Genomic DNA, 42,271 nt, shown 5'->3' with positions numbered 1-42,271 from the left:
GACTATAAATATAAGATTAAATTGCGATAAGTCGTTACAATGCGCGCTTAATTAATTGAAGGTAAATACAGTGAAAAACTCAGTTTTAGCATTACGCGCTCAACAAATAAGTGAATCCCGTCGAGAGTTTAATGCTCGAGGCGGTAAATTAGATCGCTGTGAGCAATGCTTAATAGCTAAGCACTACTGTATTTGTAAAGGTGTTGAGCATGCAGATTGTAAAGCAGCTGTGTGCTTATTAATGTATCACAATGAAAGCTTTAAACCTTCTAATACTGGGCGCTTAATTGCTGAAATAGTGCCAGATAACCACGCATTTAGATGGGATAGAACAGACCCTAACCCCGCTCTTTTAGCTTTGATAAGCGATTCACAATATCAGCCAATGGTAGTATTCCCTGCTGAAGATGTAGAAGAGGGCAGGGCCATTACCGAAATAAGTATTGAAGAGGGTAAAAAACCGCTATTTATATTTTTAGATGGTACCTGGCGTGAAGCTAAAAAAATGATTCGCAAAAGCCCATACTTAGATAACTTGCCTGTACTTTCTGTTACTGCTGATAAACTATCTGATTACCGATTACGTGTTGCCCCTCATGCGCATCAACTAGGCACTGCTGAAGTGGCTATTATGGTGCTAGCGCTTGCGGGAGAAATGGATGCATCTTCTAAATTAGAACAGCATTTTATTAAGTTTCGTGATGCGTATTTGCTTGGTAAGCGCAATAAAGGCCGACCGCTAGAAGAATAGTTTTACGTAGTTAAGCGAAAGCTTGCTGCTCTTTTAAGTGAGCAAGTGCTTTATTTTGAATTGCTCTGAAGCCTTCTTCAGATGTTAATTGTAAAACCGTATTATATAATTGGCTTACGCTATTGTGAGCCTGAATAAACGAGGTGCAGTCCTCACCAATCATATCCTTAGCCTCTTCGACTCGCTTTAAAAAGTAACAGCTAATATCGGTTTTTCCCTTAAAGTGAGTAGTCGCAATAGCGCTTGCTATTCTATTAAGCTGATAACTAAATTCATCAGGTCGAGAACCCTCACCCCATTTACTAATAGAAATATCGCTTTCTAACTGGATAATTACGTTAAGTATGTTTTTAAACTCACTCATTGGCATATTTAAAAAGTTATAACCTTTGGGGCTAAATAAAGCTTTATACGGATTTTTGTTGGGAGTTTGGGCACTAAAAACACCAATTGGTTTTGCTGTACTTGCGTCTGATACTTTACATAAAAAGGTATTGCTTTGCGGCATTTTAAAATTCATATCCATTGAGTATTTATGATCCTTGCGTTACTTAGTTATCGGCGCAATTAATGAAAAACTTAGCGAAATTTAAAATATTAATAAAGTATTTGAAGGTATTAATATTGATTAACTGGGATGCAGTATTACCCTGCAAAAGTTAGTGGTAGTTGCTTAGAGCTTTACTAAACCCAAATTTTAGGCAAAGAAAAGCGCGCTCTATCTCTAGGCGCGCTTGCGGAATCTTCTAATTTTCTGCATCCTGCAATTGAACTTAATCAACTCCAATTTTTACTAATCCATGTTTATTACTATATTACTTTTTAGTTCTATGTAATGTAGACCATCCGGGCCTGTATCCTTAAATTCCTAAACATCCTGTAGGGTAAATACTATTACCAAATCCTTAATTACACTTCCTAGTGTATCCCTATTTTAACCAATCCCTTGTGTTGCCTTAAAAGGCCTGTCCATTTATTCCTTAAACATCCTGTTAAACAACTTAGCCGTGTTGTTATCCTTTTCGCATCTTCCTGACGCTGTCCTTTTTACAACATTGCGTTGTGATACTCATCCTGAGCCTGTCCTAAAATCCGTGTTGTCCTGGTAACCTAATCATTGGTTGGTTGAGTAAGCAGTCCATTTCCTTTTACTCAATAAGCGTCATTGCTTGGTTGATGCGTAAATTATAGTGCAATAGAGCAACTAAAATAGGGATAAAACTACGTTCAATTAGTATTTATGCAATAGTAATAATGTAAAAGTTCAATTAATACATGTTGTTAGGTTGTTTTTGTGTGTTTTTTATCTTGATTTTTACTCATTAGCTGTCACATCCGTGAGACATCTCTTACACTGCATTTCCTTTTTGGGCGTTATTTACATATTTACATTTATTTAAAGTGTGCACTTTTTGAATGAGCGCGGTAGAATTCGATGATAATAACAATTATTTAGGTGAAATAATGAAGACAGTATTTACACTTGTTTTAGGATTAGCAGCATCGGCACCAGCCTTTGCAAGTGACGTTGTTAATATCTATTCTTTTCGTCAGCCGTTTTTGATTCAGCCAATTTTAGAAGATTTTACAAAACAAACGGGAATAAAAACCAATGTTGTTTTTGCTAAAAAAGGGTTAATTGAGCGTGTTAAACGTGAAGGTAAACATAGTAAAGCCGATTTAGTATTAACCTCTAATTTTAGTGCGCTTATTCAATTAGAAGATTTAAAATTAACACAAACTATAAAAAGTGACAGTGTAAATAATAACGTGCCTGCAGCTTTTCGTGACGGTGATGGCCAATGGGTCGCGCTTACTAAGCGAGTTCGTAATGTGTATTCATCAAAAGAGCGAATTGGTGCGTTACCTAAGCTCACTTATGAAGATTTAGCAGATCCTAAATACAAAGGACAAATTTGTACGCGCTCTGGCAAACATCCATATAACTTAGGTTTAGTGGCTTCTATGATTGCACACCATGGTGAAGCGCAAACCAAAGAGTGGCTTGAAGGTGTTAAGGCTAATTTAGCACGTAAACCTCAAGGTAACGATCGTGCTCAAGTTAAAGCCGTTAAAGAAGGTTTATGTAACTTGGCATTAGGTAATAGTTACTACCTTGGTAAAATGCTAGAAGATAAAGAGCAAAAAGGTTGGGCAGAGGCCGTAAATATTAACTTTCCGAATCAAACTAATCGTGGCTCACACATAAATGTTTCGGGTGCGGTTATTACCAAATATGCTAAAAACCCTGAAAATGCATTAAAGCTCATAGAATATATGACCGACAGCAAAGCACAAAACATGTATGCCTCATTGAATATGGAGTATCCAGTTAAGTCGGGTGTTGAACTATCAAGTTTGGTTGCCTCTTGGGGGAGTTTTAAAGAAGACAGCTTGCCACTTGATGAGATTAGTAAATATCGTCCGTTAGCGCTTAAGCTAATTGATGAGGTGAAGTTCGATCTTTAATGACTAATAAATTTAAGCTGTCTAAATGGCAGCTCTTTGCGTGGTCGACTGGCTTAATTCTATCGGCCCCGTTGTTTTTTCTTCTTTTTGAATCTCTACAAGGTAGCTCTGAGGTGTTTTCTCACCTGTGGGATACCGTGCTTTGGGATTACATAACCAATACCGTATTGCTTGTTTTAGGTGTTTGCGTCCTTAGCTGCGCCATAGCTTTGCCACTTGGATGGCTAACGGCTTACTGTAGTTTCCCGGGTAAAAAACAGTTTGAATGGGCACTTATGCTGCCCCTTGCTATGCCCACCTATATTATTGCCTATGTATACACTGATTTATTAGATTATGCGGGTCCGGTGCAAATAGCACTGAGAGAATGGTTTGGCTGGCAATCGCCTAATGACTATTGGTTTTTTGATATACGTACATTACCCGGCGCCATCGTTATGATTGCCTTGGTACTTTACCCGTATTTATTTTTAATTTTTAAAACAGCCCTTCGCGAACAGTCATTCAAATTAGTACAAGCTAGCCAGTTAATGGGGTTATCTCCTTGGCAAAGCTTTTTTAAAGTAAGCTTAGTGCTCTCTCGTGGGGCTATTGTGGCGGCTCTTGCACTTATTAGTATGGAAACCATGGCTGACTTTGCAACAGTGAGTTATTTTGCCGTAAGTACATTAACGACTGCCGTATACGATACGTGGTTTGGTTATTACTCACTTACAGCGGCAGCTAAAATATCGGGTGTGATGTTATTACTGTTATTTTTAGCATTAATGGCAGAGCGCTTTAGTCGTCGTAACCAAGCGGTATTTGAGCGCCAATCAAGCGTAAATAGCGAATCTCTCTATGTATTAAAAGGAAAGTCAGCTTGGCTAGCAACGGCATTTTGCAGCTTTATTTTACTTATCGCGTTTGTAATTCCTATTGCAGTACTTATAAATTACGCCATTACCTACTTTGATAAAGCATGGGATGTAGAGTTTTTTAGTTACGCTTGGCAAAGTTTAAAAGTGGCAGGGGTCGTGAGCCTAATAACGATTACGTTGAGTGTTTTTGTGGTTTTTTATCAGCGTGTGGCAAAGCAAACGTATCCGCTTATTCCCGGACGTTTAGCAAGCACAGGCTATGCGCTGCCTGGCACAGTACTCGCTATTGCGGTTTTATTACCGCTTACGTTATTAGAGAACACCATTAACACAGCGCTCGAGCCGTATAATTTAGATATTGGCTTGCTGCTTACAGGTAGTATTCTTACTATTATTATTGCTTATATTGTTAGGTTTTACGCCATTGCACACGGAGCAATTGAGTCGAGTTTTTTACGTATTAGCCCATCACTTGATATGGCAAGCCAATCAATGGGTAAAAGCCAAGGACAAACACTGCGTTTAGTGCACCTACCTTTACTGCGAAGAGGATTGCTTACTGCTGCGTTATTGGTATTTATTGAGTGCATGAAAGAACTGCCAGCTGCGCTATTGCTCAGACCGTTTAATTTTGAAAGCTTAGCTACTCATGTATTTCAGTATGTGAGCGACGAGCAGTTAGAGCTTGCTTCAATATCGGCATTATTTATTGTTATTGTTGGGTTTATTCCTTTGTATTTTATTAATCGTTCTATGGAGCAGCGTAGTTAAATGAGTAGTTTAATTTTACAAGGAGTGAGCTATCACTATAACGGCACAAAGGTTATTCACGATTTAGATTTAACGGTGGGTAAAGATGAAATTGTTTGCCTACTCGGAGCGAGTGGGTGCGGCAAAACGACCACGTTAAAAGCGATTGCAGGTTTAATTGAAGCTAAGCAAGGGTCTATTTTTATAGACGGTAAATTAGTGAGTGATGAGCAATCGTTTGTCTCGCCTGAGCACCGTAACATCGGCATGATGTTTCAAGATTATGCATTGTTTCCGCATTTAACGGTGGCAAATAATATCGCATTTGGGCTTAGTAAAATGAGTAAAGCTCAAAAGCAGCAACGCGTTGATGAAATGCTTAAGCTGGTACATTTAATTGGCTGTGCTGACAGGTTCCCGCATCAGTTATCGGGTGGTCAACAGCAGCGTGTAGCTATTGCTCGTGCATTAGCTTATAAGCCTAGTTTATTGCTACTTGATGAGCCCTTTTCAAATATCGACACACAAGTACGCTTTGAATTAATAGCCGATATACGTCGAATTATTAAGGCAACCCAAGTATCTGCTGTGTTTGTTACACATTCAAAAGAAGAGGCGTTTGCCTTTTCAGATACACTTGCCATTATGCATCGCGGTAAAATTGAGCAACAAGGCACGCCTGAGCAGCTTTTTGCAGCTCCATGTTCAAAGGAGGTTGCAGAGTTTCTGGGTCAAGGCATATACTTGAGCGCAGAAGTATTAACAGCAACTGAATACAAAACGCCATTTGGTTTAGTCGAATCTTATATTGAGAGTAAGCATGACGTAAGCGTAGGGCTTATATATGTACGTCCTCATCAAATAGAATTAGTGGCAGATAACCAAAGTGACAAACTCAGCAAGCGAGCTACAATCATAAGTCGTCGCTTTATTGGTTCGGCGTATGTTTATTCACTTGTTATTGATGAACAAGAAATTGAAGTTGCTGCACAATATGGCCAGTCATTTGAAAATAATGAGCAGGTTATAATAAAAATAAAACCTCACACGGTGAATTTTTTCGAATCGTAATTAATTTGTTATTCGCTGTGTTTTTATCTATAAAACTAAGGAATAACAATGGCGCAAGCGCAATCAGGGATTTGTGCTGAAGCAAACTTACACGGTTTGCACTTATTTTTTAATGTGTTTGATGGTCAAGATGAATCACTTCGCGCAAAGTTAAAACAAGTAAGCGCTATTGAAGAAGAGTTTAGCGATCAATTTTCAGAATCAATGCTTTCTTGTATGGTTGCTATTGGTGCGCAATATTGGCCGCATATCCTCCCTGAATACATCCCAAGCGAACTACAGAGCTTTCCTAATATAAACCATAGCGATCATCAAATGAGCGTACAACCGTGCGATTTATTTGTGCAAATTCGCTCTGACCGTGAAGACGTTAACCATTTATTTGCGCTGCAAATTTTAAAACTATTTGCTCCCGATGTTGAGCTGGTGGAGCAAATTCGTAATTTTCGCTTTTTAGATGGTCGTGATTTTAATGGTTTTATTTATGGTGGCGATACCGCTCATGGAAGAAAAAAGCGCGCTACGGCTTTAATTAGTAACCCTGGCAATTTTGAAGATCAGGGGAGTTATATTCATGTACAGCGTTATAAGCATGACTTAACTATGTGGCAGCACTTATCATTGAGCGAGCAAGAACAAATAATGGGGCGTACGCGCCTTGATAACACGCTAATTACCCCAGCGATTGAAACCAGCCATGCTTCACGTAGCGAGCTAAAAGACGAAGAAGGCCAACCGCTATTATTAAATCAGAGCATGCCTTATGGCGATGTGTATGAGCAGGGAATGTTATCAATTACATGCGCTTGTACGGGCACTGCATTTGAAAAAGTACTTAATAGTCGTTTAGGGGAAGGGGATTGTTACGACCACTGGCTTGATTTTACTCAAGCCGATATGGGTTCTGCTTTCTTTGCGCCTTCAGTCGGGTTTTTAAAACAAATTTAGTTTGCTATTAAACCGTATCAAATAAAATGCGAACACGTTCAAGTGTTACATCTATTTCAGATATTTTAGCAGGAGCGATAAAAATAGTATCGTCGCCTGCAATTGTTCCTAGTACGCCATCTGCTTTACCTAATGAATCTAATAAACGAGCAATAAGCTGAGCAGCACCTGGGCTGGTACGAATGATGATCATCATTTCGTTGTGCATAATGTCGATTACTAATTGGCGTAATGGGCTTTTAGCCGTAGGTACACCCATTTCAGCTGGTAAGCAGTAAACCATTTCTTGTTTGGCGTTACGTGTGCGTACAGCACCAAATTTACTTAGCATGCGCGATACTTTACTTTGGCTTATATTGTCAAAGCCTTGATCTTTTAATGCATCAACTATTTCGCCTTGAGAGCCAAAATTTTCTTCTTTTAATAGTGATTTAAATGCTTTTACCAGTGCTTCTTGTTTATCTTGTGGTTGCATAGTCTTTATTCGTTTTTGTTATTTATGCCGCAAATTCTACACAAAAATGAATAATTATGCAGCAGTTGTTTAGTTAACTTGCCAGTTTGATGCGTTAAATCACAAAAGTTTACGACTATGGTCGAAAATATACTTGAAATAGACAGGATAAATTTGTTTTTAGTCGCTAATTTCATTATCTTAAGAGCCACAAATGTTTCCTACCTCAAATTACGGAGAATTCCAATGAAAGTTGCTGTATTAGGTGCTGCAGGCGGTATCGGCCAAGCGTTGTCTTTATTATTAAAAACAGGCTTACCAGCTGGCTCTGAATTATCACTTTATGATGTTGCACCAGTAGTACCAGGTGTTGCGGTTGACCTTTCTCACATCCCAACAGATGTTAAAGTAGCAGGCTTTGGCGCAGACGAATTAAACAAAGCGCTTGAAGGCTCTGACATCGTTCTTATCCCAGCGGGTATGCCACGTAAACCAGGTATGGATCGTGCTGATTTATTTAATGTAAATGCTGGTATCATCAAAACTTTAGCAGAAGGCATTGTTGCTAGCTGTCCTAAAGCGTTAGTAGGTATTATTACTAACCCAGTAAATGGCACAGTTCCAATCGTTGCTGAAGTATTCAAAAAAGCAGGTACTTACGACGCTAAACGCGTATTCGGTATTACTACGCTTGACGTTATTCGTTCAGAAGCATTTGTTGCTGAACTTAAAGGCGTAGACGTAGCAACTGTGAAAGTACCAGTAATTGGTGGTCACTCAGGCACAACTATTCTTCCTCTACTTTCTCAAGTTGAAGGTGTTTCTTTCACTGATGAAGAAGTTGCTGCACTTACTCCACGTATCCAAAATGCGGGTACTGAAGTTGTAAATGCTAAAGCAGGCGGTGGTTCAGCTACGCTATCTATGGGTGCTGCTGCAGCTCGTTTTTGTATGTCTTTAGTTAAAGGCCTACAAGGTGAGGAAGTTGTAGATTACGCTTACGTTGCTGTTGAAAATGGCGATGCAGAGTACTTTGCACATCCAGTACGTTTAGGTAAAAACGGCGTAGAAGAAATTCTTTCTTACGGCGAACTAAGCGCATTTGAAACAAAAGCAAAAAATGACATGCTTGAAACACTGAAAAAAGACATCAAAGAAGGTGTTGATTTCATGGCGTAATAGCCAAAGTAGAATAACAAAAAAGCCTGCATTTGCAGGCTTTTTTATTGCTCAGAATTAATTTCACACTGTGTAGCTAGTTAAAACTAGTGGTCGCGGTCAACCGCAATACGAGCAAGGCTTATGAGTGCTTGCTTATAGTCAGACTCAGCTAAAAAGTCTAAACACGCAATAGCTTTGTCAGCTTCAAGCTCTGCTTTTTGCATTGTAAATTCAAGCGCATTAGTTTGCTTTAGTGCCGATAGAATTTCTTCTAAATGCTCCATACCATTACTGTGCTCTATTGCATTACGAATAAGCTGCGTTTGCTGCTCGCTACCATGTTGCATAGCATAAATAAGTGGAAGCGTTGGTTTGCCTTCAGCTAAATCATCACCAATGTTTTTACCCAACTGCTCAGCATCTGCATTGTAATCGAGTACATCATCTACTAACTGAAACGCAGTACCTAAATGCATACCATATAGGTTTAGTGCATCGAGAGTAGTTTGGTCTTGCTCAGTAATAATGGCAGCAAGGCCTGTCGCTGCTTCAAACAGTTTAGCCGTTTTAGAGTAAATAACCTGCATATAACTGGCTTCGGTTGTATCTGGGTCGTTGCAGTTCATTAGCTGCAATACTTCACCTTCAGCAATAATATTTGTTGCATCGGCAAGTACTTGCATAACCTGCATTTTTCCAAGGCCAACCATAAGCTGAAATGAACGAGTGTAAATAAAGTCACCAACCAATACGCTAGCAGCATTACCAAATTCAGCATTTGCTGTTGGTGTGCCACGTCGTAAGTTTGATTCATCTACAACATCATCATGCAATAGCGTTGCTGTATGAATAAACTCAACAATTGTTGCAAGTGTTATGTGATCTTTACCCTGATAACCGAGCGCTTTGGCTGCTAAAATCGCCAGCATTGGACGAACGCGTTTGCCGCCACTGCTAACTATATATAAACCAAGCTGATTAACTAACGCCACATCTGAGCGCATTTGCGCATGTATAAGTTGATTGACGTCATTCATATCGCTTTCGATTAACGCCTGGATAGCTTTTATATCCATTGATCTCCGAGCCAATTTTTATGTGTGAACGGCGCAGATTGTACAACAAAAAATGCACTAGCTCGATATTTTGTGACGATTGATTGAAAAAACACTATTAAAGTACTTAATTTAGACTGAATTAGCCAAGATAACTGATTAATTGATAATCAATATACAGTTTATGGTGTGCTTAGATATTAAGCTGTGAGGGTCATATTTGAGTACATTAATTTATTTCGACTAAGAGTTAAAAAGCGCTTGGCAAAAGGGCTAATTAATATAAAATGGGGTAAATATTGAATTGCTCTCAAAGCAGCTACTTTTTATTCATTTTAATTACAAAATAGGCTTGCTAGTTATTTCGCGTTAGCGTAAACTTCGCGCCCTATCGAAGAATATTTTAGTTGCGCCGATTTGAGGGTGCACAGACGGAGTTAATTATGTACGCGGTTTTCCAAAGTGGTGGTAAACAGCATCGTGTGACTGAAGGTCAAACGATTCGTCTTGAAAAATTAGACGTTGAAACTGGTGCGGCAGTAGAATTTGATTCAGTACTTTTAGTTGCTGATGGTGAGAAAATCGAGATCGGTGTACCGTTCGTAAACGGTGGCAAGATAACAGCTGAGGTTGTTTCACATGGTCGCGGTGAGAAGATTAAGGTTGTTAAATTTAGACGCCGTAAGCATTCTCGTAAGCAAATGGGCCATCGTCAATGGTTCACTGAAGTTAAAATCACTAGCATTAGCGCTTAATTAGAGGTACTTAGAAATGGCACATAAAAAAGCAGCTGGTAGTACTCGTAACGGTCGCGATTCAGAAAGCAAACGCCTAGGTGTTAAGCGTTTTGGTGGCGAATCAGTTCTAGCGGGTAGCATCATTGTTCGTCAGCGTGGAACTCGTTTCCACCCTGGTACTAACGTAGGTATCGGTAAAGACCACACTATCTTCGCAAAAGCAGATGGTAAAGTTCAGTTTGAACAAAAAGGTCCTTTAAACCGTAAATACGTAACTATCGTAACTGAGTAATCAGTAAGGTAGTTAAAAACCCCGCCTTTGCGGGGTTTTTTGTTTTGTAGTCAGTCAAAATATATACCCAAGCCTGCATTTGTGTTGGCTTGGGTATATAATAGAGTTATTAAACAAGCCAATCCCTAAAGTGAGTAATCATGAAGTTTGTAGATGAAGTAGAAATTCGCGCAGAAGCTGGAGACGGTGGCAGCGGCATCGTGTCTTTCCGTCGTGAAAAATATGTTCCAGATGGTGGACCAGACGGCGGTGACGGTGGAGACGGTGGTAGTGTTTATCTACAAGCTGATGAAAACTTAAATACCCTAATTGATTATCAGTTTGAGCGCTTTCATAGAGCTGAACGTGGTACTAACGGTCGTAGCCGTAACTGTACAGGCCGAAAAGCCGATGACTTATTTGTTATGGTGCCTGTAGGCACGCGCATCATGGATGTTGATACCCAAGAGGGACTTGGCGACTTAACTCAAGATGGTCAACGAATTTTGGTTGCAAAAGGTGGTTTCCACGGCTTGGGGAATGCACGTTTTAAATCAAGTACTAACCGAGCACCTCGTCAAAAAACATTGGGCACACCCGGTGAAGTACGTAACTTAAAGTTAGAGTTACTATTATTAGCTGATGTAGGCTTACTAGGATTACCAAATGCAGGTAAATCTACGTTTATCCGCAGTGTATCTGCAGCAAGACCAAAAGTAGCTGATTACCCATTCACGACGCTTATTCCTAATTTAGGTGTGGTACGTCCTGAAGCAAATAAATCATTTGTTATAGCCGATATTCCGGGTCTAATTGAAGGTGCATCTGATGGTGCAGGCCTAGGTATTCGCTTCTTGAAGCATTTAGAGCGTTGTCGTGTGTTATTGCACATTATTGATGTAATGCCGGTAGATGGTTCAAACCCTGTTGATAATGCATTCTCGATTATTAACGAGCTACACCAATACAGTCCTAAATTAGCTGAAAAACCACGCTGGTTAGTGTTTAATAAAATAGATTTATTACCAGAAGATGAAGCAAAAGCGCTATGCGAAGCGATTGCAGAAGAGCTGGGCGAAACTGAAAATATTTATCACATTTCAGCAATTAATAAACTTAATACTCAACCTTTAATCCACAACATAATGACACTACTTGATAGCATGCCTAAAGAGAAGTTTGTACAAGTTGAAGATGAAGAAGTTGAATTCAAGTGGGATACCTATCATGAAAAAGCCACTAAAGGTAAAGGCAATGATGATGATTGGGACGACTGGGATGAAGATGATTACGACGTAGAAGTTGTCTACGAGCGTTAATTAAATAGAATTTATTAAAAAGGAGCTTATGCTCCTTTTTCTTTGTTTAAGAATAAAGTACTAGGTGTTTATTATGATAATTTCAATGATTGCAGCAATGGCAAATAACCGTGTAATTGGCCTAGATAATAAAATGCCATGGCATTTACCTGCGGATCTTCAGCATTTTAAAAAAATAACTACGGGTAAACCTGTGATCATGGGTCGTAAAACTTTTGAGTCAATAGGCCGTCCTTTACCTGGGCGTCGTAATATTATTATTACTCGAAACAGCGAATATACTGCACAGGGTATTGAAGTGGTAACCACACCAGAGGCCGCACTAGAACTGGTTTGTGCTGTTGAAGAAGTAATGATTATTGGTGGCGGTAATATTTATGAGCAATTTTTACCAAAAGCAGAACGCTTGTATTTAACCTTTATTGATTTAGATATTAAAGGCGATACACAGTTTCCTGATTACAATAAAGTTGCTAATTGGGACGTGAAAGAAGAGCAAGAAAACCTCCCTGATGAAAAAAACAAATCTAGTTATAAATTCGTAACTTTGTATAAAGAACATTAACATTATTGCGTAATTTTTGATAGATTGATATAATATTTGATAGTCTATATAAGAACAAAGTATTATAAAGGGTTTGTCATGTTTAAATTACCAAAGCTAGTTGCACTTACTGCTGTTGTCGCTGTAAGTTCTTTTTCGTATACAGCACCTGCAAATGCTGAAGATCAATTAGCAGTATCTATTTGTGAATATATTGCGGCAGACGATAAAAACCGATTACGCAGCAAGCTTAAAAGCTCTCGTGTAAAAATTCGTAATATTTATGATGCAGTACAATGTAATGGTAATAACTTATTACGCCATGCTGTTGCTAGTAATGCAGTGGATACTGGTGAGTATATAGTTAAAAACTTATCAAAAAGTGCTCTAACAGATGGTGCTGATATTGCTTGGGCTGAAGGCAACTTTGCTAGCTCACCACTTATTGCAGTGATTAAAGATCGCGCTGGTCTTTAATTATAAAAAGGTTTTATAACTCTACCTTCAGTAAGGTATTGTTAAATATTGATTAGTCTGAAGTTGTTATTAATAACAACTTCAGACTTTTTTATTTAGCTAATGTAATCTCACCCCCAACAAAATCATTAATAAGTTCACTATTTACCTATCTATTTTATATTCCCAAAGTGTAGAGTCTTCACTTTAAAAGCAGCTTCAAATTTACTTCTTCAAAAGAGGTAACTTTATTCAGCTGGTATCTATTTTATATCTGCTAGTTTATTTACAAACTTAATCACTAAGGATAGATATGAAAGCTGTAATTCCAGTAGCAGGCTTAGGGACGAGAATGCTCCCTATGACAAAAGCTATTCCAAAAGAAATGCTCCCTATAGTTGATAAACCTCTAATTCAATATATTGTCAGCGAATGTGTATCTGCCGGTATTAAAGATATTGTATTAGTTACACACAGCTCTAAAAATGCAATCGAAAACCATTTTGATACAAGTTACGAGCTAGAAGCTACTCTTGAAAAACGTGTTAAACGTGCTTTATTAGATGAGATTCGCTCTATTTGTCCGCCTGATGTCACCATTATGAGTGTACGCCAAGGTGAAGCTAAAGGGCTAGGGCATGCTATTTTGTGTGCTAAGCCAATAGTTGGTGACGATAACTTTGTAGTGCTCCTGCCAGATGTGATACTTGATGCTTATACTGCCGATCAAGAAACTGAAAACTTAGCGGCCATGATTAAACGCTTTAAAGAAACTCAAGCAAGCCAAATAATGCTTGAGCCAGTAGCTAAAGAAGACGTTAGTAAATATGGTATTGCTGATATAAACGGTGTTGAGTTAATGCCAGGTAAAAGTGCTGCAATTAAAGCTATGGTTGAAAAACCTGATGCAGATTTAGCACCTTCAAATCTTGCTGTTGTAGGGCGATATGTACTGAGTAAGAATATTTGGCCTCTACTCGCAAAAACGTCTGTAGGCGCTGGCGGTGAAATACAACTTACAGATTCTATTGACGCATTAATGGCACAAGAAACCGTTGAAGCATTTCATATGAGTGGTCGCTCTCACGATTGTGGAGATAAGTTAGGCTACTTAAAAGCAATTGTTGAGTACAGTATACGAGATGAAAAGCTAGGTAATGATTTTTCAAGTTTTATAAATGATTTGAATTTACCTTAGCTACAGAGCAATAAATTTTATGAAAACTATAGAAGCTAAAATAGTTTTCATAAAATGTAGTAAACTCGGTCTATAAACCTTTGCTAGACTACTCTGGGTTACTAAGTTAGTTACACTTTACCTACACTGTAATAGTTTACGTAGTATGATTGTTACTTATTCTGTATTGATCTTTTAAAGGAACCACCATGATTGAGCAAGGCCAAGAATTACCATCGGTTACGTTAACGCAATTAACTGACGACGGTATGCAATCTCTTACAAATAAAGAGTTGTTTGAAGGTAAAAAAGTCGTGTTATTTGCAGTGCCAGGTGCATTTACACCAACGTGTTCAAATGCACATTTACCTGAATTTATTACTCTTGCTGATAAAATTAAAGCAAAAGGTGTGGATGCTATTTACTGTGTATCTGTTAATGACGCATTTGTTATGAAAGCATGGGGCGACTCGCAAAACGCGCAAGAAATTACAATGCTTGCTGATGGCGATGGAAGTTTCACTAAATCGTTAGGGCTTGATAAAGATACCGCTAGTTTTGGTGGTTTACGTTCAACGCGTTACGCTATGATTGTTGAAAATGCAGTAGTAACTGGTTTATTTGTAGAGCAAGACAAAGAGTTTGTTGTAAGCCGCGCAGAATCAGTACTAGAGAAGCTATAACAGTAATAAAGTGTAGGTTTTAGCTTTAATTAATCAGCTACTTACTATTTAAAAACCGATGTTGGAAACAACATCGGTTTTTTATTTACGGCTCAAATTTTAAATTACGGTTGGTATTGTCCGCTAAGTGTTAAACCAGAGAAAGTGCTATAGGCGTTAACACTTAAGTGCCAAGTACCTGCTTGTGGATTGGTAAATGTACATGTTTCTGCGTTGCCATTTTTATAAGGGCGACAATCGTACGTAGTGGTTGTTGGTTGGCTGCCATATTTTACAAATAAGTCTGCATCGCCACTTCCACCCGACGTTGTTACTGTAAACGTACTCATTCCTGCAGGTACATCTAACGTGTAATGTTTCCACTGACCAGTATTGGCTGTCACATCGCTTATAGTGCCTCCGCCAGCTTGTGGAGTGCCTGTACCGCCACCAGACGATGAACCACCAGTAATATTACCTACCAAGCTCACAGCTGAATACGCAGAGTAGCCGTTAAGCATTACGTGGTAAGTTCCCGCAGTAGGGTTATCAATAGAACACTCTTCGCTATTACCGCCTTTATAAGGGCGACAGTCATAGGTAGTAGTTGTAGGTTTACTGCCCGCACGTACGTATAAATCAGCATCACCAGTACCACCACTCATAGTGAATGTTACGTTAGTTGCACCGCTTGGTACGGTCATAGTGTAAAACGCTTGTGCATTTGCAGCCCCACTTAAACCTGTTTTAGCTTCACCATTAATAAGCTCGCTATCACCGCCTGTAGGTGGAGTAGTGCCGCCACTTGCTGCTGCAACAGCTGCGGCTGCATCAACAATACCCGTACCACAGCTAGTACATGTAGCAGGGAACGAACGGGTTGTTGATTTTAAAATACTTTCTATTTCGTCAGGCGTTGCATCTGGTTTTGCTTGCTTAATAAGTGCCGCAACACCTGCTACGTGAGGCGCAGCCATTGATGTACCTTGCGAATAACCGTAGCTGTCGCTTGAAGGTGTAGACGAACCTGAATTGTAAGTTGATAGAACACCTTCAGAGTCGTTTGCAAAACTTTGCGCGCCACCCGGTGCTGCAACATCAATATTGCTACCGTAGTTTGAGTAATAAGCTCGACCGCCATTACGACCTACTGATGCTACGTTTACTACACCATTACAGTTACCTGGGTTGTAGTTTGCCGAGTTATCGTTATCGTTACCTGCAGCAATAACTACCACAGTGCCGTTACTGCGTGCTGTGTTAATTGCATTTTGAGTTGTAGAGCTACATGAACCGCTGCCGCCTAAACTCATGTTTATTACATCTGCAGGGTTTGAGTTGGCAGGAATGCCTGAAACACTTCCACCAGATGCCCAAATAATACCATCTGCAATATCTGAGGTTAAACCACCACATTTACCAAGTACACGAACAGGCACTACTTTTGCGTTATAAGCTACGCCTGCAACGCCTTCGCCGTTATTGGTTACCGCAGCAACTGTGCCGGCTACGTGCGTGCCGTGCCAGCTAGAGTTTTGTGCACCGTTAGTACCACATTCATTCGCAGCAACTGCATCACCAGGATCACGTGCATCGCTATCGCGACCACCGCCATCGTTAGCTACCGATAGGTTAGAGATCATATCGTAACCCGGTAAAATGTTAGCATTTAAATCGGCATGTGGGCGGTAACCTGTATCTAGTACGGCTACAACTACACCGCTACCCGTTGCGGTATCCCATGCCGTCGGTAAGTTTAAACCACCGGCTTGCTCGTAGTAATGCCATTGGTCATCAAAGCGAGGGTCGTTAGGAGTTGAAAACGGCTTTAACATTTGATCCACTTCAATGTATTCCACATTGCCTGAATCAACCATTTCTTGCATAAATTCTTGCGCTTCTGCTGTACTTAATTTTTTATCAGCACGCATTACGTGATGGTTATTAAGTGCCATTGCACGAATGTATTTTGCTTTTACTTTGCCTTTTTTAGAAGCGAAGTTTTTAACAAAGCTTTGTGCGCGCTTTTTCATGCTAGACGGGCTTGCGTCTGCAGTTGAGAGGCTCGCCATTTCGTTATTATTTTTATATTTAATAATGAACTGAGTTTCGAAACTGCCTTGGCTTTGTAGTTTAGCAGATGTTTCAGCCATTGAACTTGAAACTGATTGAGCCATGCCAGATGTTGCTGCAAAAAGCGTACTAACTGTAATTGCAATTGCGCATCTTTTAAAAGTTTTACTAGTTGTCATAATTATCCCTAGATTTTTATTTATTATTTCGTGATATAAGATCACGATGCGGGAACAAAAGTAAACGATCTGTTAATTAGGTTAAAATATCAATTTATTATGTACCTCTTTCATTTAGTTATAACCCAGGTTTTTAGCGGTTTACTCGTTGTTTAGTATTTGTCATATAAATTAAAAATAAGCATAAAGGGTTGTTTTATTGTGCGAGTAATTATTCCCCACTTATTACTGATGTGTTTTTGTTGTGTTATTACTAATAATTCAAATGCTGCGTTGTTAGCTATTAAACTTTGCTATAATCGAGCAAATTTTTTAATGAGATAAATAAATGACCCAAGTAGATGTAATTGTAATAGGTGCGGGAGCTGCAGGATTAATGTGTGCAGCGCAAGCTGGATACCGTGGCCGAAGCGTTACAGTACTTGATATGGGAAAAAAACCAGGTCGTAAAATTTTAATAAGTGGTGGTGGGCGTTGCAATTTTACAAATGAAAATGCAACCCCGGATAACTACTTATGCACAAACTCTCATTTTGTTAAATCATGCTTAAGTCGTTATACACAGCATGACTTTATTGAGCTGGTGGACAGACATGGCTTGGCGTATCACCATAAAACACTAGGCCAGCTTTTTTGCGATAACAATGCACAAGACATTGTTGATATTTTACTAACCGAATGTGAGTGGGCCGGAGTAAATATAAAGCTACGCAGTGAAGTGATCAGCGTATCAAAAACCGAAACCGGCTATAGCGTTACCACAGAGCAAGAAACCTTAAGCTGTGAGTCGTTAGTTATTGCATCGGGTGGCTTAACCATGCCAAAACTAGGGGCTACACCAATAGGTTATAAAATTGCAGGGCAGTTTGGCTTAAGCGTGTTACCAACTATGGCTGCACTTGTGCCGTTTACTTTGCATCAGCATGATAAAGAGCGTTTTGAAGGGCTTTCGGGAATTAGTATTCCATGTGAAGTTTCAAGCGAAGACGGCACCGTATTTAAAGAAAATATCCTCTTTACTCACCGAGGGTTATCGGGCCCTGCAATATTGCAAATAAGCTCATTTTGGCGAGCAGGGCAGGCTGTAACTATAAACCTATTACCTGAAATTGATTTAAGGCAGCAACTTGCTGATTGGCGTGAAACACAAGCCCAAAAGTCGTTAAAAAACAGCCTTTCGACTATTTTACCTAAACGCTTTATAGAAATACTGCACGAAAGCAAAGCGATACCAGATTGTAATATTAATCAGCTTACACATGCCCAAATAGATGAGCTGGTAAATTATATTCATGCTTGGCAAATTAAACCCAATGGCACAGAAGGTTATAGAACAGCAGAAGTAACATTGGGCGGTGTAGATACCGACGAGTTGAGCTCAAAAACCTTTGAAGCTAAAAAAGCTAAAGGCCTATACTTTATAGGCGAAGTAACTGACGTAACGGGTTGGTTAGGGGGCTACAATTTCCAGTATGCTTGGAGCTGTGGATTTGCTTGTGGGCAGTACGCTTAAGTTTAGGCTATAAACCCATTTAAGTAGGTTGATTGAGCGATAACGGTTGAATCGTTATCGCTAACACATATTTTATTGCGTCCATTATTTTTAGCCTTATATAGCGCAGTATCAGCCCGTTCCAATAGTTTTAGCACTGTATCGTCTTTTTGTATCGTTGCTAACCCAATACTTATAGTAAATGCTACATTTGTAATTGTGTTTTCGGCAATATACTTTCTCAGGTCATCGGCTTTTTTAGCGCTATCATTTAAAGAGGTGTTGGATAAAATAATAGTGAATTCTTCTCCACCCCATCGCGCAATAAGTGCATCATTTCCCATACGCATTTTTAATATTTTAGAAAATTCAGTGAGTACGTTATCGCCAACTAAATGCCCGTAGGTATCATTTATATTTTTGAAGTGGTCTATATCGCAAATAAGTAAGCAATGCGGGGTTTTAAAAACGTCATTTTTAGCAATTAACTGTGATAATTCAAAATCAAATTTTTGCCTGTTATAAAGCCCCGTTAACTTATCGGTTTCTGCTAAGTGTTGAATTTCTAAGTTACGGATAGATAATCGAGTGTATGCCGAAAACCGTGTTTTTTCGTAAAATCTAAAAATTAAAATATGAGCAAGACTTACCTCTATGAGATTAAATAAAGAGCCTAAGCCAATTGTTACAGTTTGCTGTTGTTGTAAATACACAAGATACGCACAAATAGTAAAGGCGACTGCACTAAATAGGCTTCCCCAGTTTCTTCCAACTAAAAAAAAGCTAAAAGGCGGGATTAACGTCGCCCAAAATAAAGAATGCGCATGCCCACCTACAGAAACCACAAACATCATTATTAAGCTAACGACCATAAGGGTGACAGCCCACGCTGCTGCATTTACATTGGCTGTTTTATTAAACCAAGTATAAATACCTAACGATATCGTAAGTCCTAAGGCATCAATTAAAGCAATGTCATAGCTTTCAAAATAAAAAAGATTGAGGAGTGTTAAAGCTAAAAAGTAACATGTAGTTATTAGTAAAGAGTGAGCTATTAAGCGAGTACGCCAAAAATCCTTATGGTCTTTTGGGTATTGTGGAAACTCTTTGTACCAAAAACCTAGCATAATGAACGACTCTTTAACCTCTGAATTTAGTGATTATTACTTATATTAGGCTTTTATTATAGTTTTTTACTTTGATTAAAACGCTTATATACGGTGGTGTTTATAAAAGTTTAAAGATCATTACAGCATTTTTCAAAGGTATGAAGGACTAGGTAGTGACTGATTACTTAAATGTAATATGCCTCGCCTTGATTTAATTGACGCAGAGCTCAACGTTATCGCTTACGTAGAGCTCTGAATAAATGTTATATCTATTCCTCTATAAATGCCTCGCCTTTTGTCATCCACTTTTCAGCTGGTTTGCCTTTTAAGTAATGATCAAAGTACTGCATCATACGTACTGAAAAATCGACCTGATTAGGAAACTTTTTCAAGTGGTGTGGTTCACCTTCGTATTGTAAAAATGTAGCATCTCTTCCTGCACGGCGTAGCGCTAAGTAATACTGCACACTTTCATGCCAAGGCACTGCATCGTCTTTGTCGCCAGACATTATTAAGATAGGTGTATTAACTTTGTCTGCAAAAAACACCGGTGAGTTTTCTATATAAAGCTCTGGTGCTTCAAATAAGTTTTTGCCAATACGGCTTTGCCCTGTTTCGTATTGAAATTGACGCGCAAGGCCCGATTTTAAACGTATGCCACTGTAAGCACTGGTCATGTTTGATACTGGCGCACCCGATACAACCGCTTTAAACATATCTGTTTGGGTTATCATAAACGCACTTTGATAGCCCGCCCAAGAGTGACCTTGTAAGCCTATTTTATCTGGGTCGGCTATGCCTAAATCTATTAATTTTTGGGTAGCGTTTATCATGGTTTGCGTTGACGATTTACCCGGGTGACCTATTTCAAAACGAATATCAGGTAAAAATACTGCATAACCGTTTGAGGTAAACATAGGGAAGTTAGGGCGATGGTTTAATTCCATTTTTGGAAAATCAAACATGCGTTGACTCATGTAACGGTAAAAATACACAACCACAGGTACTTTATCGCCTTTTTTATATCCCGCTGGTTTTATTAGGACGCCTTGTAAATCTTCGCCGTCAAAGCCTTTATAGCTTATTAGTTCTGGCTTTTCGCCCCAGGCAAAATTACTAATTTGTGGGTTTAGCGTGGTTACTTGTTTTGGTGCGCTAAAGCTAAAATTAGTTTGGTAGTAATCAGGAAATTGGCTATAAGTTTGCGAGGTGAATAAATACTTGTCAGCCTTTTTGGCTTTTTTAACCATATCAAAGCGTTTATTACCGCTAAGCACGTTAGTTATTGTGTTAGTGGTTAAGTCGAGCTTTGCCACTTCGCTTTGTTTAGTTTGTAGATTAATAGCAGAGACAAGTAATGTATCGTCTTTTTTAAAGCCTACTTGGGTTTTATCAAGTTTAATAACACGGTACTGCGTATTACTTTGTTTGCCATTAGTTAAGCGTTTAGCTTGCTGCGTTTTTACATCAAACGCCCAAATATCGTATTTACTATAAGCAAGTACTTGGCTGCTATCGGTCATCCAACCAGCAAAACCATAACCAGGTTGAGTAGAAGGGTAGTCGTGCTTGTCATCAGCAAAGGTTGCCAGCATCGCTTTTGTAAGCGGTGTTATTTTATTATTTTTTAAATCTTTTAGCTGTATTTGGCTGTCGTTAAAATAAGCTGCAAACTCACCATTAGGTGCAAGGCTTGGTCTAAACGGGTAGTTGCTAATAATGGGAGTTTGTTTACCGGTGTTTATATTTACTGCAAAGTAATCAGCAAAAAAACCGCCGTACATTATTTTTTCTAAGTAGGGGATGTTAGATGAGCCAAGTAAAGAGGCATCTCGCTCAGGGTTTAGTGCAACCTCAGGCATGTTTGGTGTACTTAGCTGTACCACTTTTTGCGAGTTAACGTGATATACCGCGCTGTAATGGCGGTTTTTATTAACTTCGTTCCATTGTTGTTCTTCACGCGGTTTTATTTGCGCATCGTTGTTGTGCCATACATCTAAACCTTTATGTTCACGTATGGTGTCAAAGTCGTATAGTGAAGCTTCGTCGGTATATTCTTTGGCTTTTACTTTAGCGGCAAGCTTTGGATGGTTTTCAAAATATAAGCGCTCGCCATTTTCTGACCATTTAAGGGATGCTGTTTTACCTAGGGTCCATGTTTTATCAGGTGAGGCTATTGTTGAAAGTTTATCGTTTTTATATAGCTGTAAACTGTAGCTTCGACGGCGCGTGTCATCATTTACATAGTTACCTAATGTAAACACTGCAATATTGTCAGTTGGGTGCCATGCTATTTTATTTGCGATTGCGCCCGGTTCATCAATTAATACGCTGCTATTAAAGTCACTTAGCTCAATTAACGCTATTTGGTTGTTATTACCATCGCTGTAACTTTGACTCACTAATAGCTGGCTGTTGGCTGAGTTAATCGCGTAGCTAAATACGTTTTCTATTGTATGGGTGCGTTTATCAGATAAATTTACGATAACAAGCGCATAGCTCTTATCTTTTTTATCGGGCGTGATAGCGTTGTCTTCTTCGTTTTTAGTGCTATCGGTTTTATCTTCTACTTTTGCGTCATCGTCTTTTTTATTTAAACGATAAGCAAGCCACATACCGTCATCAGATAACGTGTAATCTTTTACATCAGCAAAGCTTTGTTGAGCACCTGATTGTGTGTTTACGAGTACCAGATTGTTTTTAAGTGTGTCTTTTTTTTTGGTTATTTCTTTTTCAAGTAAGGTAGGCACTTGTGTAAAAGCGACCCAGTTAGCGGCTTTATTAATATGAGGTTTAGTGCCGCGTTCTACTTCTGCGATGAGAGTATTGCTTTGTAGTGAGTAAACTTGGCCAGTTGCATTTCCACGATACGGCGTTGCACTAAAAGTGAGTACTTGACCATTGTCAGATAGTTGCGTGCTTTTAGCTGATTTAAAACTAAAAACGTCTTTAAATTGTAGCGATTCTTTGGCGTGTATGCCGGTGCTAGTTAAGCTGGCAACGAGTGCCGTGCTTAATAAGGTGAGTTTTGTTTTCATTATTGATTCTCGTATTATGACATTGTTTCATTGTAACGAGTTTGGCTCACAATTCGAGCGGATCAGATAAATGGCAGCTACATACGACAAAACGACCCGTAGGTCGTTTTTTGGTATTTAATTTATTAATTTAGGAAACATTACAGCCAAATTTTTTGTAGCTCAAGCCATTGTTTTTCAAATTGAACACTTGGCTTTGCTTTAAAGTCGCTACGTACAAACTGGTTCATTTTGCCTTCAACGTAGGCAAGTAAAAAGTTTGCAAGTGTAAGCTCATCACTTTGAAAGTTTTTACCTTCACGTAATTTACGCTCACGAAGTACTTGTTTAAACTGAGTTTCTAGTTTTTCAAACAAGGTTTGTACACGTTCGCGTAAACGTTCCTGCTCACCTTGTAATGCGTCGCCAGTTAAAATACGCGTAATACCTGGGTTTTTTTCAGCAAAGGTTAGAAGTAATAATAGAATGTTATAAATGCGCGTTTGGCTTTCTTTTTCGTTTTCAATAATAATATTTATACGAGATAAAAGGGTATCTTCAATAAACTCAATTAAGCCCTCAAACATACGCGCTTTGCTCGGGAAATGACGGTATAGCGCGGCTTCAGACACACCCACCTCAGCAGCTAGTTTTGCTGTGGTGATACGTTGTCCTAAATTAGTTTCTAACATTTGTGCGAGTGCTTGCAGTATTTGCTCTTTGCGATTACTTCTTTTTGTCGCAGGCATGAACATTCCTTTTTATTAGTTATTCTTAGTGGCGCAGTTAAGAACCCTAGTCATTTTTTGTTCAAATGATTGGCGTATGTTAATGTTTTATTCAGTTTGTTTCCAGCCTTTTTATAGATGTTTAGCCAGCTGTTCGATCACCTTGCGAGCTATTTCTATTTTACTTGTAGTTGGTAATTCTAGTTGTTCGTTATGCCAGTACAGTGTTAAAGCATTATGATCGGAATTAAACCCTAAGCCACTTTTTGATACGTCATTAGCGCAAATCATATCTAGATTTTTATTTTGTAGTTTACCTTTAGCATAGCTTTCTACATTTTGAGTTTCGGCGGCAAACCCCACAGTATAAGGACGGTTTTGTTTAAGGTTGGCAATAGCTGCAATTACGTCAGGGTTTTTAGTTAAAGTAAGAGTGAGTTCGTCGCCTTGCTTTTTCATTTTTTGAGTCGCAATGTTTGCAGCTCGATAATCCGCAACAGCAGCGCAACCTATAAAAGCATCTGATTGTGGTGCATAGGTAAGTGACTCAGTTAATAGCTCCTCAGCGCTTTCTATATTGATAAGGTTTACGCCAGTAGGGGCTTTTATAGTGACCGGACCCGAAATTAAATTAACCTTAGCACCGAGTTGCAAAGCGGCTTCTGCCAGTGCATAACCCATTTTTCCTGAACTGTGATTTGATATAAAACGTACTGGGTCGAGAGGCTCACGCGTTGGGCCTGCTGTTATTGTAATTGTTTTTCCTGCAAGTAATTGCGGTTGCTCTTTTGCTATACATAGCGCAACTAGCTCATGAGGCTCTAACATGCGTCCAGCGCCTATATCACCACACGCTTGCTCACCTTTACCTGGGCCCCAAATAAGTACGTTACGTGCTTTTAATGTGGCTAAATTAGCTTGTGTTGCTGCGTGTGCATACATTTGCTGGTTCATAGCTGGTGCAACTGCGACTTTTGCAGGCGTTGCTAGCAGTAACGTCGTTAGTAGGTCGTCAGCAATGCCGGCTGCCATTTTAGCAATAATATTACAGGTAGCAGGAGCAACTAAAATTAAGTCAGCCCATTTTGCAAATTCAATATGGCCCATTGAAGCTTCAGCAGAAGGGTCTAGTAATGAGTCAGAGACTGTTTCTCCACTAACGGCTTGCATGGTCAGTGGTGTAATAAAGTGTTTAGCTGATTCAGTCATAACTACTTTTACTTCACAACCAGAGTCTTTTAATCGCCTAACGAGTTCTGCACATTTATAAGCTGCAATACCGCCGGTAATACCTAGTACAATTTTTTTGTTTGTTAAGTTAGTCATGGATGTTCATCAGTTTTTATTAAATATTGGGCTTAAAATAACAAATCTTTACTCATACAGCGAAGTTTTTTAATTCGAAATAACAGGCTAAATTTCAAATTTGCATTACATTTATAAGACACTTTCGCCTCTCAAGGATGAATAATGCAACTTACTTCACTACCAAACTCACTTCGACCTCGTGAAAAGCTCATAGCAAAGGGGGCTAAGGCGCTGACTGACGCAGAGCTTCTTGCCATATTTTTACGAACAGGGTTACCGGGAATGAATGTAATTGAGTTGGCTCAGCATTTATTAAACGAAAATAAAACACTTCATAATTTGTTTAATGCCAGCATTGAGGAGTTTTGCTCTCAAAAGGGGTTAGGGACCGCTAAGTATGTTCAGCTACAAGCTGTGTTAGAGCTAAGCCAACGTTATATGCAGGAGCGTTGCCAACGAGACGCCGTGTTTAATTCGCCAAACTCAGTTTACGATTACCTAACAATTCAAATGCGAGGCTTGCAACAAGAAGTATTTATGGTGTTATACCTAGATAGCCAAAATAGATTAGTAAAAGATGAAATACTTTTTTATGGCACAATTAATTCTGCCAGTGTTTATCCGCGTGAAGTGGTAAAGGCTGCGCTTAAAAATAATGCAGCCGCTGTTATTTTTGCGCATAATCATCCAAGTGGTATTGCAGAACCGAGCCAAGCAGACAAACTTATTACTAATAAATTGCAGCAAGCACTGCAATTGGTCGACATAAGTGTGCTCGATCACATCATTGTTGGTGGAGAAACGTGTGTTTCGTTTGCCGAGCGAGGCCTGATTTAGCTTTGTTAGATACAGAAGTGTGTTAAAAATGAGCTGTTTAACGTGTTTTGGCAAATTAGTTTAATTTAAATGCAGTTTTTACTTTCCCTAAGGGCATTCGATCTTTATAATTAGCCGCTATCAAATTTACATATATGAGCTGATTGGATAGATCAGTGTTTGATCTTTGCCTGTAAAAGCTGTATAAAGAGCGCCCTTCGATTTATCTCTAGGGCGGAAATACACGGCCTTAGATTAAATTAAGCTCGAGCGAAGTTATTGGAGATATATAGACATGTCTAAAGTATGTCAAGTTACAGGTAAGCGTCCTGCGGTTGGTAATCACCGTTCACACGCGAGAAACGCGACTAGACGTCGTTTCCTACCTAACCTACAAACACACCGTTTTTGGGTTGAAAGTGAAAAACGTTTTGTAACATTACGCACTACTACTAAAGGTATGCGTATTATCGATAAAAAAGGCATCGACACGGTTCTTACAGAAATCCGTGCTCGCGGCGTTAAAGTTTAAGGATCTGAATCATGCGCGATAAAATCCGTTTAGTTTCAACTGCCGGTACTGGTTTTTTCTACACTACTGACAAAAACAAACGTAACATGCCTGAGAAGATGGAAATCAAAAAGTTTGATCCAAAGATTCGTAAACATGTTCTTTTTAAAGAAGCTAAAATTAAGTAATTTTAGTTCTTCTTTTAGAATTTAAAAACCCAGCTTAGGCTGGGTTTTTTGTTTTTAAACTATGATTAGCGAATTGACATAAAAAAACCTCGTTGGCATAACCAACAAGGCTTTTAAATCAATAAATGAAAACACAATTAGATTTTTGTGAATGCATCTTGTAGTGGTGGTACTACTTGCTTTTTACGGCTCAGTACACCATCTAACCATACTTTATCATTCTCTGGTTTTACACCGTAAGCCTGCTCAACTAAGTTTGCATCGTCAGATACAATTAGCATTTCTGAGCCTTCTTTCATTATATCGGTAAGCAGTAAAAATACAGAGTGGCGATTACCCTCAACTTTTAGCTTAGCAATATCGGCTGCAAGGTCTGCTTTAATATCGTCAAAAACAGCAAGGTCGATTACTTCTAGTTGGCCAATGCCTACTAGGTTACCGTTCATGTTGAAATCTTTAAAGTCACGCATTACTAAATCACGTGCTGGTGTGTCTTCTACCGCAGATTTAACGCGGAACATATCCATACCCAATTCTTTAAAGTCTTCTACGCCTGCAATTTCAGCTAGCGCTTCAACACATTTAATATCGGCAGTGGTACATGTTGGTGATTTAAATATGACAGTGTCGCTTAAAATTGCACACATCATAATACCCGCGATGTCTTTAGGGATTTCTACGCTGTAGAAGTCGTACATCATTTTAATAATGGTGTTTGAACAACCAACAGGACGAATCCAACATTCAAGCGGAGTAGATGATGTTAAGTCACCTAATTTGTGGTGATCTACCACGCCAACAACGCGAGCTTGGTCGATATCATCGGGTGCTTGTGTTTTTTCTGTGTGATCTACAATATACACATCTTCACCCGCGTAGCTTAATTTAAGCTCTGGTGCTTCGAAGCCAAATTTATCAAGGATAAATTGAGTTTCAGGTGAAATTTCACCAAGACGAGTTGGAATTGCAGGCTCATCGATTTGGTTTTTTAAATAAGCCAGTGCAATTGCACCACAAATAGAATCTGAATCTGGGATTTTATGGCCCACTACATACATAGACATTGACGGAACTCCTTTAAATTTGCCGATATTCTAACAAAGTCTGGGGCCTTTAACATATAGACAGCGCAATTAAGTTTTAGTTACACTTTAAAATCTTGAATTTACTAGGTGTATTAATATGCGACTGGGCCGTAAAGGTTGGAACAACGTTATAATATTTTCGATGTTGATTATGATCTTCTTCTTAAATGGCTGGCATAAGCAACTTTTGGGAGGGGAGGATAAACCAACATTACAAGCCGTACTCCCTCAGCAAAGTTTTGTACTGACACTGCAATTTGTTGATCAAAAAATTGAGCGAATAGGAACAAGCTGGCGTACAACCCCACTACAAAAAGACATACCGCTTGTGTGGCAAGCATCTGAGCAGCAACTTAGTGATTTAATTAACCAATGGCAAAGCGCGCGGTTAATGGGTGTTAACGAATCTGTTGTTTTTAATCCTAATGCACCTTTATATGTTGCTACATTTGAGTTGGCTGGCGAGAGTTTACCTTGGGTTTATTTGCTTTATAAAGGCGATGGGCAATATTACTTACTCGAAAAGAGTAGCCAACGAATACTCGCACTCGATTTAAAAACTGCACAGCAGTTATTTCCTAGTTTTGATTTTTCACAAAGTGAGTCTAATTAATGCCTGAATTACCAGAGGTAGAAGTGAGCCGAATGGGCATCACTCCCCACGTACAAAACCAAGTTGTTACAAAGGTAAATATTTACAATGCCAGTATGCGCTGGCCAGTGCCTGATGACGTGTATCAACTTGAAGGGCTAATTGTTACTAGTATTGAACGACGAGCTAAATACTTACTTTTGCACTGTGAGCTTGGGAGCACTATTTTACATTTGGGTATGTCAGGTAATTTACGTGTTGTAGATAAAAGTGAGCCGCTTAAAAAGCATGACCACGTAGAGTTTATTTTTGGCAACGGTAAAGCACTGCGCTTAAACGATCCTCGTCGCTTTGGTTGCTGCTTATGGCAAGAGCCAGGTGAAGTGCATAAGCTACTCTCTAAGCTAGGCCCTGAGCCGCTTACCGATGATTTTTTTGCTAAACGCGTGTACGAACAGTCGCGCAATAAAAAAGTACCCGTAAAGCAATTTATTATGGATAACGCAGTGGTGGTTGGTGTTGGTAATATTTACGCGAATGAATCGTTATTTAAAGCGGGTATACATCCAAAGCGAGAAGCGGGAAAAGTATCGCTCAAACGTTATCAAGCACTTATCCCTATTATAAAAGACACGCTTGCTGCGGCCATTATGCAAGGTGGTACAACGCTTAAAGACTTTGCACAAAGTGATGGTAAGCCTGGGTATTTTGCTCAAGAGTTATTAGTATATGGGCGCAAAGGCAAGCCATGTATGACGTGTGAAAACGAATTGGAAGAAATTAGATTGGGGCAGCGCAGTACTATTTTTTGCTCAAATTGCCAAAAGTAGTTATCTAGTTATTTAAATTTTATCGATTCTAAATTTAATGATATTTAAGGGCCAGCTTTAAAAACGGGCCCTTTATTTTAAAGCTCGAACGGTGCTACACCGACCGCTTTCATTTTATATCCTACCTGCGCTATTTCGCCCGACCATGTTTCAGTACTTATTATTCCAGTTACAACAATTGCGTCGTATAGGCTATCTATTGGTACTCCACCTTTAATTGTTACATGGACTATTTGATTTGGCGGTGGCGGTGGTACGTGTATACAGGCGCCAAAATAAGGAACGAGTAAAAACTCGGTAATTACTTCGCTATCGCCCTCAAGTGGCACAACAAAACCAGGCAAACTCACCGATTGGCCATCAAGTGCCTTTACCACTGGAGCATCTAAATCGGGTTGCACCCAGTTTTGATCACTACCTTCGTGATTAGCTTGTGCTTGAGTGTCTATTTGCACGTGGTTTTTAGGGATTAAGTCTTCCCAAAAAGTTTCTTTTGGTGGGTTGGCACTGCTTATAAAGCTTATAAATAATAAGCTAATACACAAGCTGTAATTAACTGCTGTTTTAAAAAATGTCATAAAATACCTAAAAATTATGTTTTTATACTCATGCCGTCGCTGAGTGAATAAAAATAAGCGCGAGTAGCGGGTATTAAACCAATAATAAAACCAGCAGCCATAATAACGCCGATTAAGCCCAGTTCATAGTAAGAGAGCGTTGTAATATTTACGCTTATACCGGCATGGCTTTGTAAGTAACCGCTGGCTGAAAAAATCATTAAGTAATAAAGCGCACTACCTACTAGGCAACCAAGTAAAGTGGTAAGTAGTGACTCAATACTTATAAGTGTAAATAAATGCCAAGGGCGAGCGCCCACCGAACGTAATATAGCAAGTTCGCGGCGACGCTGACTTAAATTTGCAAGCAATGTCGTTAACATGCCAAGTAGGCTTACTAACACGACAACAGCTGAGAATAGCAAAAGTATTTTTTCTACTATGGCGAGCATTTCCCATAACTCTTTAAGTGTTACGGTTGGCATAATCCCAAGCAAGGCTTCTGGCTTATATTGATTTATATTGCGTCTAATTTGTAGTGTGTATAAAGGCGATTTGAATCCCATTAAAAAAGCTGTGATTTGTTTTGGGTGCCCAACTAGGTTGTTATGTTCGCCATGCTCATGCTCATGCTCATGCTCATGCTCATGCTCAAGGCTAGCTTTACCGCCGTGAATTAAATCGATTGCAGCCAAAGGAATATGCAGCGTTTTATCAACAGGCGTGCCTGTAGGGTTTAAAATACCAACGACTTTAAATGGGTTATCGTCATGATGATGAAAACTGGTGTTCCCCATACCGTGCGATATAACAATAGAGTCGTTAAGTTTATAACCTAATTTATTTGCAACTTCACTACCTAGCACCACTTCGTTAATTGCAGCAAAAGGGTGGCCTTTGTTAAAGGTTAAATTTTGTTTTTTTGCAAAGCGATAATGGCTAAAGTAATCAAGTGTTGTGCCTAGTACCGCTTGGCCTTTATGGCTGTCGCCTAGGCTTATAGGTATGCTCCATTTTACGCCTCGCTGACTTGTTATGTATTCATAACTTTTCCAGCTTACGCCGTTATTAGTATGGCCAATTCTAAATACTGACGAAAGCAATAACTGTATGTCGCCGGTACGCGCACCAACAATTAAATCAGTGCCCGAAATAGTATTACTAAAACTACTTTTAGCATCAATTCGTACACGCTCAATACTTAAAAGTAACATTACACTAATTGCGATAGTAAATAATGTAAGCAGTACACTTGCGCGGCGGTTTAATAAGCTTTTGTAAGCAAGTTTAGCGATGATCATACTTGTTCCTGCAAGCTTATAAGGTCAATGGAGCGGTCAAATAAAGGCTTTAGTGTTTCATCGTGGCTCACAAATACCAATGTACTATTAGATAACTTTGCTTGTTCAAACAGTAGCTTTATAAAGCTCTCACGGTTATTTGTATCGAGTGCAGATGTGGGCTCATCAGCAATTATTAATTCAGGGCTGCCTATAAATGCGCGAGCTGCAGCAACGCGCTGTTGCTGTCCAATACTCAATGTCGCTACATCTTTATGGTGATACTGCGCAGTAAGGCCTAAAGCATTTAATAACCGCATCGCTTCTTTTTGTAAGGCAGAGTTTTTATTTGATGATTGCTTTAATATTTTTTGTTTTCGGCTTTTTGAAAACTCACACCCAAGCGTTATATTTTCAATAGGAGTTAAATAAGGAAGCAGGTTAAAGTTTTGAAAAATATAGCCAATGTGATCCGCTCTAAAAACATCACGGGTAGTATTGCTTAATGTAGTTAGGTTTTGGTTTAAAATTGATACCTCACCGCTAGTGGCTGTATTAATGCCAGCAAGAATCGCTAATAATGTCGATTTACCTGAGCCACTAGGACCGTGTAAAAAAATATGCTCACCTTTTTCGATAACTAACTCTTTTATGTTGAGCGTGGGTGAGCTATCGCTTTTATGCCACTTAAAAGTTACATTTTTTAGGTTGATCATTATCTTGTTACCAACCCCAGTAGTTTAGATCTTTGCGCATTTTTAGCTGTCTTATTATATTTAGTGGCTTGGGTTTTAGTTTATCGTTACTTTGTAAAAATTCATTAGCTGCATTTAATACGCGCTGGCTAGATTGGCCATCGGTGTATGGATGAAGTTCCTGGCAATAGCTTTCAATATTTTGCATTAAATCACTAGGTTTAGTAAGCGCATGTTCAATAGCGGCTTCTACTTCATCAGCGTCGGTAATATCAAGTAAATGAGGAAGTGGCTTTTGATTACAAAATGTGACTACAGGTTTACGTAGTAGTAAAAACATTAAAAGAACTGACGATGTATCGCACAGCATAACATCAGCAGCTTGCAGTAACGGCAAGACGTTATCTGTTTCAATAAATGTTAGGTTTTCGTTACTCAGCGCTTTGTATTTATTAACCCATTCGGCAGGCATTTTAGGATGAAATTGCATCAAAATACGCCACTTACCTTGTTCACTAAAATGTTTTATTTGCTCATATAATTTAGGAGCAAGTGATAGCTTTCGTGAGAAGGTAGAGCATATAAGTAAAGTAGGGCGAGAGTCGTCACTTACATAAGGATTATTTGAAGTATTACTAAAAAGTGGATCGAGCGTTGGCCAGCCAGTTTCAGTTACTTTAAAGAAACCATGCTGCTTAGCTAGCTCTTTAAATCGGGTTGTTGTATTTGGACCTTGCGTACAATATAAATCGTAACAACCACGAATGTTAAAGTGATCCTCATGCCCTTTCCGATTTAATTTTCCTGAATTGAACCCGTGAAATACAGCCACTTTTTTACCAGGAATAAAATTAGGAATTATATTGCCCGGTATAAATGTAATGTTTGGAGCCCAGCTTTTAACATCTTTTATGGTATGTAAACGCTGCTCGTTTGTGGTTAAAAAATCGGGATTTACTTCGCTACCCGCTAAAAACCAGCGCACTTCGCCACCATTAGCTAGTACTGCAGCCTGAATAGGCCTCAAGATAGCGTACGAATAATTTTGAGAGATATACATCAAGTATTTTTTATTTTTAGTGGCAGTTAAGTAGTTCAAGCTATCTCCTCAGGCTGGTTGGCACATTAAGTTTACCCCATTGCGACTCGCTTATAAATATATGCCTTTATTTGTTTTAAGCATCCGATTGAGCTTTGAGGTCGGCTAGATTATTATACAATCCATATAACCCCATACCATACTTTGCTCAAAGAGCATCCCTAACCCCGGAGATAGCATGACTAGCTATAAAGTTTTAGACGTAAACGATGATTTACCCATTCGTACCAAAGGTGAAGTACACAGCGGTAAAGTTCGTTCAGTTTATTGGTTAACTGATGAAGACAGCGCGCGATTAATTAAAGACAAAGGCTACCAAGTACCGACAGGTACTGAGCTTGCTATTATGGTTATTTCAGATCGAATTTCTGCATTTGATTGCATTTGGCAAGGCGAAAATGGTTTAAATGGCGTACCGGGTAAAGGTATAGCTTTAAACTCAGTGGCAGCCCATTGGTTTAAGTTATTTGATAAAGCAGGCCTTGCGGGTAATCATATTGTTGATATTCCGCATCCGTATGTGTGGATTGTACGCAAAGCCAGTACAGTAAAAGTAGAGGCAATTGCTCGCCAATATATTACGGGTAGCATGTGGCGTGACTACGCTAAAGGCATACGTAACTTTTGTGGTATTGACTTGCCAGAAGGCTTAAAAGCGAACCAAAAGCTTGATAACGTTTTAATTACGCCATCAACAAAAGGTATTATTGAAGGCGTTGCTGATATTCCGCCAGTTGATGATGTAAATATAACTCGCGCTAACATTACTAATAACTTAGATGTATTTAACTTTAAATCGGCAGATGACGTAACCAAATACGAAAAACTGTTAGTTGAAGGTTTTAAATTAATTAGTGATGAGCTAGCGAAGCTTAACCAAATTTTTGTAGATACAAAATTTGAGTTTGGTTATGTAGAGGATTTAAATGGCGCGCAACAGCTTATATATATTGATGAAGTAGGCACGCCTGATTCGTCACGTATTTGGGATGAAGCTGCATACAAAAACGGTAAAATTGTTGAGAATTCTAAAGAGGGTTTTCGCCAATTACTTATTAATAATGTGCCAGAGAGCGACGTATTATTAAATAAAGATCGGATGAGTGAGCGTGAGCAATTAGCAAAAGATTATATTTTACCAGAATCAGTAATGCTTGAAGTGTCAAATACCTATGTTGGCATAGCGAGCAAAATTGTGGGTAAAGATATTGTGATCCCTGAAGATCCTCGCCAAGAAGTAATTACTATTTTAGAAAACGATTACGGATTAATTGTTAAATAGCAGCACTTAAGTGCTAACAAAACCAGTAACTAAGTCTTTATTTTTAGTTACTGGGCTATAATTCTTGCAATTAGTGCTCGTCTCTAATTAACTTAACCTAACATTAATATTTAGGTGTTGTTATGTTTGAACGGGCATTTCAAAAGTTTGCTAAAAGTCATTACTTTTTAGCTATAGGTTTGTTTTTTAGTCAGTTTGCTTTAAGTGCGAATATTGAATTAGTAATAGAAGATCAGCACGGCCAAAAGTTATCAGGTGCAGTGGTTGAGCTTAATATTGCTGACAAACAAGCCACACCATCAAATTTGCCCATTGCTATAATGGATCAAGTCCATAAGCAGTTTTTACCCGAATTATTAGTTGTACAACAGGGTCAAAAAGTTAACTTTCCTAACAGCGATAATATTCGCCATCATGTTTATTCTTTTTCACAAGCTAAGCCTTTTCAACTAAGATTATATTCAGGGCAACCAAAAGAGCCCATTACGTTTGAGCAACAAGGGGTTGTTGTTTTAGGGTGTAATATTCATGACTCTATGGTTGGCTATATCTATGTAGCGAGTAGTGAATCCGTATATAAAACAGATAAAAAAGGCTATGTTAGTTTGCCTATTAATACGCTGCCTGCACAAGTGAGTGTGTGGCACCCTTTACAAACAGCGCCATTGGAGAATAAAAAAATGATAACAATTAATTCTCAAAAACAGTTACAGATAACAGTAAACACATCGACCCCAGCACCTAGAAATACCTTTGGTAGTAAGTTTAAGGCTGGTAATGACTAATAGTTTACGAAATCGCATAACCATTTTATGTGTTGGCTTAGTGTTATTAACCACTATGGTCAGCTTGTTTAGTTTTTGGTGGTCTACGAGTAAGTTTCAAGAAGAAAAAGTAAATCAAGACATTACCGTAGCGCAAAATGTTTATAAGCAATATTTAAAATCAAAAGAAAGCCTACTACTAACCGCAGCAAAAGTACTCACCTCCGACTTTGGTTTTAAGCAAGCTGTAGCAACGCGAGATGCCGGGACAATAAGCAGTGTGTTGTTTAATCATAGCCAACGTATTGATGCCGAATTAATGCTGTTACTTGATTTATCGGGTAAGCTTATTTCCGCCAATACTGACGAAGACGCTTTTGCACATAACTTAAAGCCGTTAATGGAAGAGCTTTTAAGTGCGCCAGAAGAGTCTAGTTTTGTGGTGCTAAATAACGAGCTTTACCAAATTATTTTATTACCTGTGAGAGCGCCACGTACAGTGGCCTATAGTTTGGTGGGTTTTAAAATTGATGACAATGTAGCCCATGAACTAAAAAGCTTAACAGGCATGGATGTGAGCTTTATAGGTAGCGCTGACGATATTGTTATTAGTTCATTAGCTAATCGCCCTGAGCAATTTGAACCTGTTAGCTATTTTAGTACCGTAACCACATCGCGTTTTTTTGGTGAGTATTTGGTGTATCGTAACCGAGATATAGATTTACCATCGTTGTTGACCCATCCTATAATTATTTTACTGAGCGCCGATTTAACACAAAGTTATAGTGACTTCGAAAAACTTCTTTTTACACTTATTATTTTAGCTATTTTAACTATGTTTGTAGGTGTTATTACGAGCAGCATATTTGCAAATAACTTAACTACGCCACTTACTCAACTAGCTGTAATAGCAAGGCAATTTGCACAAGGTAATTATGCTTTTGAATTTAAAGGGCGAAGGCAAAGTACCGAAATAGACACGCTAGTCGCAGCGTTTGATAGCATGGGTAATGATATTAATCAGCGCGAGCAACAAATTAGCTTTCAAGCCAGACACGATTCCCTAACAGGCTTTTATAACCGCTCAGCAATGCTTGAGGTGCTTGATGATGAATTAGATTCATCAGCCGAGTACACGCTCGTTGCAATAGACATCAAAGGGCTTCGCCATATAAACGATAAGCTCGGTCCGCGTATTGGTGATGACTGCCTAAAGGCCGTTGCTTGCAGAATAAGTGAGTTTTCGGATGAGTTAGGGGGCTTTCATGCTCGTATTGGCGGCGATGAGTTTTTAACTGTGTTTCCGACTGCGGCAGCACGTGAACACAAAAGCGGTATTGTTGGCTTAATGGCACAATTACAAGCGTGCTACACCATTCAAAAACTAAAAATTAACTTACGCTTTAGTGCGGGCATTGTTCAGTATCCTACACAAGGTATTGCAAGTGATGACTTAATGCGCCGTGTGCTAATTGCAGTTGAAAGTGCTGCAAACACACAAGAGAGCATACATTACTATCAAAATGGTGAAGACGAGGCGCACTTAGAACGCTTAATAATGCTTGATGAACTAAAGCAGGCTATTAGTGATGACGATGGTCAATTGTTTATGACTTATCAGCCAAAATTACATTTGAAATCGCAAAAAATAGATAAAGTTGAGTCGCTTATTCGCTGGCAGCGAAAAGATGGTAGCTGGGTTAATCCTGAACTGTTTATTGACTTAGCTGAGCAGTCGGGCCTTATTGTTGAGCTTACTGGGTGGGTTGTTAATACGGTTGTAGCACAAGTAGCTGATTGGCAGTCTAAAAATATAAACTTACAGGCTGCAATAAATGTATCTGCGCAAGACATAGCATTTCCGGGCTTTCATGCTGCATTAGTTCGTACGCTTAAAAAGTACAAAGTAGATCCTAAGCTGATCACTATTGAGCTTACTGAGCGCGATATGATCGAAAACGAAGAAAAAGGTATCAAAGCGCTCGAAAACCTAAAGGCAATTGGCGTTAAAATATCATTAGATGATTATGGTGTAGGGCAAACATCACTTGGTCGATTAAAAATGTTACCGATTGATGAGCTTAAGCTAGATAAGTGCTTTATCCTAAAACTTGATGAATCGCAAAAAGATCAATTTATAGTGCAATCATCAATTACGTTGGGGCATCAGCTAGGTTTCTCGGTTGTAGCTGAGGGGGTTGAAACACTTGGCTCATTAAATTTACTTAGAGGTATGCAGTGTGACCATGCACAAGGCTATTACTTAAGTAGACCTTTAAAAGCAGAACTATTAGAAGAATGGCTGGAGGAATACTATGAAAAAAATTAAATACTTATTAGCAAGTTTGTTTTTAATAATTAGTGTACCGAGCATTGCAAGCAATGGAAAACTGCTAGCTACGCCGGGAGTTTCTCAAATTGAAGGCAGTGGCGGCGGTGGTATTGTACCGTGGGCACAACTTGCTGGGTACGCAAGTGATGACGAATTTTCGGTAAATGGCTTTTGTAGCCGCGCAGATGTAACCGACTACACACTTGACGTATGTGGTGCACAACTTAATTTATTTAATCGTGTTGAGCTCAGTTATGCCCAACAGCGCTTTGATGTACCAGCACTTGATGCTGAAATAGAGCAATCAATTACAGGTGCTAAAATACGTTTATATGGTGATATTGTTTACAGTGATTGGCCACAACTTAGCTTAGGTATTCAGCATAAATCACTGGATGATGGCAGTATTGCAACACTTGTAGGCGCAGAAGATACCAGCGGCACTGACTACTACCTCGCTGCTAGTAAATTACATTTAGGGGCCATTGCTGGTTATAACTGGTTTTGGAACGTAACTACACGATACAGCGAAGCTAATCAACTTGGTTTGCTTGGCTACGGTGGAGAAAATGGTAGTGGTAAAGTGCTATTTGAAGGCAGCACAGCACTATTTTTTAGTCGTGAAGTCGCCGTAGGTGTTGAGTATCGTCAAAAATCAAATAACTTAAACTTAGGCGAACAAGATTGGAAAGACTTATTTGTAGCATGGATGCCTAATAAGCACGTAAGTGTGACAGCGGCTTACCTTGATTTAGGAAGCATTGCAGGAGCTGACGATCAAACAGGTTGGTATTTATCGGTAACAGGGTATTGGTAATGAAAAGCGTTGGTATTTTTATAGTATGCGTAGGATTGCTTTGTAGTTGTGCTAGCTCAACACAATTATCGCTTTATCAAAAGCTCGATGGTAAAGCGGGGATAGGCAGAATTGTTGATAGCTTTATCTATCAAATAGGTAATGACGAGCAGATAATTCATTACTTTGAACACAGCAATATAGCGTACTTTCGCCAAGGGTTTATTACTCATATGTGTATGTTAGTAGAAGGCCCATGTACATACGATGGCGACTCTATGGTAGCAATCCATACAGGTATGCATATTACAGAGAAAGACTTTAATCATGTGGTTGATTTACTTATAAATGCAATGAATGAGCAGAACATTAGCCATAGTTTGCAAAACGATATTCTCTCTAGAATGGCACCACTTCGTGGTGAAATTATAAAAATGTAGCCATAAAGGCTTTAAAGTAATTATTAAGTAAAGGGAACCTTGCTTTGATGTCATTGTCCACTTAGAATTATTTCATAAAAACAATAATTGGCAAATATAGCTTGTATGGCTTACCTATTTATCTCTCGCAAAAATGTACACGCAAAATACTATAGAAAAATAATCAAAAAATTGTCAATGGATTGCCAATTACATATCATGGGAGCCCCTAAGCTTTCTGCTGTTAAGTATTTAAAAGATGCGTTTCAAGTTAATTTTACTGATGTAGTTAACTCTCAGCTAAAACGCAAAAGAGCACGTAATGCTATCTGGAATAGTCCTATTATTACTGCTGTTTACAGTGCTGGGTTAGTTTTATTTGAACGATTACGATACGCTAAGTATTTAGCCTTATTAACCGAGACTAATCCTGACTGCATTGTTATTTGGAACGGCAATAAACTTCCAAATACGACCGTTGCTATGGCTGCAAAAGCATTAGGTGTTAAGCAGTTTTATTATGAAAATGGTTTACTACCCGGTACAAGCAGTTTAGACCCTAATGGTATTAACTATAATGCGTCGTTAAGCCGTGACCCTTCTTTTTACCTAAATTTTGACCCACAAAATAAGCTAAACTTTTGTGCGCCGGATTTAATTCCAAGAGCTGATCATAAAAAGCGCTGTGAATTTGAATGCGCCGATGTGCCAGAACGCTATATATTTGCGCCTTTTCAAGTACCTCACGATACTCAATTAGCTAGCTTTTCTCCGTGGATAAACTCTATGGACATGTTTTACGACGAGGTGATTAAAGCGGTCAAAAGCTTAAACGATCCAAGTTTAAAAGTGGTTTTTAAAGAGCATCCGTCGTGGCATAAACATTACGCTCATCTTTATGAAAAAGATCCGATTGCAATTTTTGCTAATGGAAATCAAACAAGTGATTTGATTAAGTGCGCTGAAGCCGTATTAACGATTAATTCAACGGTCGGCTTAGAAGCATTGCTGCTCAATAAACGAGTTTTAACTCTTGGACAAGCCTGTTACAACATTGAGGGTTTGGTAAAGCATGCAAGCACTGCAGAGCAGCTAGCAGAGAATATGAACGAAGTAGTGCAGGGCTGGCAACCAAATACATTATTAAAGGATAAGTTTTTTAGCTTTATTGAACATGTATATTGTATTCCTGGCGTTTGGAAACACACTGAAGATAAACACATTAAAGCGATTGAAGCGCGTTTTACGGGTAATGACGAGTTTGCTAAGTATCATGGTGATAAGGAATCGTAGTGAAAAACCTAATTAGCTGTCAGCAATTACACGAGCAACTTAATAATCCTGCATTAGTGATATTTGATGCAGGTATGCTGCGCCCAGGTGTTTTGGGTACTTATTCGCCGCAAGCAATGCTGCCTAACGCTAAACGTTTTGACATAAAAAACGAATTGGCCGATAGATCAAATCCCTTACCAAGTATGGTATGCAGCGAGCAGCAGTTTACCCACATGATGCAAAATGCAGGTGTAAATAACGACTCGTTTATAGTTGTATACGAAGATGGCGGTTTATTTAGCGCAGCAAGAGCGTGGTGGATGTTTAAAGCTATGGGGCATCACAATGTTAAAGTACTCAGTGGTGGCCTTAAAAAGTGGTTAGAGAGCGATTACGCCACACAACAAGGTTATAGCAAAGCGTCAGGTAAAGGTGATTTTACGGCAAACTATAACTCTGCGTATTTTATTAATAGCCAACAAGTGGTTGACGCAATCGATGAGCCTAACATTGTGTTGCTAGATGCACGTGCTTATAAGCGTTTTACAGGCGAAGAAAGTGAACCCCGAAAAGGTATGCGTAGCGGGCATACCCCAAATAGTCGCTCGTTACCTTTTATGAATTTACTCAATAAAGGTGAAGCAAAACCACTTACTGAAATTAAAGCGATATTTAATGACGTGGTTGATGATGCGCAGCAGCTACAATTTAGCTGTGGCTCAGGTATTACAGCCTGTGTTTTAGCGTTATTTGCTACCGAGTGTGGTTACAGTAATTTAAGCGTTTATGATGGTTCGTGGAGTGAGTGGGGCGCAAGTGATTCATTGCCCATCGCCACGGGAGAAAAGTAGACGTGTTGGATATGTAAAGCTTGCTCACGTTAAAAGCGCAGCGTCTCTAAACCTCTTTGTGAATAACAGTATTTAAAAATATTACTCACAAGGAGAAGTGAAAGAGAAGAAAATGAGGAGGTAAAACTAATGCTTACTCTAAAAACGCAGCGCCTCTAAACCTCTTTGTGAATAACAGTATTTAAAAATATTACTCACAAGGAGAAGTGAAAGAGAAGAAAATGAGAAGATAAAAACCAGTGCTTACTCGTATTTGAATACTATTTTTATACAATAACTTACTCTAAAAGCGCAGCGTCTCTAAACCTCTTTGTGAATAATTGCATTTAAAAATATTACTCACAAGGAGAAGTGAAAGAGAAGAAAATGAGAAGGTAAAAACCAATATTTGTTCGTATTTGTATTAAATAGCTTTTACTTTCTAAAACCATAAGGGCAGTTTTTACAACCATTTTTGCAGCACGAACCACGCTTTAAAAAAAACCACTTACTAAATATCATGTAACCACTTTGCATGGTGTAGTCGAGCCCTTCAATTAAATTTTCGTTACCTCTAAATTGTTTTGCAAAGTCTATTTGAGTTTTAATAGGTTGTGTATAAACACCCTTTAAAAAAGTATTTATTTTATTAAGCGTGCACTTGCGGCATAAACAACTTGTTGCTGTGATATCAAGCGGTAAAATAGCCGGCAGCTCATTGCACCAACACGCTGATATATCGTCTACATTACACGTTAGAGTACTGTGGCATTGAGCGCAGTTAAGTTGAGTCATTATAATTCTTTTTAGTAACAGTGAGCCAAGAATAACAAATATTATGAATACACAAAAAGCATTAGCTGAATTTATTACATTTGGTGAGCAAAGGGACGAAGCTATATCGGTTATCGTTTCAAGCCCTGCTGATAGCAATAAAACTCATTATACTCTCTCAACCGAGGTTTTAATTGATGTCCTTAAGCGCTGTTTAAGTAACGAAATAGACTTAGATGATTTAGAGCTTTGGGCAAACGTAATTGAATCGCGAGATGACATTGATTGTGCTGAGCATGAAGGTTTTATTTATGCGCTCAGTAATAGCGAGCAAATGGGAGATCTTAATCATCAAAAGCTTGCTCAAATAGTTGCGTTAGTAAAAGTTTAAAAAGCGAGGTGTAAAACCTCACCTACAATATGTGCAACCCTGTAGGTGCGAATTTACTTCGCGCTCATGTAACATGGCTTTGGTGTTTAAAAAGTGAGGTGTAAAACCTCACCTACAATATATGCAACCCTGTAGGTGCGAATTTACTTCGCGCTCATGTAACGTGGCTTTGGTGTTTAAAAAGCGAGGTGTAAAACCTCACCTACAATATATGCAACTCTGTAGGTGCGAATTTACTTCGCGCTCATGTAACGTGGCTTTGGTGTTTAAAAAGCGAAATGTAAAACCTCACCTACAAAAAACCGCACTTCAATTGAATGCGGTTTTTTTAAATTGAAGACAATCGTTTTAAGCGATTATTTATGATATCCCAAGCACGTTTCTACTTCGTTTTTAGAACCTAAAATAACGGCTACACGCTGGTGGATTGCATCAGGCTGAATATCCATAATACGCTCGGTACCGGTTGAAGCGATACCGCCAGCTTGCTCTACTAACATAGCCATTGGATTTGCTTCGTAAAGTAGGCGTAATTTATTAGGCTTTTTAGGATCTTTGGTGTCGGTAGGGTAAGTAAATAAACCGCCACGGCTAAGCACGCGATGTACATCGCCCACCATTGCTGCAATCCAGCGCATATTAAAGTTTTTAGCGCGCGGGCCTGTATCGCCTGCTAGCAAATCATCGATGTAGTTTTGCATCGCTGGTTGCCAATGGCGTTGGTTAGACGTATTAATGGCAAATTCGTTTGTATCAGCAGGGATTTCGGCAAAATCTTGTGTAAGTAAAAAGCTGCCTTGTGTTTTATCAAGGGTAAACATGCGCGTGCCTTTACCTGTAGTCAGCGCAAGCATTGTTGATGGCCCGTAAAGTACGTAACCTGCAGCAACTTGCTTATGGCCGGGCTGCATAAATATGCTTTGATCAGCAGCGTCGGAGCCTTCAGGCGCTTCCATAATAGAAAATATAGTACCCACAAGTGAGTTAATATCCGTATTTGACGAGCCATCGAGTGGGTCAAATGCCACTATAAATTTAGCGTCTGGGTTACCTGCTACTGTGTAGTCTTCTTCTTCAGACGCGATTGCTTTAACCGTACCTGATTCCAGTAAAATATCTTTTAACAGCTGATTAGATAATACATCGAGCTTTTTTTGAGTTTCG

General features: G+C 39.0%; 42 protein-coding genes (1 of these 42 running past the window's edge). 27 read left to right on the top strand and 15 right to left on the bottom strand.

Annotated elements, in window-relative coordinates; all coding sequences use genetic code 11:
• Positions 1 to 70: 70 nt before the first annotated feature.
• Entirely contained in the window at positions 71 to 751 is a 681-nt protein-coding gene (locus tag CXF76_RS11420; protein WP_024590630.1) for a tRNA-uridine aminocarboxypropyltransferase, read from the top strand.
• A gap of 10 nt (positions 752 to 761) precedes the next feature.
• Here the strand turns inward: CXF76_RS11420 and CXF76_RS11415 are convergent, their stop codons facing one another.
• Positions 762 to 1,277 carry a hypothetical protein gene (locus tag CXF76_RS11415; protein ID WP_101163701.1) on the bottom strand — a complete coding sequence of 172 codons (516 nt, stop codon included), beginning with the start codon at positions 1,275 to 1,277 and terminating at the stop codon, positions 762 to 764.
• Positions 1,278 to 2,215: 938 nt separating this feature from the next.
• Here CXF76_RS11415 and CXF76_RS11410 point away from each other — a divergent pair.
• From CXF76_RS11410 to CXF76_RS11395, 4 genes are read left to right on the top strand one after another with little or no spacing between them, the layout of a single operon-like run.
• Entirely contained in the window at positions 2,216 to 3,220 is a 1,005-nt protein-coding gene (locus CXF76_RS11410) for a Fe(3+) ABC transporter substrate-binding protein (protein ID WP_024590632.1), read from the top strand.
• Positions 3,220 to 4,851 carry an ABC transporter permease gene (locus CXF76_RS11405; RefSeq protein WP_101163700.1) on the top strand — a complete coding sequence of 544 codons (1,632 nt, stop codon included), beginning with the start codon at positions 3,220 to 3,222 and terminating at the stop codon, positions 4,849 to 4,851. Before CXF76_RS11410 ends, CXF76_RS11405 begins: the two co-directional genes overlap by 1 nt.
• Entirely contained in the window at positions 4,852 to 5,901 is a 1,050-nt protein-coding gene (locus CXF76_RS11400) for an ABC transporter ATP-binding protein (RefSeq protein ID WP_101163699.1), read from the top strand. It begins immediately after the preceding gene.
• A gap of 48 nt (positions 5,902 to 5,949) precedes the next feature.
• Entirely contained in the window at positions 5,950 to 6,849 is a 900-nt protein-coding gene (locus CXF76_RS11395; RefSeq protein ID WP_101163698.1) for a Dyp-type peroxidase, read from the top strand.
• Positions 6,850 to 6,856: 7 nt separating this feature from the next.
• Here the strand turns inward: CXF76_RS11395 and argR are convergent, their stop codons facing one another.
• Positions 6,857 to 7,324 (bottom strand): transcriptional regulator ArgR, encoded by a 468-nt coding sequence (gene argR / locus CXF76_RS11390; protein ID WP_002957753.1) that lies wholly within the window; start codon positions 7,322 to 7,324, stop codon positions 6,857 to 6,859.
• Positions 7,325 to 7,549: 225 nt separating this feature from the next.
• Here argR and mdh point away from each other — a divergent pair, with 225 nt between their 5' ends.
• Positions 7,550 to 8,482, top strand: coding sequence for a malate dehydrogenase (gene mdh, locus CXF76_RS11380; protein WP_007586102.1), 933 nt, complete (start codon positions 7,550 to 7,552; stop codon positions 8,480 to 8,482).
• Between the two features lie 86 nt (positions 8,483 to 8,568).
• Here the strand turns inward: mdh and ispB are convergent, their stop codons facing one another.
• Positions 8,569 to 9,540: an octaprenyl diphosphate synthase gene (gene ispB / locus CXF76_RS11375; protein WP_101163697.1), complete on the bottom strand. Its 972-nt coding sequence runs from the start codon at positions 9,538 to 9,540 to the stop codon at positions 8,569 to 8,571.
• A 422-nt stretch (positions 9,541 to 9,962) separates the two neighbouring features.
• Here ispB and rplU point away from each other — a divergent pair, with 422 nt between their 5' ends.
• From rplU to CXF76_RS11340, 7 genes are all read left to right on the top strand, one after another.
• Positions 9,963 to 10,274, top strand: coding sequence for a 50S ribosomal protein L21 (rplU, locus tag CXF76_RS11370; protein ID WP_002957748.1), 312 nt, complete (start codon positions 9,963 to 9,965; stop codon positions 10,272 to 10,274).
• 16 nt (positions 10,275 to 10,290) lie between these two features.
• Entirely contained in the window at positions 10,291 to 10,548 is a 258-nt protein-coding gene (gene rpmA / locus CXF76_RS11365) for a 50S ribosomal protein L27 (protein ID WP_002957747.1), read from the top strand.
• 140 nt (positions 10,549 to 10,688) lie between these two features.
• Positions 10,689 to 11,846, top strand: coding sequence for an Obg family GTPase CgtA (gene cgtA, locus CXF76_RS11360; protein ID WP_007586086.1), 1,158 nt, complete (start codon positions 10,689 to 10,691; stop codon positions 11,844 to 11,846).
• Positions 11,847 to 11,919: 73 nt separating this feature from the next.
• Positions 11,920 to 12,411 carry a type 3 dihydrofolate reductase gene (folA, locus tag CXF76_RS11355; protein WP_024590638.1) on the top strand — a complete coding sequence of 164 codons (492 nt, stop codon included), beginning with the start codon at positions 11,920 to 11,922 and terminating at the stop codon, positions 12,409 to 12,411.
• 78 nt (positions 12,412 to 12,489) lie between these two features.
• A complete protein-coding gene (locus tag CXF76_RS11350; protein ID WP_007586082.1) occupies positions 12,490 to 12,867 on the top strand; it encodes a DUF3718 domain-containing protein in 378 nt (125 codons plus the stop codon).
• A gap of 292 nt (positions 12,868 to 13,159) precedes the next feature.
• A complete protein-coding gene (gene galU / locus CXF76_RS11345; protein WP_024590639.1) occupies positions 13,160 to 14,044 on the top strand; it encodes a UTP--glucose-1-phosphate uridylyltransferase GalU in 885 nt (294 codons plus the stop codon).
• 188 nt (positions 14,045 to 14,232) lie between these two features.
• Entirely contained in the window at positions 14,233 to 14,706 is a 474-nt protein-coding gene (locus tag CXF76_RS11340) for a peroxiredoxin (RefSeq protein ID WP_007586078.1), read from the top strand.
• A 104-nt stretch (positions 14,707 to 14,810) separates the two neighbouring features.
• Here CXF76_RS11340 and CXF76_RS11335 read toward each other — a convergent pair whose 3' ends face one another.
• Positions 14,811 to 16,937, bottom strand: coding sequence for a S8 family peptidase (locus CXF76_RS11335; RefSeq protein ID WP_024590640.1), 2,127 nt, complete (start codon positions 16,935 to 16,937; stop codon positions 14,811 to 14,813).
• Between the two features lie 328 nt (positions 16,938 to 17,265).
• Here CXF76_RS11335 and CXF76_RS11330 point away from each other — a divergent pair, with 328 nt between their 5' ends.
• Positions 17,266 to 18,450 carry an NAD(P)/FAD-dependent oxidoreductase gene (locus CXF76_RS11330; protein ID WP_024590641.1) on the top strand — a complete coding sequence of 395 codons (1,185 nt, stop codon included), beginning with the start codon at positions 17,266 to 17,268 and terminating at the stop codon, positions 18,448 to 18,450.
• 2 nt (positions 18,451 to 18,452) lie between these two features.
• Here the strand turns inward: CXF76_RS11330 and CXF76_RS11325 are convergent, their stop codons facing one another.
• The 4 genes from CXF76_RS11325 to coaBC all read right to left on the bottom strand — a co-directional run bounded on the left by CXF76_RS11325 (position 18,453) and on the right by coaBC (position 24,609).
• On the bottom strand, positions 18,453 to 19,556 hold the full coding sequence (locus CXF76_RS11325) for a GGDEF domain-containing protein (RefSeq protein WP_101163696.1): 1,104 nt from the start codon (positions 19,554 to 19,556) through the stop codon (positions 18,453 to 18,455).
• A 251-nt stretch (positions 19,557 to 19,807) separates the two neighbouring features.
• A complete protein-coding gene (locus CXF76_RS11320) occupies positions 19,808 to 22,576 on the bottom strand; it encodes a S9 family peptidase (RefSeq protein WP_101163695.1) in 2,769 nt (922 codons plus the stop codon).
• 140 nt (positions 22,577 to 22,716) lie between these two features.
• Entirely contained in the window at positions 22,717 to 23,304 is a 588-nt protein-coding gene (gene slmA, locus CXF76_RS11315; RefSeq protein WP_004335558.1) for a nucleoid occlusion factor SlmA, read from the bottom strand.
• A gap of 111 nt (positions 23,305 to 23,415) precedes the next feature.
• The gene (gene coaBC / locus CXF76_RS11310) at positions 23,416 to 24,609 is read right to left on the bottom strand and encodes a bifunctional phosphopantothenoylcysteine decarboxylase/phosphopantothenate--cysteine ligase CoaBC (protein WP_007581934.1); all 1,194 of its coding nucleotides are present in this window, start codon (positions 24,607 to 24,609) and stop codon (positions 23,416 to 23,418) included.
• Between the two features lie 144 nt (positions 24,610 to 24,753).
• On the opposite strand from coaBC, the gene radC reads away from it, so the two are divergent.
• The 3 genes from radC to rpmG all read left to right on the top strand — a co-directional run bounded on the left by radC (position 24,754) and on the right by rpmG (position 26,106).
• On the top strand, positions 24,754 to 25,428 hold the full coding sequence (gene radC / locus CXF76_RS11305) for a RadC family protein (protein ID WP_007581936.1): 675 nt from the start codon (positions 24,754 to 24,756) through the stop codon (positions 25,426 to 25,428).
• Between the two features lie 274 nt (positions 25,429 to 25,702).
• On the top strand, positions 25,703 to 25,939 hold the full coding sequence (gene rpmB, locus CXF76_RS11300) for a 50S ribosomal protein L28 (protein ID WP_004335549.1): 237 nt from the start codon (positions 25,703 to 25,705) through the stop codon (positions 25,937 to 25,939).
• Positions 25,940 to 25,950: 11 nt separating this feature from the next.
• Complete coding sequence (rpmG, locus tag CXF76_RS11295) at positions 25,951 to 26,106, top strand: 50S ribosomal protein L33 (RefSeq protein ID WP_004335545.1); 156 nt, start codon at positions 25,951 to 25,953, stop codon at positions 26,104 to 26,106.
• A 137-nt stretch (positions 26,107 to 26,243) separates the two neighbouring features.
• On the opposite strand, the gene CXF76_RS11290 is transcribed toward rpmG, so the two are convergent.
• Positions 26,244 to 27,170, bottom strand: coding sequence for a manganese-dependent inorganic pyrophosphatase (locus CXF76_RS11290; RefSeq protein ID WP_007581938.1), 927 nt, complete (start codon positions 27,168 to 27,170; stop codon positions 26,244 to 26,246).
• 118 nt (positions 27,171 to 27,288) lie between these two features.
• Between CXF76_RS11290 and CXF76_RS11285 the strand changes: the two genes are divergently transcribed.
• Together CXF76_RS11285 and mutM are read left to right on the top strand one after the other, a co-directional pair.
• Positions 27,289 to 27,804 carry a hypothetical protein gene (locus CXF76_RS11285; RefSeq protein WP_101163694.1) on the top strand — a complete coding sequence of 172 codons (516 nt, stop codon included), beginning with the start codon at positions 27,289 to 27,291 and terminating at the stop codon, positions 27,802 to 27,804.
• Positions 27,804 to 28,613: a bifunctional DNA-formamidopyrimidine glycosylase/DNA-(apurinic or apyrimidinic site) lyase gene (mutM, locus tag CXF76_RS11280; protein WP_007581941.1), complete on the top strand. Its 810-nt coding sequence runs from the start codon at positions 27,804 to 27,806 to the stop codon at positions 28,611 to 28,613. Before CXF76_RS11285 ends, mutM begins: the two co-directional genes overlap by 1 nt.
• A 77-nt stretch (positions 28,614 to 28,690) precedes the next feature.
• Here the strand turns inward: mutM and CXF76_RS11275 are convergent, their stop codons facing one another.
• Genes CXF76_RS11275 through CXF76_RS11260 form a run of 4 tightly spaced genes read right to left on the bottom strand, consistent with a single transcriptional unit; the run spans position 28,691 to position 32,244 of the window.
• Positions 28,691 to 29,191, bottom strand: coding sequence for a DUF3299 domain-containing protein (locus tag CXF76_RS11275; protein ID WP_101163693.1), 501 nt, complete (start codon positions 29,189 to 29,191; stop codon positions 28,691 to 28,693).
• A gap of 14 nt (positions 29,192 to 29,205) precedes the next feature.
• Complete coding sequence (locus CXF76_RS11270) at positions 29,206 to 30,471, bottom strand: ABC transporter permease (protein ID WP_101163692.1); 1,266 nt, start codon at positions 30,469 to 30,471, stop codon at positions 29,206 to 29,208.
• A complete protein-coding gene (locus CXF76_RS11265) occupies positions 30,468 to 31,166 on the bottom strand; it encodes an ABC transporter ATP-binding protein (RefSeq protein WP_101163691.1) in 699 nt (232 codons plus the stop codon). Before CXF76_RS11265 ends, CXF76_RS11270 begins: the two co-directional genes overlap by 4 nt.
• Before the next feature lie 7 nt (positions 31,167 to 31,173).
• A complete protein-coding gene (locus tag CXF76_RS11260; protein ID WP_101163690.1) occupies positions 31,174 to 32,244 on the bottom strand; it encodes a CDP-glycerol glycerophosphotransferase family protein in 1,071 nt (356 codons plus the stop codon).
• Positions 32,245 to 32,422: 178 nt separating this feature from the next.
• On the opposite strand from CXF76_RS11260, the gene CXF76_RS11255 reads away from it, so the two are divergent.
• The 7 genes from CXF76_RS11255 (at position 32,423) to CXF76_RS11225 (ending at position 39,963) form a co-directional block, all read left to right on the top strand.
• The gene (locus CXF76_RS11255; protein WP_101163689.1) at positions 32,423 to 33,526 is read left to right on the top strand and encodes a phosphoribosylaminoimidazolesuccinocarboxamide synthase; all 1,104 of its coding nucleotides are present in this window, start codon (positions 32,423 to 32,425) and stop codon (positions 33,524 to 33,526) included.
• 122 nt (positions 33,527 to 33,648) lie between these two features.
• Complete coding sequence (locus CXF76_RS11250) at positions 33,649 to 34,311, top strand: methylamine utilization protein (RefSeq protein ID WP_101163688.1); 663 nt, start codon at positions 33,649 to 33,651, stop codon at positions 34,309 to 34,311.
• Positions 34,304 to 36,619 (top strand): bifunctional diguanylate cyclase/phosphodiesterase, encoded by a 2,316-nt coding sequence (locus CXF76_RS11245; protein WP_101163687.1) that lies wholly within the window; start codon positions 34,304 to 34,306, stop codon positions 36,617 to 36,619. Before CXF76_RS11250 ends, CXF76_RS11245 begins: the two co-directional genes overlap by 8 nt.
• Complete coding sequence (locus CXF76_RS11240) at positions 36,606 to 37,439, top strand: DUF3034 family protein (RefSeq protein ID WP_007581959.1); 834 nt, start codon at positions 36,606 to 36,608, stop codon at positions 37,437 to 37,439. The genes CXF76_RS11245 and CXF76_RS11240 overlap by 14 nt, the downstream gene beginning before the upstream one ends.
• Complete coding sequence (locus tag CXF76_RS11235) at positions 37,439 to 37,858, top strand: group I truncated hemoglobin (protein WP_007581961.1); 420 nt, start codon at positions 37,439 to 37,441, stop codon at positions 37,856 to 37,858. The genes CXF76_RS11240 and CXF76_RS11235 overlap by 1 nt, the downstream gene beginning before the upstream one ends.
• 177 nt (positions 37,859 to 38,035) lie before the next feature.
• Positions 38,036 to 39,130, top strand: coding sequence for a capsular polysaccharide export protein, LipB/KpsS family (locus tag CXF76_RS11230; protein WP_007581963.1), 1,095 nt, complete (start codon positions 38,036 to 38,038; stop codon positions 39,128 to 39,130).
• Positions 39,130 to 39,963 (top strand): sulfurtransferase, encoded by an 834-nt coding sequence (locus CXF76_RS11225; protein ID WP_101163686.1) that lies wholly within the window; start codon positions 39,130 to 39,132, stop codon positions 39,961 to 39,963. Before CXF76_RS11230 ends, CXF76_RS11225 begins: the two co-directional genes overlap by 1 nt.
• Before the next feature lie 414 nt (positions 39,964 to 40,377).
• On the opposite strand, the gene CXF76_RS11220 is transcribed toward CXF76_RS11225, so the two are convergent.
• Positions 40,378 to 40,737, bottom strand: coding sequence for a DUF5522 domain-containing protein (locus tag CXF76_RS11220; RefSeq protein ID WP_101163685.1), 360 nt, complete (start codon positions 40,735 to 40,737; stop codon positions 40,378 to 40,380).
• Positions 40,738 to 40,780: 43 nt separating this feature from the next.
• On the opposite strand from CXF76_RS11220, the gene CXF76_RS11215 reads away from it, so the two are divergent.
• Complete coding sequence (locus CXF76_RS11215; RefSeq protein ID WP_024590658.1) at positions 40,781 to 41,107, top strand: hypothetical protein; 327 nt, start codon at positions 40,781 to 40,783, stop codon at positions 41,105 to 41,107.
• Between the two features lie 356 nt (positions 41,108 to 41,463).
• On the opposite strand, the gene CXF76_RS11210 is transcribed toward CXF76_RS11215, so the two are convergent.
• Positions 41,464 to 42,271, bottom strand: partial view of a class 1 fructose-bisphosphatase gene (locus CXF76_RS11210; RefSeq protein ID WP_101163684.1) — the 3' portion only. Its footprint extends 161 nt past the window's final position; 808 of the gene's 969 nt are visible here — the last part of the coding sequence; its start codon lies off the right edge, out of view; its stop codon occupies positions 41,464 to 41,466.

The sequence above is a fragment of the Pseudoalteromonas sp. 78C3 genome, from assembly GCF_002836695.1.
GTDB lineage: Bacteria > Pseudomonadota > Gammaproteobacteria > Enterobacterales > Alteromonadaceae > Pseudoalteromonas > Pseudoalteromonas arctica.
The sequence above is the reverse complement of the archived record's forward strand: the minus strand, read 5'-3'. Positions and strand labels throughout refer to the sequence as shown.

Coding starts and splice junctions, on each gene's coding strand:
- CXF76_RS11415 (WP_101163701.1), bottom strand. CDS start 1,277: ATGGATATGAATTTTAAAATGCCGCAAAGCAATACCTTTTTATGTAAA.
- CXF76_RS11410 (WP_024590632.1), top strand. CDS start 2,216: ATGAAGACAGTATTTACACTTGTTTTAGGATTAGCAGCATCGGCACCA.
- CXF76_RS11405 (WP_101163700.1), top strand. CDS start 3,220: ATGACTAATAAATTTAAGCTGTCTAAATGGCAGCTCTTTGCGTGGTCG.
- CXF76_RS11400 (WP_101163699.1), top strand. CDS start 4,852: ATGAGTAGTTTAATTTTACAAGGAGTGAGCTATCACTATAACGGCACA.
- CXF76_RS11395 (WP_101163698.1), top strand. CDS start 5,950: ATGGCGCAAGCGCAATCAGGGATTTGTGCTGAAGCAAACTTACACGGT.
- argR (WP_002957753.1), bottom strand. CDS start 7,324: ATGCAACCACAAGATAAACAAGAAGCACTGGTAAAAGCATTTAAATCA.
- mdh (WP_007586102.1), top strand. CDS start 7,550: ATGAAAGTTGCTGTATTAGGTGCTGCAGGCGGTATCGGCCAAGCGTTG.
- ispB (WP_101163697.1), bottom strand. CDS start 9,540: ATGGATATAAAAGCTATCCAGGCGTTAATCGAAAGCGATATGAATGAC.
- rplU (WP_002957748.1), top strand. CDS start 9,963: ATGTACGCGGTTTTCCAAAGTGGTGGTAAACAGCATCGTGTGACTGAA.
- rpmA (WP_002957747.1), top strand. CDS start 10,291: ATGGCACATAAAAAAGCAGCTGGTAGTACTCGTAACGGTCGCGATTCA.
- cgtA (WP_007586086.1), top strand. CDS start 10,689: ATGAAGTTTGTAGATGAAGTAGAAATTCGCGCAGAAGCTGGAGACGGT.
- folA (WP_024590638.1), top strand. CDS start 11,920: ATGATAATTTCAATGATTGCAGCAATGGCAAATAACCGTGTAATTGGC.
- CXF76_RS11350 (WP_007586082.1), top strand. CDS start 12,490: ATGTTTAAATTACCAAAGCTAGTTGCACTTACTGCTGTTGTCGCTGTA.
- galU (WP_024590639.1), top strand. CDS start 13,160: ATGAAAGCTGTAATTCCAGTAGCAGGCTTAGGGACGAGAATGCTCCCT.
- CXF76_RS11340 (WP_007586078.1), top strand. CDS start 14,233: ATGATTGAGCAAGGCCAAGAATTACCATCGGTTACGTTAACGCAATTA.
- CXF76_RS11335 (WP_024590640.1), bottom strand. CDS start 16,937: ATGACAACTAGTAAAACTTTTAAAAGATGCGCAATTGCAATTACAGTT.
- CXF76_RS11330 (WP_024590641.1), top strand. CDS start 17,266: ATGACCCAAGTAGATGTAATTGTAATAGGTGCGGGAGCTGCAGGATTA.
- CXF76_RS11325 (WP_101163696.1), bottom strand. CDS start 19,556: ATGCTAGGTTTTTGGTACAAAGAGTTTCCACAATACCCAAAAGACCAT.
- CXF76_RS11320 (WP_101163695.1), bottom strand. CDS start 22,576: ATGAAAACAAAACTCACCTTATTAAGCACGGCACTCGTTGCCAGCTTA.
- slmA (WP_004335558.1), bottom strand. CDS start 23,304: ATGCCTGCGACAAAAAGAAGTAATCGCAAAGAGCAAATACTGCAAGCA.
- coaBC (WP_007581934.1), bottom strand. CDS start 24,609: ATGACTAACTTAACAAACAAAAAAATTGTACTAGGTATTACCGGCGGT.
- radC (WP_007581936.1), top strand. CDS start 24,754: ATGCAACTTACTTCACTACCAAACTCACTTCGACCTCGTGAAAAGCTC.
- rpmB (WP_004335549.1), top strand. CDS start 25,703: ATGTCTAAAGTATGTCAAGTTACAGGTAAGCGTCCTGCGGTTGGTAAT.
- rpmG (WP_004335545.1), top strand. CDS start 25,951: ATGCGCGATAAAATCCGTTTAGTTTCAACTGCCGGTACTGGTTTTTTC.
- CXF76_RS11290 (WP_007581938.1), bottom strand. CDS start 27,170: ATGTCTATGTATGTAGTGGGCCATAAAATCCCAGATTCAGATTCTATT.
- CXF76_RS11285 (WP_101163694.1), top strand. CDS start 27,289: ATGCGACTGGGCCGTAAAGGTTGGAACAACGTTATAATATTTTCGATG.
- mutM (WP_007581941.1), top strand. CDS start 27,804: ATGCCTGAATTACCAGAGGTAGAAGTGAGCCGAATGGGCATCACTCCC.
- CXF76_RS11275 (WP_101163693.1), bottom strand. CDS start 29,191: ATGACATTTTTTAAAACAGCAGTTAATTACAGCTTGTGTATTAGCTTA.
- CXF76_RS11270 (WP_101163692.1), bottom strand. CDS start 30,471: ATGATCATCGCTAAACTTGCTTACAAAAGCTTATTAAACCGCCGCGCA.
- CXF76_RS11265 (WP_101163691.1), bottom strand. CDS start 31,166: ATGATCAACCTAAAAAATGTAACTTTTAAGTGGCATAAAAGCGATAGC.
- CXF76_RS11255 (WP_101163689.1), top strand. CDS start 32,423: ATGACTAGCTATAAAGTTTTAGACGTAAACGATGATTTACCCATTCGT.
- CXF76_RS11250 (WP_101163688.1), top strand. CDS start 33,649: ATGTTTGAACGGGCATTTCAAAAGTTTGCTAAAAGTCATTACTTTTTA.
- CXF76_RS11245 (WP_101163687.1), top strand. CDS start 34,304: ATGACTAATAGTTTACGAAATCGCATAACCATTTTATGTGTTGGCTTA.
- CXF76_RS11240 (WP_007581959.1), top strand. CDS start 36,606: ATGAAAAAAATTAAATACTTATTAGCAAGTTTGTTTTTAATAATTAGT.
- CXF76_RS11235 (WP_007581961.1), top strand. CDS start 37,439: ATGAAAAGCGTTGGTATTTTTATAGTATGCGTAGGATTGCTTTGTAGT.
- CXF76_RS11230 (WP_007581963.1), top strand. CDS start 38,036: ATGGATTGCCAATTACATATCATGGGAGCCCCTAAGCTTTCTGCTGTT.
- CXF76_RS11220 (WP_101163685.1), bottom strand. CDS start 40,737: ATGACTCAACTTAACTGCGCTCAATGCCACAGTACTCTAACGTGTAAT.
- CXF76_RS11215 (WP_024590658.1), top strand. CDS start 40,781: ATGAATACACAAAAAGCATTAGCTGAATTTATTACATTTGGTGAGCAA.